This window comes from Streptomyces californicus (genome assembly GCF_000717645.1).
Classification (GTDB): Bacteria; Actinomycetota; Actinomycetes; order Streptomycetales; family Streptomycetaceae; genus Streptomyces; species Streptomyces californicus.
Genome location: NZ_JNZZ01000014.1, coordinates 1 through 57,671, shown reverse-complemented (window position 1 = coordinate 57,671; position 57,671 = coordinate 1). Strand labels below are relative to the sequence as shown.

The 57,671-nt window shown below is 71.6% G+C and carries 45 protein-coding genes, 3 tRNA genes and 1 pseudogene (1 of these 49 running past the window's edge); 23 read left to right on the top strand and 26 right to left on the bottom strand.

The features are described 5' to 3' along the window. From IF19_RS0119095 to IF19_RS0119065, 7 genes are all read left to right on the top strand, one after another. A protein-coding gene (locus tag IF19_RS0119095) for an acyl-CoA dehydrogenase family protein (RefSeq protein ID WP_030276498.1) crosses the window boundary here: on the top strand, positions 1-61 show its end. The gene continues 1,145 nt to the left of window position 1, outside the view; 61 of the gene's 1,206 nt are visible here — the last part of the coding sequence; its start codon lies beyond the left edge, outside the window; its stop codon occupies positions 59-61. A gap of 266 nt (positions 62-327) precedes the next feature. Continuing rightward, positions 328-1,248, top strand: a complete 921-nt coding sequence (locus IF19_RS0119090) for a bifunctional MaoC family dehydratase N-terminal/OB-fold nucleic acid binding domain-containing protein (protein ID WP_032791904.1) — start codon at positions 328-330, stop codon at positions 1,246-1,248. A 1-nt stretch (position 1,249) separates the two neighbouring features. Beyond that, positions 1,250-2,293 (top strand): acyl-CoA dehydrogenase family protein, encoded by a 1,044-nt coding sequence (locus tag IF19_RS0119085; protein WP_030115030.1) that lies wholly within the window; start codon positions 1,250-1,252, stop codon positions 2,291-2,293. Further along, a complete protein-coding gene (locus tag IF19_RS0119080) occupies positions 2,290-2,781 on the top strand; it encodes a hotdog family protein (protein ID WP_030115029.1) in 492 nt (163 codons plus the stop codon). Before IF19_RS0119085 ends, IF19_RS0119080 begins: the two co-directional genes overlap by 4 nt. Then, positions 2,778-3,944 (top strand): lipid-transfer protein, encoded by a 1,167-nt coding sequence (locus IF19_RS0119075; protein ID WP_030276496.1) that lies wholly within the window; start codon positions 2,778-2,780, stop codon positions 3,942-3,944. The genes IF19_RS0119080 and IF19_RS0119075 overlap by 4 nt, the downstream gene beginning before the upstream one ends. Before the next feature lie 331 nt (positions 3,945-4,275). Beyond that, positions 4,276-4,833, top strand: coding sequence for a SigE family RNA polymerase sigma factor (locus IF19_RS0119070; protein WP_030115025.1), 558 nt, complete (start codon positions 4,276-4,278; stop codon positions 4,831-4,833). A gap of 270 nt (positions 4,834-5,103) precedes the next feature. After that, on the top strand, positions 5,104-6,756 hold the full coding sequence (locus IF19_RS0119065; RefSeq protein ID WP_030115024.1) for a long-chain fatty acid--CoA ligase: 1,653 nt from the start codon (positions 5,104-5,106) through the stop codon (positions 6,754-6,756). Between the two features lie 46 nt (positions 6,757-6,802). On the opposite strand, the gene IF19_RS1000000135440 is transcribed toward IF19_RS0119065, so the two are convergent. Then, entirely contained in the window at positions 6,803-11,338 is a 4,536-nt protein-coding gene (locus IF19_RS1000000135440) for a PAS domain-containing protein (RefSeq protein ID WP_050493839.1), read from the bottom strand. A gap of 542 nt (positions 11,339-11,880) precedes the next feature. Then, positions 11,881-12,456 (bottom strand): SSI family serine proteinase inhibitor, encoded by a 576-nt coding sequence (locus tag IF19_RS0119055; protein WP_030115020.1) that lies wholly within the window; start codon positions 12,454-12,456, stop codon positions 11,881-11,883. Positions 12,457-12,803: 347 nt separating this feature from the next. Between IF19_RS0119055 and IF19_RS0119050 the strand changes: the two genes are divergently transcribed. Continuing rightward, positions 12,804-12,894, top strand: a tRNA-Ser gene (locus IF19_RS0119050). A 238-nt stretch (positions 12,895-13,132) separates the two neighbouring features. Further along, positions 13,133-13,205: transfer RNA gene (locus tag IF19_RS0119045), tRNA-Arg, on the top strand. Between the two features lie 117 nt (positions 13,206-13,322). Here the strand turns inward: IF19_RS0119045 and IF19_RS0119040 are convergent. From IF19_RS0119040 to IF19_RS0119015, 5 genes are all read right to left on the bottom strand, one after another. Then, positions 13,323-14,189: a GNAT family N-acetyltransferase gene (locus IF19_RS0119040; protein WP_030115019.1), complete on the bottom strand. Its 867-nt coding sequence runs from the start codon at positions 14,187-14,189 to the stop codon at positions 13,323-13,325. Between the two features lie 88 nt (positions 14,190-14,277). After that, positions 14,278-14,442, bottom strand: coding sequence for a hypothetical protein (locus IF19_RS1000000137720; RefSeq protein ID WP_162952559.1), 165 nt, complete (start codon positions 14,440-14,442; stop codon positions 14,278-14,280). Then, on the bottom strand, positions 14,439-15,563 hold the full coding sequence (locus tag IF19_RS0119030; RefSeq protein ID WP_030276488.1) for a radical SAM protein: 1,125 nt from the start codon (positions 15,561-15,563) through the stop codon (positions 14,439-14,441). The genes IF19_RS1000000137720 and IF19_RS0119030 overlap by 4 nt, the downstream gene beginning before the upstream one ends. A gap of 193 nt (positions 15,564-15,756) precedes the next feature. Beyond that, positions 15,757-16,062 (bottom strand): hypothetical protein, encoded by a 306-nt coding sequence (locus IF19_RS0119020; protein ID WP_418952938.1) that lies wholly within the window; start codon positions 16,060-16,062, stop codon positions 15,757-15,759. 23 nt (positions 16,063-16,085) lie between these two features. Then, positions 16,086-16,286: a hypothetical protein gene (locus tag IF19_RS0119015; RefSeq protein ID WP_032747607.1), complete on the bottom strand. Its 201-nt coding sequence runs from the start codon at positions 16,284-16,286 to the stop codon at positions 16,086-16,088. A gap of 123 nt (positions 16,287-16,409) precedes the next feature. Between IF19_RS0119015 and IF19_RS0119010 the strand changes: the two genes are divergently transcribed. After that, entirely contained in the window at positions 16,410-17,756 is a 1,347-nt protein-coding gene (locus tag IF19_RS0119010) for an NsdA family TPR-like regulatory protein (RefSeq protein WP_030115013.1), read from the top strand. On the opposite strand, the gene IF19_RS0119005 is transcribed toward IF19_RS0119010, so the two are convergent. Together IF19_RS0119005 and IF19_RS0119000 are read right to left on the bottom strand one after the other, a co-directional pair. Then, complete coding sequence (locus IF19_RS0119005) at positions 17,734-18,267, bottom strand: NUDIX hydrolase (RefSeq protein ID WP_030115012.1); 534 nt, start codon at positions 18,265-18,267, stop codon at positions 17,734-17,736. The two genes, IF19_RS0119010 and IF19_RS0119005, sit on opposite strands and share 23 nt — an antisense overlap. Positions 18,268-18,373: 106 nt before the next feature. Next, positions 18,374-19,312 carry a DUF3800 domain-containing protein gene (locus tag IF19_RS0119000; RefSeq protein WP_030115011.1) on the bottom strand — a complete coding sequence of 313 codons (939 nt, stop codon included), beginning with the start codon at positions 19,310-19,312 and terminating at the stop codon, positions 18,374-18,376. Between the two features lie 254 nt (positions 19,313-19,566). On the opposite strand from IF19_RS0119000, the pseudogene IF19_RS1000000138935 reads away from it, so the two are divergent. The 3 genes and pseudogenes from IF19_RS1000000138935 to IF19_RS0118985 all read left to right on the top strand — a co-directional run bounded on the left by IF19_RS1000000138935 (position 19,567) and on the right by IF19_RS0118985 (position 26,146). Further along, positions 19,567-21,166 (top strand): annotated as a pseudogene (locus tag IF19_RS1000000138935) (type I restriction-modification system subunit M). Continuing rightward, entirely contained in the window at positions 21,163-22,377 is a 1,215-nt protein-coding gene (locus tag IF19_RS1000000136250; RefSeq protein WP_078580930.1) for a restriction endonuclease subunit S, read from the top strand. Before IF19_RS1000000138935 ends, IF19_RS1000000136250 begins: the two are co-directional and overlap by 4 nt. 190 nt (positions 22,378-22,567) lie before the next feature. Continuing rightward, entirely contained in the window at positions 22,568-26,146 is a 3,579-nt protein-coding gene (locus IF19_RS0118985; RefSeq protein ID WP_030115009.1) for a DEAD/DEAH box helicase family protein, read from the top strand. A 998-nt stretch (positions 26,147-27,144) separates the two neighbouring features. Here IF19_RS0118985 and IF19_RS0118980 read toward each other — a convergent pair. From IF19_RS0118980 to sigJ, 3 genes are all read right to left on the bottom strand, one after another. After that, positions 27,145-27,747: a dihydrofolate reductase family protein gene (locus IF19_RS0118980; RefSeq protein ID WP_030115008.1), complete on the bottom strand. Its 603-nt coding sequence runs from the start codon at positions 27,745-27,747 to the stop codon at positions 27,145-27,147. A gap of 279 nt (positions 27,748-28,026) precedes the next feature. Further along, entirely contained in the window at positions 28,027-29,259 is a 1,233-nt protein-coding gene (locus IF19_RS0118975) for an NAD(P)/FAD-dependent oxidoreductase (RefSeq protein ID WP_030115007.1), read from the bottom strand. 85 nt (positions 29,260-29,344) lie between these two features. Then, complete coding sequence (gene sigJ, locus IF19_RS0118970) at positions 29,345-30,298, bottom strand: RNA polymerase sigma factor SigJ (protein WP_030115006.1); 954 nt, start codon at positions 30,296-30,298, stop codon at positions 29,345-29,347. A 74-nt stretch (positions 30,299-30,372) separates the two neighbouring features. Between sigJ and IF19_RS0118965 the strand changes: the two genes are divergently transcribed. The 7 genes from IF19_RS0118965 to IF19_RS0118935 all read left to right on the top strand — a co-directional run bounded on the left by IF19_RS0118965 (position 30,373) and on the right by IF19_RS0118935 (position 39,322). Continuing rightward, positions 30,373-30,948, top strand: a complete 576-nt coding sequence (locus IF19_RS0118965; protein WP_234310641.1) for a hypothetical protein — start codon at positions 30,373-30,375, stop codon at positions 30,946-30,948. Positions 30,949-31,014: 66 nt separating this feature from the next. Then, positions 31,015-31,929, top strand: a complete 915-nt coding sequence (locus IF19_RS0118960; protein WP_030115004.1) for a DUF2797 domain-containing protein — start codon at positions 31,015-31,017, stop codon at positions 31,927-31,929. Positions 31,930-32,104: 175 nt separating this feature from the next. Continuing rightward, entirely contained in the window at positions 32,105-32,992 is an 888-nt protein-coding gene (locus tag IF19_RS0118955) for an amidohydrolase family protein (RefSeq protein ID WP_030115003.1), read from the top strand. A gap of 115 nt (positions 32,993-33,107) precedes the next feature. Continuing rightward, positions 33,108-33,854: a response regulator transcription factor gene (locus IF19_RS0118950; protein WP_030115002.1), complete on the top strand. Its 747-nt coding sequence runs from the start codon at positions 33,108-33,110 to the stop codon at positions 33,852-33,854. A 9-nt stretch (positions 33,855-33,863) separates the two neighbouring features. Then, positions 33,864-35,672 (top strand): sensor histidine kinase, encoded by a 1,809-nt coding sequence (locus tag IF19_RS1000000136240; RefSeq protein WP_050493836.1) that lies wholly within the window; start codon positions 33,864-33,866, stop codon positions 35,670-35,672. Between the two features lie 25 nt (positions 35,673-35,697). Then, positions 35,698-37,047 (top strand): bifunctional glycosyltransferase family 2/GtrA family protein, encoded by a 1,350-nt coding sequence (locus IF19_RS0118940; protein WP_030276485.1) that lies wholly within the window; start codon positions 35,698-35,700, stop codon positions 37,045-37,047. A 43-nt stretch (positions 37,048-37,090) separates the two neighbouring features. Then, positions 37,091-39,322, top strand: coding sequence for an ArnT family glycosyltransferase (locus tag IF19_RS0118935; protein ID WP_030114997.1), 2,232 nt, complete (start codon positions 37,091-37,093; stop codon positions 39,320-39,322). A gap of 146 nt (positions 39,323-39,468) precedes the next feature. On the opposite strand, the gene IF19_RS0118925 is transcribed toward IF19_RS0118935, so the two are convergent. Continuing rightward, positions 39,469-40,389: an endonuclease/exonuclease/phosphatase family protein gene (locus tag IF19_RS0118925; RefSeq protein ID WP_030114996.1), complete on the bottom strand. Its 921-nt coding sequence runs from the start codon at positions 40,387-40,389 to the stop codon at positions 39,469-39,471. A 419-nt stretch (positions 40,390-40,808) separates the two neighbouring features. On the opposite strand from IF19_RS0118925, the gene IF19_RS0118920 reads away from it, so the two are divergent. Continuing rightward, entirely contained in the window at positions 40,809-42,383 is a 1,575-nt protein-coding gene (locus tag IF19_RS0118920; protein ID WP_030114995.1) for an MFS transporter, read from the top strand. A gap of 240 nt (positions 42,384-42,623) precedes the next feature. After that, positions 42,624-43,484 carry a TetR/AcrR family transcriptional regulator gene (locus IF19_RS0118915; RefSeq protein ID WP_223872748.1) on the top strand — a complete coding sequence of 287 codons (861 nt, stop codon included), beginning with the start codon at positions 42,624-42,626 and terminating at the stop codon, positions 43,482-43,484. A gap of 43 nt (positions 43,485-43,527) precedes the next feature. Here IF19_RS0118915 and IF19_RS0118910 read toward each other — a convergent pair whose 3' ends face one another. The 5 genes from IF19_RS0118910 to IF19_RS0118890 all read right to left on the bottom strand — a co-directional run bounded on the left by IF19_RS0118910 (position 43,528) and on the right by IF19_RS0118890 (position 49,517). Continuing rightward, positions 43,528-44,571 carry an NAD(P)-dependent oxidoreductase gene (locus tag IF19_RS0118910; RefSeq protein ID WP_078580928.1) on the bottom strand — a complete coding sequence of 348 codons (1,044 nt, stop codon included), beginning with the start codon at positions 44,569-44,571 and terminating at the stop codon, positions 43,528-43,530. 7 nt (positions 44,572-44,578) lie between these two features. Next, positions 44,579-45,049, bottom strand: a complete 471-nt coding sequence (locus IF19_RS0118905) for a PPOX class F420-dependent oxidoreductase (protein ID WP_030114992.1) — start codon at positions 45,047-45,049, stop codon at positions 44,579-44,581. A 228-nt stretch (positions 45,050-45,277) separates the two neighbouring features. Further along, complete coding sequence (locus IF19_RS0118900) at positions 45,278-46,096, bottom strand: YceI family protein (RefSeq protein WP_030114991.1); 819 nt, start codon at positions 46,094-46,096, stop codon at positions 45,278-45,280. Between the two features lie 328 nt (positions 46,097-46,424). Beyond that, complete coding sequence (locus IF19_RS0118895) at positions 46,425-48,878, bottom strand: MFS transporter (RefSeq protein ID WP_476726684.1); 2,454 nt, start codon at positions 48,876-48,878, stop codon at positions 46,425-46,427. Positions 48,879-49,004: 126 nt separating this feature from the next. Further along, entirely contained in the window at positions 49,005-49,517 is a 513-nt protein-coding gene (locus IF19_RS0118890; protein ID WP_030114988.1) for a MarR family winged helix-turn-helix transcriptional regulator, read from the bottom strand. Positions 49,518-49,742: 225 nt separating this feature from the next. Here IF19_RS0118890 and IF19_RS0118885 point away from each other — a divergent pair, with 225 nt between their 5' ends. Next, the gene (locus IF19_RS0118885) at positions 49,743-49,958 is read left to right on the top strand and encodes a hypothetical protein (protein ID WP_030114987.1); all 216 of its coding nucleotides are present in this window, start codon (positions 49,743-49,745) and stop codon (positions 49,956-49,958) included. 425 nt (positions 49,959-50,383) lie between these two features. Here IF19_RS0118885 and IF19_RS1000000136235 read toward each other — a convergent pair whose 3' ends face one another. The 8 genes from IF19_RS1000000136235 to tadA form a co-directional block, all read right to left on the bottom strand. Continuing rightward, positions 50,384-51,295, bottom strand: a complete 912-nt coding sequence (locus IF19_RS1000000136235; protein WP_078580926.1) for a hypothetical protein — start codon at positions 51,293-51,295, stop codon at positions 50,384-50,386. 411 nt (positions 51,296-51,706) lie between these two features. Next, positions 51,707-52,573: an RNA polymerase sigma factor SigF gene (locus IF19_RS0118870; protein ID WP_018958648.1), complete on the bottom strand. Its 867-nt coding sequence runs from the start codon at positions 52,571-52,573 to the stop codon at positions 51,707-51,709. 234 nt (positions 52,574-52,807) lie between these two features. Further along, positions 52,808-53,704 carry an RNA polymerase sigma factor SigF gene (locus tag IF19_RS0118865; RefSeq protein ID WP_030114982.1) on the bottom strand — a complete coding sequence of 299 codons (897 nt, stop codon included), beginning with the start codon at positions 53,702-53,704 and terminating at the stop codon, positions 52,808-52,810. A 222-nt stretch (positions 53,705-53,926) separates the two neighbouring features. After that, complete coding sequence (locus IF19_RS0118860; RefSeq protein WP_030114981.1) at positions 53,927-54,220, bottom strand: Dabb family protein; 294 nt, start codon at positions 54,218-54,220, stop codon at positions 53,927-53,929. A 10-nt stretch (positions 54,221-54,230) separates the two neighbouring features. Then, entirely contained in the window at positions 54,231-54,395 is a 165-nt protein-coding gene (locus IF19_RS1000000137715) for a hypothetical protein (RefSeq protein WP_167345071.1), read from the bottom strand. Positions 54,396-55,274: 879 nt separating this feature from the next. After that, the gene (locus tag IF19_RS0118850; RefSeq protein WP_030276481.1) at positions 55,275-56,513 is read right to left on the bottom strand and encodes a hypothetical protein; all 1,239 of its coding nucleotides are present in this window, start codon (positions 56,511-56,513) and stop codon (positions 55,275-55,277) included. Positions 56,514-56,800: 287 nt separating this feature from the next. Further along, a tRNA-Ser gene (locus IF19_RS0118845) sits at positions 56,801-56,888 on the bottom strand. 66 nt (positions 56,889-56,954) lie between these two features. Further along, positions 56,955-57,383, bottom strand: a complete 429-nt coding sequence (tadA, locus tag IF19_RS0118840; protein ID WP_030117579.1) for a tRNA adenosine(34) deaminase TadA — start codon at positions 57,381-57,383, stop codon at positions 56,955-56,957. Between the last annotated feature and the right edge of the window lie 288 nt (positions 57,384-57,671).

Here is a 57,671-nt window from a genome sequence, read left to right as displayed (position 1 = left end):
CGAGGTGCAGCGCGAGATCGTCGCGACCGCGCGGCTCGGCATGGTCCGGGGTACGCGATGAGCGCCCCGGAGCCGGCCCGGAGAGAGCCCCGGCGTGCCGAGTCCCGTCCGGATCCGGACCGGCTGTCACCTGCTGCCCCGGAGGCCGCCCGGCCGGCGCCATCGGTCTCGGGGGCCGCCCGGCCGGCGTCGCCCGCCCCGGAGCCGGTCCGGTCGGCGCCGCCGGCCCCGGAGGCCGCCACCGAGTCAGCTCGGGAGCCGGCCACCGAGCCCCCTACCGAGCCCGCCCCGGCACCCCCCACCGAGCCCGCCCCCGAAGCGGACCGGCTGCACGCCCTTCTCCGCGCCTACGAAGGCCGCGCCGCCGCCACCGGAGGCAGCGGCAGGGACCCGGTCAACCTTCCGATGATCCGCCACTGGTGCGAGGCGATGGGCGACACCTCGCCCGCCTACCGGGGGCCCGCCGCCACCGCCCCGCCCACCATGCTCCAGGCGTGGACGATGGGCGGGCTGAGCGGCCACCCGGCCGGCACCGGCCGCTCCGCCGCGTACGACGAGATGTTCGCGCTGCTCGACGGCGCCGGCTGCACCTCCGTCGTCGCGACCGACTGCGAGCAGGAGTACCTTCGGCCGCTGCGCCCCGGCGACCGGATCACCTTCGACACCGTCATCGAGTCCGTCTCCCCGCGCAAGACGACCGCTCTCGGCACCGGGTACTTCGTCACCACCCGCACGGACGTGCACGCCGAGGGCGAACTCGCCGGGACGCACCGCTTCCGCATCCTCAAGTACCGCCCCGCGCGACGGAATGAGGACGCGGAGCGGAAAGCGCCCGCCCGCCCCCGGCCCGTGGTCAATCGCGACAACGCCGGCTTCTGGGCCGGGGTCGCCGAACACCGGCTCCTCATCCAGCGCTGCACCGACTGCGCGAGCCTCCGCTTTCCCTGGCTGCCCGGCTGCAACACCTGCGGCGGCGCGGAGTGGGACACCGTGGAGGCGAGCGGCGAGGGCACGGTCTTCAGCCATGTCGTCATGCACCACCCGCCGTTCCCCGCCTTCGCGCCGGACGGCGACGGCGGACCGTACGCCGTCGCGCTGGTCGAGCTGGCCGAGGGCGTCCGGATCGTCAGCAACGTGATCGGTGTGCCGTACGACCGGGTCCGCGTCGGCATGCCCGTGCACCTGGAGTTCCTCGTGGCGGATCCCGAACTCGAACTGCCGGTCTTCCGGGCGAGCGAAAGCGGTTGAGATGGACTTCACCCCGAGCGAGGAACAGGCGGCCGCACAGGGACTGGCCGCGCGGATCTTCGGCGATCTGTCCACGCACGAGCGGTTGACGGCCGCCGGGACGGGGACGGACGCCGCACTGTGGAAGGAGCTGTGTGCGGCGGGTCTGCCCGCCGCCGTCGAGGACGTCGGACTGCTCGGCCTCGTCCTCCTCCTGGAGGAGCAGGGCCGGACGACCGCCCAGGTCCCGTTCGCGGCGACCTGCGCGTACGGGCTGCTCGCGGTCGCCGCGCACGGTACGGCCGAGCAGCGCGAGCGCCTGTCGCCGGGGCTGCGCGACGGTACGGCGGTGGCGACGGGCGCGTTCCCGGACCGGGGCGGCGTACACCTGACGGACGGGGCGCTGTACGGGGCCGTGCCCTGGGTGCCCTGGCTGCGCGACGCCACCCTGGTGCTGGTGGCGGACGCCGGACGGGCCCTGTGGTTCGTGGACACGGGCGCGCCGGGCGTCACCGTCGAACCGGTGGAGACGACCGCGCCCTGGTCGGCGGGACGGCTGGTTCTCGATGGCGTACGCGGGGAGCGCCTGGGGAACGGGCCGGAAACGTACGCGTCGGTCCTCGCCCTCACCCGTACCGCCTTCGCCGGACTCCAGGCCGGGGTGTGCGCGGGCTCCCTCGCGCGGGCCGTCCACCACACCGTCACCCGCGAACAGTTCGGGCGGCCCCTCTCCACCCACCAGGGCGTCCAGCTCCGCGCCGCCGACGCCCACATGGACACCGAGGCGATCCGGATCACCGCGTACGAGGCGGCCTGGCGGTACGACGAGCGGAGGGCGTACGAGGCACAGGCGCTCACCGCCGCCTGGTGGGCCTCGGAGGCGGGCAAGCGGGTCGTCCACGCGGGGCAGCACCTGCACGGCGGCACCGGGGCCGACCTCGACCATCCCGTCCACCGGCACTTCCTCTGGGGCCGCCAACTCGACGCGTACCTCGGCTGCGGCGGCGAAGTCCTGGAGGAACTGGGACGGTTGCTGGCCGACAGCCGACCGGGGGAGACGTCGTGACGCCCCCGTACCGCGTGGGCGACGAACTGCCGCCCCTGGAGATCCCGGTGACCCGGACCCTGATCGTCGCCGGGGCCATCGCCTCGCGCGACTACCAGGACGTCCACCACGACGCCGCATCGGCCCGGGAGAAGGGCTCCCCCGACATCTTCATGAACATCCTCACCACCAACGGTCTCGTCGGCCGCTACATCACCGACCACTTCGGCCCCACCGCCGTCCTCCGCAAGGTCGCGATCCGGCTCGGCGCGCCCAACTACCCCGGTGACGTGCTGCGGTTGACCGGCCGCATCACCGAGCTGCGGACGGCCGACGCGTCCTCGGGCGGCGCGTCCTCGGCCGACACGTCATCGGACGAGGTGGTCGACGCGGTCGAGGCGATCGAGGCGGTCGTCCAGGTCACCGGCGGCAACGGCATCGGCCGCCACGTCACCGGCACGGTCGCCGTGACGCTCCCGGAACCATCCGCCAAAAGGACCGGAGCATGAGCGTCCGCAGGGCCGACTCGCTCGGCGGAAGAGCGGCGATCGTCGGCATCGGGGCCACGGAGTTCTCCAAGGACTCCGGCCGCAGCGAGCTGAAGCTCGCCGTCGAGGCCGTCCGCGCCGCCCTCGACGACGCGGGCCTCACCCCCGCCGACGTGGACGGACTCGTCACCTTCACCATGGACACCAGCCCCGAGATCACCGTCGCCCAGGCGGCCGGCATCGGCGAGCTGTCGTTCTTCTCCCGTATCCACTACGGCGGCGGCGCGGCCTGCGCCACCGTGCAGCAGGCCGCCCTCGCGGTGGCGACCGGGATCGCGGACGTCGTCGTCTGCTACCGGGCCTTCAACGAACGCTCCGGCCGCCGCTTCGGCTCCGGCGTCCAGCGGCGCGAGCCCACCGCCGAAGGCGCGGCGCTGGGCTGGAACCTCCCGTACGGGCTGCTCACCCCGGCCTCCTGGGTGGCGATGGCGGCCCGGCGCTACCTGCACGCGTACGGCCTCGGCCCCGAGGTCTTCGGGCACGTGGCGGTGCTCGACCGGCGGCACGCGGCTCGGAACCCGGCGGCGTACTTCCACGGCAAGCCGATCACGCTCGCCGACCACGCCGCGTCCCGCTGGATCGTGGACCCGCTGCGGCTGCTGGACTGCTGCCAGGAGACGGACGGGGGTCAGGCCCTCGTCGTCACCAGCGTCGAGCGCGCCCGCGACCTGCCCCGGCCGCCCGCCGTCGTCGTCGCGGCGGCGCAGGGCGCGGGCCGCTCGCAGGAGCAGATGACGAGCTACTACCGGGACGGGCTCACCGGCCTGCCGGAGACCGCCGTGGTCGCCCGGCAGCTCTGGCGCAGCTCCGGGCTGTCCCCGGCCGATATCGACGTGGGCATCCTGTACGACCACTTCACGCCGTTCGTCCTGATGCAGTTGGAGGAGTTCGGCTTCTGCGGACCCGGCGAGGGAGGGGCGTTCGTCGCGGCGGACGCCCTGCCCCTGAACACGCACGGGGGGCAGTTGGGGGAGGCGTACCTCCACGGGATGAACGGCATCGCCGAGGCCGTCCGGCAGATCCGGGGGACCTCGGTGAACCAGGTGGCGGGGGCGGCGAGAACCCTGGTCACGGCGGGTACGGGCGTCCCGACGTCGGGCCTGGTGCTCGGCGCGGACGGCTGAGCGCGCGGCGTCCGGGCCCGGCGGACACGGGCGGGCCGGCGGCGTTCTGGCGCCGGCGATCGACGGCGTTCAGGCCTCCGGTGGTCTCGGGCTGGTCGGCGGCGCGCGGTCCCGGCGACCGGCGGCGTTCTGACCCCGGCGGTCGACGGCGTTCGGACCCTGGCGGTCGGGGACGGACCCTGACGGTATCGGGGGCCGACCCTGACGGCGGTGCGCGGCCTCGTCCACCTGGAGGAGGTGGAGGGCGTCCGCCCCCTACAACCTGAGGCGGACGGGGCTTCGGGACCTGGGGGCGATCCCCTCGGCGGCCCCCGCTCCTAGCGTGGAGTACATGACCACGCCAGTCTGCACGGGCGCCTCCAGGGCAGCCTCTGCCACCGCCGCCGCCCACGCCCCGTACGCGTCGTTCACCTCGTACGTACGGGCCCGGGGCCCGGTCCTGCTCCGTACCGCGCGCTCGCTCACCGCGAACCCGTGCGACGCGGAAGACCTGCTGCAGACCGCGCTCGCCAAGACGTACGTGGCGTGGGAGCGGATCGAGGACCACCGGGCGCTGGACGGCTACGTCCGGCGGGCGCTGCTGAACACCCGCACCTCGCAGTGGCGCAAGCGCAAGGTCGACGAGTTCGCCTGTGAGGAGCTGCCCGAGCGGGAGACCGCCCCGGCACCCGACCCGGCCGAGCAGCAGGCGCTGCACGACGCGATGTGGCGGGCGGTGCTCAAGCTCCCGGACCGCCAGCGCGCGATGGTCGTGCTGCGCTACTACGAGGACCTGAGCGAGGCCCAGACGGCGGAAGTGCTGGGCGTGTCGATCGGTACGGTCAAGAGCGCCGTCTCCCGCGCCCTCGGCAAGCTCCGCGAGGACCCGGAGCTGACGCCGGTGCGCTGAGACCGGTGCGGCGGGCCGCCGAGGCGGACCCGTTGACGGTGATCCGTCGACCGCGGTCCGCCGGCCCCGATCCGTCAGCCCCGACCCATCGGCTGTGATTGCCCCGGCCCCGATTCATCGGCCCCGACCCATCGGCTGCTGCGATCCGCCCCAGAAGGCGTCACACGGTCCCGGACAGGAATTTTTTCCCGCGAGTAGTGACATACCGCGTGGTATGTGCGCAGAATCAGCGCACACCTACCGCCGCGTAGCGCCCCCGGGAGGACGCCCGTGCTGAGCACCATGCAGGACGTACCGCTGACTGTCACCCGCATCCTGCACCACGGGATGACGATCCACGGGAAGTCGCAGGTCACGACCTGGACCGGCGAACCCGAGCCGCACCGTGTCACCTTCGCCGAGATCGGGGAGCGCGCCACCCGGCTGGCCAACGCCCTCCGCGACGAGCTGGGCGTCGACGGCGACCAGCGGATCGCCACTCTCATGTGGAACAACTCGGTCCACGTCGAGGCCTACCTCGCCATTCCCTCCATGGGTGCCGTTCTCCACACCCTCAACCTCCGACTGCCCGCCGAGCAGCTCGCCTGGATCGTCAACCACGCGGACGACAAGGTCGTCATCGCGGACGGTTCGCTGCTTCCGCTTCTCGTGCCGCTGCTGCCGCACCTGCCGAGCATCGAGCACGTGGTCGTCTCCGGCCCCGGCGACCGTTCGGCCCTCGCCGGCGTCACCCCCCGCGTGCACGAGTACGAGGAGCTGATCGCGGGGCGGCTCACCACGTTCGACTGGCCGGAGCTGGACGAACGCCAGGCGGCGGCCATGTGTTACACCTCCGGCACCACGGGCGACCCCAAGGGCGTCGTCTACTCGCACCGCTCGATCTACCTGCACTCGATGCAGGTCAACATGACCGAGTCGATGGGGCTCACCGACAAGGACACGACCCTGGTCGTGGTCCCGCAGTTTCATGTGAACGCGTGGGGGCTTCCGCACGCCACGTTCATGAGCGGCGTCAACATGCTCATGCCGGACCGCTTCCTCCAGCCCGCCCCGCTCGCCGACATGATCGAGCGCGAGCGTCCCACGCACGCGGCGGCGGTCCCCACGATCTGGCAGGGCCTCCTCGCCGAGGTCACGGCCAACCCGCGCGACCTCACCTCCATGGCCAACGTGACCATCGGCGGCGCGGCCTGTCCGCCCTCGCTGATGGAGGCGTACGACAAGCTGGGCGTCCGCCTCTGCCACGCGTGGGGCATGACGGAGACGTCGCCGCTCGGCACCATGGCCCACCCGCCCGCCGGTCTCGGCGAGGAGGAGCAGTGGCCCTACCGGGTCACCCAGGGCCGCTTCCCCGCCGGCGTCGAGGCGCGGCTGGTGGGCCCCGCAGGCGAGCACCTGCCGTGGGATGGCGCGTCGGCCGGCGAGCTGGAGGTCCGGGGCCCGTGGATCGCCGCCGCCTACTACGGCGGGGCGGACGGGGAGCACCTGCGGCCCGAGGACAAGTTCAGCGAGGACGGCTGGCTGAAGACCGGCGACGTCGGCGTGATCAGCACCGACGGCTACCTCACCCTCACCGACCGGGCCAAGGACGTCATCAAATCGGGTGGCGAGTGGATCTCCAGCGTCGAGCTGGAGAACGCGCTGATGGCCCACCCGGAGGTCGCGGAGGCGGCCGTCGTCGCCGTGCCGGACGAGAAGTGGGGCGAGCGGCCGCTGGCGACCGTCGTCCTCAAGGAGGGCGCCGCCGACGTCGACTACGAGGCGCTCAAGGCGTTCCTCGCGGAGCAGGGCATCGCCAAGTGGCAGCTGCCGGAGCGCTGGTCGGTGATTCCGGCGGTGCCGAAGACGAGCGTCGGCAAGTTCGACAAGAAGGTGATCCGCAGGCAGTACGCGGAGGGCGAGCTGGACGTCACCCAGCTCTGAGCGGCCCCCGCCCCGTCCCGTAGCGCCAGCAGCGTTCCGCGCGAGGTCAGTTGGTGCCGATCTTCGCGAGCAGATCGACGATCCGCGACTGGACCTCGTCGCTGGTGGACCGCTCGGCGAGGAAGAGGACGGTCTCCCCCGATTCGAGTCGCGGCAGCTCCGCCGGGTCCATCCCGGCCGAGGTGTAGACGACCAGCGGGGTGCGGTTCAACTGCCCGTTGGCCCGCAGCCAGTCGATGATCCCGGCGCGCCGACGACGTACCTGCATCAGGTCAATCACCACGAGGTTCGGCCGCATCCGGCCCGCCAGCTCGACGGCCTCGCTGTCCGCCGCCGCGCGCGCCACCTGCATCCCGCGCCGCTCCAGCGTCTGCGTCAGGGCTGCCGCGATCTCCTCGTGCTCCTCGATCAGGAGGACGCGCGGAGGGTGCTGTTCGCTGTCGCGCGGGGCCAGCGCCTTGAGGAGGACGGCCGGGTCGGCCCCGTACGCCGCTTCCCGGGTCGCCTGCCCCAGACCGGCGGTGACCAGCACCGGAACCTCGGCCGCCACCGCCGCCTGGCGCAGCGACTGCAACGCGGTACGGGTGATGGGCCCGGTCAGCGGGTCGACGAAGAGCGCGGCGGGGAACGCGGCGATCTGGGCGTCGACCTCCTCGCGGGAGTTCACGATCACCGGACGGTAGCCGCGGTCGCTGAGGGCCTGCTGCGTCGGTACGTCGGGGGCGGGCCAGACCAGCAGCCGGCGCGGGTTGTCCAGCGGCTCGGGCGGCAGCTCGTCGTCCATCGGCTGCGGGTGCGGCCGGTTGGCGACCTCGACCGCGCCACCGGGGCCGTCCAGCGGCTCCGGCCCCTCGGCCCCCTCGTCGGGCGCCCCTATCGCGTACGCGCGCCCCTCCGCGACGGGTGCCGCGATGAGCTGCCCCTCGCCGTAGGCCGTGCTGGTGCCGGTGGCGGCGTTCTGACCGGGCTGGCCGGGCTGACCGGGCTGGCCCTGACTCTGGCCCGAGCGAGCCGGGGCGGTCGGCTCCTGCGCGGGGAACGGGCCCTGCGCCTTGTCCTGACCGGGCTGGTCCGGGTTCTGCCCGGTGCCGCGCGGGGAGGCGGGCGCGGTGGCGCCGCCCGGCTGTTCCTGCCGCGCGCCGGGCTGCTGAGCGCCAGGCTGCTGAGCGCCGGCCCCCTGGTTCGGGGCCGGTCGGCCGGTGCCGGGCCGGAGGTCCGGTGCCTGCTGGCCGCCGCCGGGCCGGGCCGGGGCGCGGTCGTCCTCCGGCGGAGCGGCGAGCTTGCGTCGTCGGCCGGCCCCGCCGACGCCCTGGTACGGCTGGTTCTGCTGGTGTGCGAGATGCTGGGCGAACGGCACGCCCTGGCCGAGCGTCCGCACGCTGAACGCCCGCCCCTGCGTCGAGTCGGGGTGCACGCCCTCCGGCATCCGCTCCTCGGCCGGCAGCGGCTGCCGCCGCGCGCCCGGGGCGCCTGCGTCACCGTCGGCCGGGTGCCCCGCCGGTTCGGCGACGGACGTGGTCCCGGTGGCGTGCGCGGTCGGGCCGACGCCGGTACGGGGGCTGTGCTCGGCGCCGGTACGGGCGCCCTCGGCGTCGTCGCCCCACGCGGCGTGGTCCGGAGCCGCGCCCGGGGTCGCCGGTTCGCCGGTGCCGGGCGTCCCGGCGGCGGGGGCCGGCGTCCCGGGCTGCGGCGGTGTGCCGACGGTGTGAGGCGCGGCGGGCGCGCCGTGGCGGGCGGTCCCGTGGGCGGGAGTGCCCTGGGCCGGGGCGCCGTTCGGCTGCGGGGCGAGGTTCGGCGGGGCGATGGGGTGTGCCTGGGGCGGGGTGTAGCCGGCCTCCGGTGCGGTGCGCGCGTGGTGCGCGCTCGTCCCGTGGTCGGGGCCCGCCGGGGCGTCGGGCGCGCCCGGGGAGCGGTCGGCGTCGGCCGGCGGCAGGGCGAAGGCGGTCCGCGGACCGGCGTCGGCGGCCGCGCGCTCCTGGGCGGCGGCCAGGGCGCGCCGGGCCCGCCTGCCCCCGGGCTGCTGAGGGCCGGGCGCGGACGGTTCCTGACCCGGCCGGTCCTCGGGGGCGTCGCCGCTGCCGGACGCGAGGGCGGGGAGGGCCAGGTTCTCGCCCTCCCGACGCGCCCGGCGCCCGGTGGGCGGCACGGGCTGCTGCGGGTCGACCGGGGCCACCGGGAGCCCCTGCGGGGGAACGGGTTGCTGGGGGCCGGCGGTGACTCCCCGGGGCGGCACGGGCTGCTGAGGGCCGGTCGGGACTCCCTGGGACGGCACGGCCTGCTGGGGACCGGCCGGGGCCCCCTGGGGCGGAACGGGCGGGCCGAGCTCCGGGCGGCCGGTGCTCCGGGCGTTCTCGGTGCCGGTGACGGCAGCACCCCCGGACGGCCCGGCGGGCGAGGAGGGTTCGGCGGAGGCGGACGACCCGGCGGAGCCGGGGTGCGCGGACGGACCGGAGGACGCGGACGGAGCGGGGGCCAGGGCCAGCGCGCTCCGACGCGGCTGAGCTTCCCGCTGCTCCGGCGCGGCGGCCGCGGGCCCTTCCGCGGCCGTGCCGGGGGCGGGAGCCGCCTCGGCCGGACTGGGACGGCCGCGCCGACGCCCTGAGCCCTCGCCCTGCTGGGCCGGGATCAGTTCGGGGGCCTGCCCCTCGGAGGCGGCCGGCCCTCGGCGGGCCCGCCGCCGTCCGGTCGGCTCGGCGTCCGGACGGTCGTCGGGGGAGGCGGGCACGGCGCCGGTCGCGTCGTCGCCGATGCTCTCCGCCGTACCGTCGGGGCCGTCCAGGAACGCGTCGGTGGAGGACCGCCGTGCCCGGCGGCGGCCGCCGCTGGTGACGCCGGGAGCGCCGACGCCCTCGGACGGCGAGGAGGCGGCCGGAGCGGCGGCGGGCTCGGGAGCCGGGCCCGCCCCGTCCGCCACCGGGGGCGCGATCGTGCCGGACGCCGCGCCGATGGGCACGTCGAGGACGTACGCGCTGCCGCTCATCCCCGGCATCTCGTGGGTCTGGAGCACCCCGCCGTGCGCCCGGACGATGCCGCGCACGAGCGGCTCGTGCACCGGGTCGCCACCCGCGTAGGGCCCGCGCACCTCGATGCGTACGGCGTCCCCGCGCTGGGCGGCGGCCACGACGACGGTGGTGTCGACGTATCCGCCCCCGGGGACGGCCCGCGCCTTGCCCGTGGCGTCGACGCCGCAGACGTCCGCGACGAGGTGGGCGATGGCGGTGGCCAGCTGACGCGCGTCGACCTCGGCCTCGATCGGCGGGGCGTGCACGGCGAACTGGGCGCGTCCCGGACCGATCAGCTCGACCGCGCCGTCGATGCCGCCCTTCACGATCCCCTCGACCAGGGCGGGGGCCTTGTGCAGCCCCTCCACGCCCGCGTCCAGGCGCTGGAAGCCCAGGACGTTGTCGACGAGCGTGGTCATCCGGGCGTACCCGGCGGCGAGGTGGTGCAGGATCTGGTTGGCCTCGGGCCACAGCTGACCGGCCGGGTCGGAGGCGAGCGCGGACAGCTCGCCGCGCAGCTCCTCCAGCGGCCCGCGCAGCGAACGCCCGAGGACGGCCGTGAGCTGGGCGTGCTGGGCACCCAGGGACGCCAGCAGCTCGGCCTGGCCCTCGATCTCCGCGGCGTACCGTTCACTCCGGTCGGCGAGCTCGGCGGTGTGCGCCTCCTTCAGCGCCTCCAGCTCGGCGGTGTGCGCCTCCTTGAGCGCGGTGACCTCGGCGTCGTGGCTCGCGGTCAACTCGGCGACGACGCTCCTGTGCTGTGCCGACAACTCCTCGTACGGACGCCGGTCGGTGAACGTCATCACCGCTCCGACGAGTTGGTCCCCGTCCCGTACCGGCGCGGTCGTCAGGTCCACCGGGACCCGTGCGCCGCTCTTGGACCACAGCACCTGCCCGCGCACCCGGTGCTTGCGCCCCGACTTGAGGGTGTCGGCGAGCGGGGACTCCTCGTAAGGGAACGGTTCGCCCTCCGCCCGCGAGTGCAGGATCAGCGGGTGCAGCTCCTGTCCGCCGAGATCGCTGGCCCGGAAGCCGAGGATCTGCGCGGCGGCGGGGTTGACGAGGACGACGCGCCCGTCGGTGTCCGTGCCGACGACGCCCTCGGAAGCGGCCCGCAGGATCATCTCGGTCTGCCGTTGCGAACGGGCCAGCTCCGCCTCGGTGTCCACGGTGCCGGAGAGGTCCCGTACGACGATCATGAGGAGCTCGTCGCCGGTGTAGCTGGAGTGGATGTCGTTGTACGCGGCCTGGCCGCTGTCGAGGCTCGCGCTGGTGACCTCGACCGGGTACTCGTGGCGGTCCGTACGCCGCGCGGTCATCCGCGCCGGCTTGGTCCTGCCGTGCTCGTCCGTGGTCTCGGGGCGGCGCATCGAGCCCGGGATCAGCCGGGAGTCGAACTCCGGCAGCAGATCGAGCAGCCCGCGACCGACGAGCGCGGCGCCCGGGGTCTCGAACATTTCGAGGGCGATGGCGTTGGCGTTGACGACGGTGCCGTTGCAGTTGACGAGCAGCAGCCCGTCGGGGAGGGCATCGAGTATGGCTGCGAGGCGAGCAGTGCCTCGGGACGGCCTGCTGCTCACGACGACGCTTCCTCCCTGATTACCGCACCTTGCCGACAGCGGGCCCCATCTTGCCCCTCGGGCCGCAGACTGTCACTGCAGGAGTCTAAGGCCAGGGGAGCACCCGGGGGCGGCGGATGAGGGGGAGCTCTCACCAAGGTTCTGTGCGCGCCGTGCGGACCGAGGCTCTCCGACGTGAGCGTCCGCGCACCTGGTGACGTGCGCGGACGCGAGTCGCGACCCTTGGTGTGAGGGGGCGTGCGGGGAGTTTCCGGAGCGCCCCGGGTTGCTCCGGGGGCGCGCGTCTTCACACGGGATCCGAACACGAGCCCCGAACGCCGGATCGGTACGAGGGGCACGAACACCGGGTCCGGTGCGCGCCCGGCCGACCCCGGTGGGCGACCGGTCTCGGCAGCAGCCCGTACTCGGTAGGCGTCCGTACGCGACGGCCGCCCCGATCCGACGTCCACCGGCTGACGGGCTCACCGGCGGGCGGAGGCGCCGGGCGAAGGGGCCACCGGTTGACGGGCCTACCGGCCCCCCGGGCCCGCCGTCCCGCGCGGCTAGCGAACGTCCGGGAGCACGGGGACGAGGCCGTTCCACCGGGCGATCTCGCAGCCGTCGCGACGGGTCGCGGTGGTGTCCACGCGCCGGCCCTCCCAGGTGCCCACGATGCGCGCGAAGGCGTCGCCGCCGTGGATCATCGTGCACATCGTGCCCTCGGGGGTCTCGCGGAACAGTTCCTGCCGCCCGGACCGGGTGGCCCCGGCCTCCGCCAGCCGGTCGCAGGCGGCCTGCCCCTCGGGGTGGGAACCCCCGGTGGGCCCGCACTCCAGCTCGAACGTTCCGTCGGCCCCGGGCACGCCGGTGTTCTCGACGCTCACGGTGAGCCGGGTCCGGGCCTCGTCCACCTCGCCGGGCGCGGTCCCCGCCCCGCCGTCCAGGAAGCCGGGCAGCGGGAGCGGCATGGGCAGCGGCCCCAGGGCGGGCCGGGCGGCGGCGAACGGTCCGGAGGTCGGCACGGCGGAGGGCGCCGGCACGAAGGACTCGGGGCCGGAAGCGGTGGCGCTGGTCGCCGGTACGGCGGTGGCGAGCGCGGCGAGCGGGACGACGGCGGTGAGGGCGAGACGGCGCAACATGCAAAAGCTCCAGGATCTCTGCGGCGAGGCCGGCCGCGGGCGGCGATCACGGGCGGCGGTCATGGACGATCGCGGACCCACCCCGTACGCGGCTGACGGACGACGGCTGATGACGGACGGACGCCGCGACTCGCGGAGACGGCGACGACTCACGGAGGCGACGGCGGACGGAGACCCGGGGCCCCCACCCCTCTCTAACGCGCGCCACGCCGGGACGTTGCGCCACCACGCCGAACTGCTTTGCCCCAGCCCCCTGAGGACTAGTAACGTGGGCCGCGATTGGTGGCACGGCGTTCGACTGTGTCATCATCTGCACGCACCACTCGCGTCCGCGCGAGGCGTGCGGAGGAGGCGTCGCCTAGTCCGGTCTATGGCGCCGCACTGCTAATGCGGTTTGGGTCTTAAAGCCCATCGAGGGTTCAAATCCCTCCGCCTCCGCTCCACCCCGAAGCCCCGTGCCCCTGGCACGGGGCTTCGGCCGTTCCGGCCCGGAGATGATCGTCGGCCAGACGGACGGAGGGCCGGGGCGAAGGCGGCGAGCATGGCCGAGAAGCACCCTGAGGAGCTGTTTCCGCAGGTCAGGGCCGGTAGGACTAATGGATTTCGCGTCACGGCGCAGGTCATGTAATGTTGTTCTCGCAACGCCGACCGGGAAGAAAAAAGCCCGGAACGCCAAGCACTCGTAGCTTAACGGATAGAGCATCTGACTACGGATCAGAAGGTTGCAGGTTCGAATCCTGCCGAGTGCACAGCAGGCCGAAGGCCCCCGGGAGAAATCCCGGGGGCCTCTCGTGTTGCCCGTACAGCAGTGAAGTACAGCAACCTTGTCGGCCCGAGGTAGTCGTCCAGTCGTCTTCCCTCCACAGTCACGCCTGAGTGGTGTGACTGAAGCCGAGGGATGTCAGCCCTTCGGCTCGGCACAGCCGGTCTGAGGGGCCTTCGACCTCTGTTTGGAGGAGTTGGTAGTCGGCGCCGTGAAATTGCCCCCAGCACATGGCGGCCCGCCACAGGACGCGCCCCAGGCCCCGGCCCCGGACCTCGGGGAGGACGGCGAAGTATTGGGGCATGAGCTGGTGGCGTCCAAGGGCATCGGGGAGCACCTCCATGGGGCCGATCGCGCCCACGATGCGGCGCTCGACGGCTGCGGTGAGGACCGGGCCGCATGTGCCGGCCAGCATCTGAGTGTGGAGGAAGGCCAGGCCGTGGGCGGCCATCGTCTCGGCGAACGGGGCGAACGTCGTCTGCACGGTGGTCGGCCAGGCGGTGATGGGGCGGACGGAGCCGTCCGGGGCGGGGCAAGGGCGGACGGTGAAGTCCTTCAGCTGGATGCGGGTGCCACGCGGGTGTGCGGTCTCGGGACCGAGAGGGCGTACGATCCGGGCGCCCGCCACGTCGCGCGTGGAGGCGAGCTTCGCGGCCAGCTCGGCGGCCTCATCCACGACGGTGTCGCGAAGCCCGTAGGCGAAGACCTTCACAGTGCCGCGTCCACGCCGACTCAGGGTGGGGATGAGAGTGTGCTCGGGCTGGTGAACCACGTCCTCGCGGAGGACTTTCTCGTCCTTCTCGCCGCCCCAGCGCCGGTCCTTGTCGTAGGGCAGGAAGTCACCCGTGTCGGCCGCTCGCAGGATGTCCTCGAACACGCTGACGGTCAGGGCGTCGGGGTGGACGGGACCGAGGGTCGGCACGATCGGCACGGTCAGTTGGGGCCGGAGCCAGTCCCAGCGGAAGAACATGAGCGGCACCCTAACGGTGAGCCGGCCAGGGCTCAGGCCCCGACGCGAGCACGCCGGGGCCTGAACGGAGTTGACCGGATCGTGTCGGTCAGTGGGGGTTGTCGTCACCGGCGTCGCAGGAGCACTCCGCGCTCTCTACGATCACGTCGAGGTCCTGGACGGCGGTGATCGACGCGGTCGCGACGGGCGGGGCCGCGCGGCGGGCCGAGGCCGGCGGGCCGGGGAGGATGGTCACCGGTACGGGCGGGGTCATGAGGCGTTCTCCTTGTCTCCGTGCTGGCAGTAGCTGTGCAGCGGCGCCTTCGCCTCCTGGTAGTGCTTGGCCAGGGGGCGGCAGACCCGGCAGGTGCCGGACAGGGCGCAGCCCTCGCACCCTCCGGTGCGAAGCATGAGGCGGTCGGCGATGGCGCCGAGCCGGGTGAGGCCGTCGATGCCTTCGGCCATGAGGTCGATCTGGTCGTCGCGGCCGACCTTGCAGATCGAGACCTTGGCGTGCGGGTCGGCGTGGAAGAAGGTGTGTCCCGCGTTGCAGCCGGCGAACGGCTTGCGCTGCCGCAGGTGGGCGGCGGACTGGGCAAGTAGCGGCTCTCCGCCGCCGTAGATCGTGGGCGTCATGTTCGTGTACGCGTGGTTCTCGACGTTCCACTCGTCGGCGATGGCGGCCATCTCGTCGGCCTCGGAGGCGTTGTCCTCGGTCACCACGACGTTGATACGCAGCGGAAGCCCCGCCTCACGGGCGGCGTCCATGCCGCGCCGGAACGCCTTCCACGCCCCGCGGCGCTGGGTGAGCGTGTCGAAGGACTCCTCGCTCGCCCCGTACATGCTGACCACCAGTCGGTACGGCGGGCAGTCCCGGAAGAGCTTGAGGAGCTCAGGTCGCCAGAGCAGCGAGCCGTTGGTGGAGATGGTGAGCATCATCCCGGCCTGCCAGGCGTACCGGTAGGCACCTTGAAAGTGGGGATCCATGGTGGGCTCGCCGCCGGTGATCTGGAGCCAGAGGACACCGGCCTCGCGCATGATGTCCAGCAGCCGCACCTTGTCCTCGCAGCCGAGGCCGGAGAAGGGTCGCTCGCCGAGGTAGCAGTGCTTGCAGCCGAAGTTGCAGCCGAGGTTGATCTCCCAGGAGGCCCGGCAGTAGCCGTACGCGGACGGCTCACGCACCAGCACCGTGCCCTGCACGGGTCGGCCGCCCAGGTCCAGGCCCCACACGTCGGCGGCGGCCTGCACCGCCCAGGCGGGAAGCGACTCACCGTCGGCAGCGGCCTGGCACAGGCCCTCAAAGTGGTCGGCCGAGATTCGGGCGCCGGCCCTTGCTCCCGGCTTGAGGAGAAGGTGTCCGTCGAGGAACGGGGAGGCGATCAGAGCGTGGGCCATCGGTGGCCCTCCTTCCGGATCACGGAGCGGGACAGCACACGGGACGTCTGGCGGCCGGCGCGGCAGTGGATCTCGCCCAGCCCGTTACAGGTGCCGCAGGTCTTGCCGGACGAGTTGGCGCCGCTGCCACCGCAGTCCCCGCACTGTTCGTTGCGAGGCGAGCGAGGGCGCCGGGTCTTGCGCGGGCTCGCGATCAGCTGGTGCACGAGACCTCCTCCAGGTCGTCTTCCCAGGTGTGCTGCATGGCGTGGTCGGCGAACAGACAGCAGCCCTCACCGTCAGGACCCGGGGCGACCACCGGGCAGTCCGGCAGCACGACAAGTTCCGCTTCGTCCGTCCCGTGCCAGCGGAGCCACAGCGCGGTCCCGTACGTCCCGGCGTCGGTGAGGAGACCGAAGTGCTCACCCTCGTCGTGCGCGGACAGCTGGCACTGCACCGCTTTGTCGACGTACGGGGCGGCCGACTGCTCCCGCGCTTCCCGTGCCAGGTTGAGGGGCACTCGGCGCCAGTGCACGCAACGCATCACGACACCATCCGGAAGGACCCGACGGCATTTCGGGCCTGCTGCGAGCAGCGGGGGCAGACGCAGGGCGGGTAGCGACCCGGATTCTCCGGGACCACCGGGTCCTCGCCCACGCGTACCTCCGTGAGAGGCCCCCACGTCTGGCCGGAGTCGTGGGAGACCCGCAACGTCATCCGTACGTCGTCCTGTCTGTTCGCCATGGCCAGGAGCATCGCGATCCACGGACCCGGCCAGAAAGGCCAAGCGGATTACCCAACTTGGGTAACATCACCCTCGGTTGACCAAGTGCAGCGATCCGTAGTCCTCATGCCGGAGCGTGCCCGATGCCCGAGCCATCTCGCTCGAAGGAACTCCCGGTCAGCCTGCTCACGGACCCAATGATGATCGAGGCATGCCAGGCCAGAGACTTCGGCCGCATCTTTCAGCTGGTCAAGGCACGAGCAGGCATCTATCCATCGATGATCGCGCGACGCTGCGACCTGACCCCGAGCCGCGTGGGCGAGGTGATCGCCGGACGGCGACAGCTGCTGCACATGGATGTGATCGAACGGATCTCGGACGGATTGCGCATCCCCGGACACATGCTCGGCCTCGCCCGACGCTCTTGGGAGACGCCACCCAGCCTGACGGTCACGCCCCGCGAACCGGCCGAGGTACCGGCTTCAGCCGTCGAGCCGCTTGTCGCCGGACTGCCGGGGGCGGACGTCGACAGCATTCTCGCCCTGGCGGCCGATCGGGACCTCAGCCCGTCGACGCTGGAAGCGCTGCACTCGTCGATCGCGGACTACTGGCGCCGGGACGACGAGCACGGTGGCGAGACCTTACGACCGGCGGTCGTCGGCCAGCTCCGCTACGTCGTCGATCTCCTCAAGGAGCAGCGGCCGGCTCCTCTGCGGGACGGCCTGTACAGCATCGCGGCCGAACTTGCCCGACTCACCGGATGGACCTACTTCGACGCCCGCCAGTACCACCAGGCATGTGCCTACTTCACCGAATCCCTCGGCCTGGCCAAGGCCATCGATGACCGCCAGTTCATGGCCAACGTCCTCGCCTGCATGAGCCTCCAGGCCACTTACCAGGACAAGCCCGGCGACGCCCTCGCACTCGTCACGGCCGCCCAGGACCAAGCCCGAACGGCCGCGGGGACGACACCGCGCGTGCTGGCCATGCTCGCGATGCGCGAAGCCTTCGCCCACGCCACCCTCGGCAATCACGGCGCGACCCACACCGCGATCTCGGAAGCGCATACCCACTTCGGACGGATCAGCACCGGTGATCCGGATCCGGCCTGGGTCGCCTACTTCGACGAGCCGAAGCTGATCGTGGACACCGGTATCGCGCACGGCCGCCTGGGCGAAGCCGCCTTCGCCGAACCCCTGATTGCGGACGCTCTGCGCCGAGAACACCAGACGAATCACCGAGGCCGCGCCTTCCACGCTTTCTGGCTCGCCCGCACCCAGCTCCAACGCGGCAAAATCGACGAGGCGTGCCACACGGCCATGGACGCCCTGGCCCCGGCGGCGGCCGTCAGCTCGCAACGAGTCGCCGGCCACCTCCGGGAGTTCCACGAACAGCTGGAGCCCTTCCGCCGTGAACCGGCCGCGGTGGCGTTCGAGTCCCGGCTCCGGGAAGCGCTGCCCCGCCAGATCAGCGGATCGCCTCGTCCATGAGGACGTAGAGCAGCCCGACGAGGGAGCCACTGCTGACGATCTCGCGCCGGTCGATCATGCCCCGCACGTCGGCCAGCGGGATCCACTCGATCCGGTCCGATTCGTTCTTCTCGGTCGGCGGGCCCTCGTACGTCGCTCCGTCGGCCCGGAAGACGTGGTGCTGGGAGTCGGTGATGCCGTTGGCAGGCTCGGCGTAGATGAGGGGTGTGATCGGGCCGGGCCGCCAGCCGGTCTCCTCCAGCACCTCACGGGCCGCCGCATCGGCCGGCGTCTCGCCCTCCTCCACCAGCCCCATAGGCAGCTCCCACGCCCAGGCGTCCGTGATGAAGCGGTGCCGCCACATCATCAGCACCTCGCGTCGCTCGTTGACGACGGCGGCTACGGCCAGGTGCCGGAGCTTGACGACGTGGTGCTCCCAGCGGTTCCCGTCCGGCGTCTCGACGTCGGTGAGCCACAGGTTCACCCAGCTGTTCTCGTAGATCGGACGTTCCCCGTGGATCTTCCACTGCATCGCTGCGGCCCCTCTCGATCGACCTCCAGCATCGCAGAGCGAACCTCGGAGACAGCAGAGTTCAGCGACTTAGTGTCGATCTGACCAATAGGGGGAGGTCATCCCATTACAGGAGAGGCGACAAACCGCCGTCCAGCTCGGCCTCGCGTCGCTCGGGGGTCAGAGTCCCTGGCTGTCCCGGGATCGCAGTAGTCGGCACGGTGACCGTCTCCTTAGGTCCGAACATCAGGCTGGACGTCTGCTGGGTCCGCCGGTCGGATACGACGATCCCGCCGCGCCACTTCCCCATGGGGTCCTGGTACCGGAACTGCAGCTTCTTCAATCGCTGCCCGAACTGCTCCCGCAATGGCTGGTAAGCGTCGTCGCAGTGCACGTTCCACGTCACGTCGCTCAGGTAGGCGTGGCACGCGATGGGGAACAGCACGGAGGACACCACGAGATCGGCGAGCTGGAGAAGTGTGTGGGTGTCGCTGTGGCCGAAGACCGGCGACTCGATTACCCCGCGGAGGCTGTCACCGCCCGTGCGGTACTTACGGGTGGTGACGCAGTGCACATTGGGAGCGTTCTTCACCTTCGTGCGGCTGTCGAGGACCATCATGCCGCGCGAGTGCTCATGGGCGAGTTGAGCCTGGAAGGTCTCGTTCAGCGCGGCGACGGAGGCCGGGTACACCCCGGACTCGTCGAACGCCAGCCCTTCCTGTTTGATCCACACGCGGGCGAGGATGCGGGCTTCGTGGGATTCCAGCATGTCGAGCAGCGAAGCCACTAGCTCCATGGCAGCACGTTGCCAGCTGTGGTTGCCGGCACGGAGATTCTTGCGGACATCCGAACCCTTGATCTCGTGCTGGATTACCTCGGAGAGCTGCTCCGCGTTCCGCAACTGCGGCCGGTAGTGCTTCTTGGTGTCGAGGAAGGCCCAGGTGAGGGACTTGATCTGGGCCCGGGGCACGGTGAAGCCACCGACGACGAGGACTGGAGGGGCGTCAGGCCTCATGGGGTCGAGTGTCTGCCCGTTGCCCGCCTCGTCGATGTAGCACAGATGCACCGAATCTCCCAAAACGCATCTGTGGCCGCCCCAGAAGGGACGGCCACAGGGTCTGCGCAGCCATATGCGCGATATTTTGCTTGCTAAGGCCGATCCTGCCGAGACCGACTACGTTCGGTCAAGCCGAGAGCACGGTTAGGTGGTACGGGTTTCGGCCAACCTTGACGGGCGGAGTAGAGGAACGCCGCCCAGGTAGCCGGCGTGACAGCGAAGCTGCGGGATGGGGCCCGGCAAGACGGTGTGCGCGGAGGCCGATGCCTGAGACGCAAGATGGTGGAGTCTCGGGCTTGTCAAGTCTGGATGGTGTGGGACTCGGGGGCCGTAGGATCCTCCGTGTGATTACGGGCGAACTGAAGAGCAAGGTGGGACGCGTCTGGGACGCGTTCTGGTCCGGTGGCATCGCCAACCCGCTGGAGGTGATGGAGCAGATCACATACCTGCTCTTCATCAAGCGGCTGGACGAGATCCAGACCCGCAAGGACCGCAAGGCGACCGCAACGGGCAAGGCCGACCTGGCCCCCTTCTTCTCGGACGACCAGCAGGAGCTGCGCTGGCAGAACTTCAAGGTCAAGGACCCCGAGATCATGTACGGGTTCGTCGCTGATGGCGTCTTTCCGTACCTGCGTCGCATGGGCGGGGACGCATCGACGTACTCCCACCACATGAAGGACGCCCGGTTCACGATCCCAGGGCCCAACCTTTTGGCGAAGGTCGTCGACCTGCTCGACGACATCTCCATGGACAGCAGCGACACCAAGGGCGACATCTACGAGTACATGCTCGCGAAGATCGCCACGGCTGGCCAGAACGGCCAGTTCCGCACGCCACGCCACATCATCGACCTGATGGTCGAGATGACCCAGCCGGGGCCGCGCGACGAAATCTGTGACCCGGCGTGCGGCACGGCCGGCTTCCTGGTGCAGGCGGCGTCGTACATGCAGCGGGTGCACCGCGAGGCGCTGCTAGGTGTCGAGCAGCGCAAGCGCTTCAACGAGGAGACATTCCACGGCTTCGACTTCGACAATACGATGCTTCGCATCGGCTCCATGAACATGTTGCTCCATGGCGTGGAGAACCCGGACATTCGGCACCGTGACTCGCTTGCGGAGAGCGCGGCCGACGAGGCGGAGCGCTACTCCCTGATCCTTGCGAACCCGCCTTTCGCGGGGAGCTTGGACTACGAGTCCACGGCGGTGGACCTCCAGCGCATCGTCAAGACGAAGAAGACGGAACTGCTGTTCCTGGCTCTGTTCTTGCGGCTCCTGAAGCCCGGCGGCCGGGCGGCCGTCATCGTCCCCGATGGGGTGCTTCGGTTCGAGCAAGGCGCACAAGGAGCTGCGCCGAATTCTGGTGGAGGAACAGCAGCTCCAGGCGGTGGTCAAGCTCCCAAGCGGGGTCTTCAAGCCATACGCCGGTGTATCGACGGCGATTCTGTTCTTCACGAGGACGGACTCGGGCGGTACGGACCACGTCTGGTTCTATGACGTGCGGGCGGACGGTTTGAGCCTGGACGACAAGCGCAACGCGCTGCTGCCGGAGGATCGCCTGGGCGTACGCCCGCAGGGTGACCCACTGACGCCGGACGAACTCGTGAAGAACAATCTTCCGGACGTTCTGGCTCGCTGGCAGGAGCGAGACGGCACGGAGAGGGACCGGGCGAGAACCGAGCAGAGCTTCTGCGTACCAAAGGCAGACATCGCGGCCCAGGGTTACGACCTCTCCCTCAACCGCTACAAGGAGACGGTCCACGAGGAAATCGTGACGCGGACGCCCACGGAGATCTTGGCGGACCTTGAGCTTCTAAACGAGGAAATCGCCAAGGGCACGGAGGAGCTGAAGGGAATGCTGGTATGAGCGAGCTGAGAAGGCGATCGCTCAAGGATCTTGTTAACGAGGTCAAGCCGGGATTTGCGTGCGGAGAGGTTGACGCAAATGGGGTCTTTCAAATCCGGATGAACAATGTCACCAAGTCGGGTGGCATTGATCTGAGCAAACAACGACGAGTGCCTCGGAATCATCCGGGTATTGAGAAAAGTAAGCTACGCCCTGGCGACGTGCTATTCAATGCTACTAACAGTCCCGACTTGGTGGGGAAGACGCTATTCTGGTCCGGCATCGATGAGGAAGTGGTCTACAGTAATCACTTCCAGAGAATTCGTACCGATGACGAGGAACTCGACCCTAAATACCTCAGTCGTTGGCTGACTTCTCAGTTCGAGTCGGGAGTCTTCCGTGGCCTATGTAAGCAATGGGTAAATCAAGCCACGGTGAGCAAAGACAGCCTGCTGTCTCTTAAAATCCCACTCCCTCCCCTTGCGTATCAGAAGCGTATCGCCGCCGTCCTCGACGAGGTGGACATTCTTCGCACCAAGCGTCGGGAGGCCATCACTCTCCTCGACGACCTTGCCCAGTCCATCTTTTTCGAAATGTTCGGCACGGGAGAAGGTCATCCGGTAGTGCCGCTCGGGGAGCAACTTTCATTCATTACGAGTGGTGGCCGTGGATGGGCGAAGTATTACTCGGATTCCGGTAGCATCTTCATTCGGTCGCTTGATGTCCAAATGAATTCTATCGAGATTGACGAAGTCGCTTACGTCCAAGCTCCTGACAATGCTGAGGCACGCCGTACTCGGGTTGAGGTTGGAGACGTGCTGCTCACGATCACTGGCTCACGCATCGGGAGGGTTTCAGCGGTTCCGGAAAATCTTTCTGGAGCGTATGTGAGCCAGCACGTTGCTATTCTTCGCCCTGTGCAGGAGAAGATTGTTCCGGACTTCCTCTCCTTCTTTCTGAGTATCCCGTTCGGTGGGCAGAGGCAGATTTCAGATATGCAATACGGGCAGACGAAGCCGGGCTTGAATTTTCGGCAGATCGCGGAATTCTTGATTCCGCTACCGGAAGTTTCTCTACAGCGTCAGTTTCTTGACAGGGTTTCGCGGGTTAGGCAACTACAGGAATCTCATGCGAGAAACCTCGCCACCCTGGATGAACTCTTTACCTCTCTCCAGTACCGTGCTTTCTCCGGCGCCCTCTGGAATTATGAAGCGACCGGCGAAGCAGCGTAAGTCGCTCTCGTCGCGCACGGTGGCCGGCGCCGGCCGCTGTCACATGCCGCCCATGCGGCCGGGCAGGGGAGTCCGGCCCAAGGGTGGTGGTTTTGCTGTAGGAGATAGACAAGAAAAGTCGGCCTCGTGCAGGTTCGGGGCGTCCCGGATCCGTACGAAAGAGGCCATGTAACAGGGGAGGGACACCGGCATGGGGAACGAGCGAAACAGCGACGACCAGTCGCACGCCCAACAGGATGAGCAGGCCCGCGACCGCGCCACCGCCGACAATATTGGCCGCACCGCAAGCGGTAACTTCACTTTCCTTCGTGCCGAGTGGCCAGTCCTCTCCGATGAGGCGACCCGCGCCGAGCGGCTGATCCACCACGACCCCCGTGCCGCCTGCTTCTACGCTCGCCGCGCCATCGAGATCACAGCGCGATGGATGTACGACACGGACAGCAGCCTCAGCGAGCCCTACAAGAAGGACCTCGCGGCGATGCTCCACGAGCCGAGCTTTCGGCAGCTCGTCGGGCCGACGGTCAACGCCAAGATGGACCTCATCCGCCGGCACGGCAACAACGCCGTGCATAAGGCCGCCCCTGTCCCGAAGACCGTCGCCGAGGCCAGCGTCAAGGAGCTGTTCCACTCCCTCTACTGGTTCGCCCGTACCTACACCCGCCAGGCTTCGGCTCTGCCGCCCGCCGGGCTGGAGTTCGACACCAGCGCCGTACCGCGCCCGCTTTCCCCGCAGGCCCGCGCGCTAAAGCAGGTTGAACTCAAGGCCAAGGAGGCGGAGGACGAGGCGCGCTTCAAGCAGCAGGCGGAAGAGCTGGCCGCCGAGCGCGCGCAGAACGCGGACCTCGCCCAACAGCTCGAAGAGCTCAAGAAGCAGATCGCCGCCGCCAAGGCCGCCAATCAGGCGGTACAGGACACCCACGACTATGACGAGAAGGCAACCCGCGACGCCTTCATCGACCTGCTCCTCAAGGAAGCGGGCTGGGACCTCCTCATCCCGGGCAAGGACACCGAGTACCCGATAGCGACCGGGATGCCCACCAAGACGGGCAAGGGGTACGTCGACTACGTGCTCTGGGGCGATGACGGCAAGCCCCTCGCCGTCGTCGAAGCCAAGAAGACCCAGCGGGACGCCCGCGACGGGCAGCAGCAGGCGAAGCTGTACGCCGACGCGCTCGAAGCCCAGTTCAACCGCCGCCCGGTGATCTTCTACACCAACGGGTACCGGACCTACCTCTGGGACGACGGCCTCGGCTACCCGCCCCGCCAGGTGCAGGGCTTCTTCACCAAGGATGAGCTGCACTGGCACATCCGTCAGCGCGCCGGACGCCTTTCCCTCACGTCCACGCCAGTGAACGAGAAGATCGCTGGCCGCCCTTACCAGCTTCGTGCGATCAAGCGAGTGGGCGAGACCTTTGAGCGGGACCGCGTCCGTCAGGCGCTGCTCGTCATGGCGACCGGCACCGGCAAGACCCGTACCACCGTGGCCCTCGTGGACCAGCTGATGAAGGCGGGCTGGGCGCAGCGGGTGCTGTTCCTCGCCGACCGGCAGGCGCTGGTCACCCAGGCGATGAAGGCGTTCAAGGAGAACCTGCCGAACACCCCCGTGGCCAGCCTGCTCGACGACAAGGCCGCCGCGGCCCGCGTCTACCTCTCCACGTACCAGACGATGATGAAGCAGATCGACGTCATGGACGGTGCGGGTCGCCGCCGCTTCGGGCCCGGCCACTTCGACCTGATCGTCATCGACGAGGCGCACCGCTCCGTGTACGCGAAGTACGGCGAGCTGTTCCGCTACTTCGACTCGCTCCTGCTCGGCCTGACCGCCACGCCCAAGGACGAGATCGACCACAACACGTACAAGCTCTTCGCCATGGAGGACGGGGTCCCGACCGACTCCTACGACCTCCATGAAGCCGCCGCCGAGGGCTACCTCGTCCTGCCCAAGGCTGTGAAGGTGCCGCTGAAGTTCATGGAGCAGGGCATCCGCTACGCCGATCTTTCAGAGGAGGAGAAGGCTGAGTGGGACGCTAAGGAGTGGACCGAGGACGGTGACATCCCGGACGCGGTGAGTCGGCACGAGATGAACGAGGTCCTCTTCAATAAGAACACCGTGGACACGATGTTGGAGACGCTGATGACGCGCGGCCACCGCGTCGAGGGCGGCGACCGGCTCGGCAAGACAATCATCTTCGCTAAGAACAACGACCACGCCCGGTACATAGAGGAGCGATACAACGCGAACTACCCGCAGGGTGCCGGCCACGCCGCGCGCGTGATCACGTACAAGGAGACGTACGCCCAGTCCCTCATTGACGACTTCTCCAACCCGAAGAACCCGCCGAACGCCCCCGACATCGCCATCTCCGTCGACATGCTTGACACCGGCATCGACGTGCCCGAGGTGGTGAACCTGGTCTTCGCCAAGCCGGTCTTCTCCAAGACCAAGTTCTGGCAGATGATCGGCCGCGGCACCCGCCTGCGCCCCGCCCTCTACGGCCCCGACCCCGATAACCCCGACCACGGCAAGCGGAACTTCTACGTCTTCGACTTCTGCGGCAACATCGACTTCTTCAACAGTCAGCTCGACCGATCGGAGGGGCGCAGGGCCGTTACCCTCACCGAAAAGCTCCTCCAGCGTCAGCTCGACCTGGTACGGGTCCTGGACAAGCGGCAGCAGCCTGACCCGGCACGGGACGCCGGCCCCGACGCGATCGGCACAGAGGCGGAGATCCGCTGGTCACTAGCCCACCGGCTGCATCACACTGTCACCGGCATGAACCTGGACAACTTCCTGGTCCGCCCGCACCGCCGCGAGGTCGAGGTCTTCAGCGACTTCGGAAGCTGGCACCGGGTGGACGACGACGCGGACACCGCGATCCGCGACCATCTGCTCGGACTGCCCAGCGAGTACCGCCCGGACGACGAAGAGACGGGCGAGGAGGCCAAGCGGTTCGACCTGATGGCGTACGGTCTCCAGCTAGCCGCGCTGGAAGGCGGCAAGGACTTCGCCAAGCTGCGCGCGAAGATCCAGGACATCGCGTCCAACCTGCTCACCAAGACGAACATCCCGGCGGTCGGCGAACAGGCCGTGCTGCTGGAAGCGGTGGCAGGCGAGGAGTGGTGGAGCGATGTGACCCTCCCGATGCTGGAGGATATGCGCCGCCGTATGCGCCGGCTCGCCCGGCTCACCGACCCCAAGGTCAAGCGGAACGTCGTCTATACCGACTTCGTCGACCAGCTCGGTGACATCACCGAGGCCGAGATCCAGGGGATGCCCCAGGGCACGGACGAACAGCGTTTCAAGCAGAAGGCCCGGGCCTACCTCCTGCGTCATGAGGACCAGCCGGTGGTGCGCAAACTGCGTCTCAATGAGCAGATCACCGAACTCGATCTCGCGCACCTGGAGGAGATTTTCCTGGCAGAGGCCATCGCCTTCCCGGAGGACCTCGACGAGGTGCGGTCCTCCGGCGGCCTTGGGCTGTTCGTGCGCGGGCTGTGCGGGCTGGATCGACAGGCGGCACAGAGGGCGTTCGAGGTCTTCTGCACGGGTAAGCAGCTTAGCTCCCGCCAGATCGACTTCCTGACGTTGATCATCGATACAGTGGCGAAGCGTGGAATCCTGGGCTTGGGCGACCTCTACGAGGATTCGTTTGCCGATCTTGCCCCGGGCGGCCCCAATGACCTGTTCACCGGTGAGGAACTCGAAGTCCTCAACGTCATCTTCAAGGAGCTGGAGCAGACAGCCAAGCCCACGACCTTGGCGGCCTAGGTTCGGCGTTGCGGCGATCGCCTACGCTACGAGCCGGTGCCGCTGGCCCGAGCTGACGGCAACCTTGACGGCAACGACGGCACGCAGAGGCCGTTGATCACGATGATCAACGATCAGCCGGGAGGAAAAGGGTGTCCCGGCCCAACGACCTGCCCGATCCTACGGATCAGAAGGTTGCAGGTTCGAATCCTGCCGAGTGCACAGCAGGCCGAAGGCCCCCAGGAGAAATCCCGGGGGCCTTCGGCGTTTCAGGATCGGGCACCATCGACACACAGCAACCGCATCAGCCGTTCCCGCCTTGATGGAGACGCTTCGGGGCGACGGCGGAAGCCGGGAGAGGCTCAGCGGAGTGCCTCACGGACCTCCCGGATCGTGGGCCGGGCGCCGGGCGCCGGGCGCCGGGAACCGGGAACCGGGAACCGGACGGAGCATGGCGTCGATCAGCTTGCCCGGTGCTCGCACAGGCCGACGCTTGCCACTCGCGACGGCTCGCCTCTGCTCGGCGCGGGGTGCGTCGTCCGGGTCCACTCCCGGGAACGGCTTTTCCGCTCCCGGCTCTGGCTGCGCCCGCGCTCCTGCCTTCGGCCCCGCTCGGCACTGCCGCCGCCGACGCGCGCCCGCTGTGCAGGCCCGAGGGGCATGAGGCGAGAACCAGGCTCGCGACTTCACGACGATGCCTCCGGCGAGGGCGCTCAGACTCCGGGATGGGAGGGGCGCCGTTCGCGAGCGCCGGCCGGAGCAGGGCGAGCGTCGCGGGGACTCCCCTCCCGACCACCTTCGACTGACACCAACAGGGGTGAACGCAACCGGTCGGTGCTGAACTTCAGCGCATGGGCGTCTTGGTCATGGTCCACCTGACCGTGGCCAAGACGCCTTTGAGATCGACCTGATAAGGATGAGCACAGACCTCAAAGCCTCGGCCTCGTACGGGCGCCGCCCTCCGTATCGCCCGGCGCCTTGACTCGGTCATTGAGGCTTCGCCGAGCTCGTGGGCAGGGTCAGGCCTGGTCGGTGACGCGCGTATAGGTGAGGAACAGCGCTCCGCTCTTCAGGGATACATGGTCGGTGAGTTCCCATCGGCGCGGTTCGAAGGTGGACTTATGAGAAAAGAGCGGTATCCCGGCACCGATAGTCAGCGATCCCACCTTGAGGACCAGCTGATCGATCTCGGCGTACAGAGCATTGGCCAGCTCCGCGCCACCGATCAACCAGATGTCCTTGCCGTCCTCTTGCTTCAGCTCTCGCACCTTCGCCACTGGATCATCGGCTACCAGCTCGACCGCAGGGTCCGGGCTCTCGGACAGGGTTCGTGAGAAGACGAGATGACGCAGGTGGGGATAGGCATCGGTGATCCCGGCCGCAAGGCCGATCTCGTAGCTGCGTCGTCCTTCGAGGACGGTGTCAAAGCGGGTCCCCTCTGCCGTGACGGACAGTGCCGCTCGAGCTGGAGCGGGCAGCGTCTCCGGGTATTCGGTCACGATGTGCTGAAGGTAATCGTCAGGAATGGGCCAGAAGCCGTTCGGGCCGGTGGGATCGGCGCCGTCCGGCCCGGCGATGAAACCGTCGAGCGTGGTGGCTATGTAGTAGACGAGCCTGCGCACGGATGGCCTTTCGTGAAATTGGCGGCGATGTGCGGCCCGAAGCGACCGTTTCATGCAGAATTGACGGCCCCCCGATCGCATGGCGATCATCGCACAGGCTGTCGGGAGATTCCGAAGGTTTCGAATGGGCAGTACGAATACGAGCGCTGTCGGCGACTGGGCCTCAGGCGCCCTGCGGCAGAGGCGGTGCTGCCCCGGGTCCTGGAGTACGGGAGGCCGGGTGCCCGGCCGAGGGTGAGCATCGGGTGGTCCGGGGCGGGTGGGGTTCCGTGATGGAGGTCAGGCTGTCGGCGCGCCCGCGCCTGCTCGTGCCCGTTCGGTCGTCAGCCTGCGGCGGCGGGTCGGTAGGGACAGGGTCGGGTGGGCGACGCCCCAGGCCGCGGCCTTGCAGACCAGTTCCTTGTAGAGCGCGGCCGGGCGGCCGGTCAGGGCCGCGCTGACGGCGCGGTCGTCGGCGGTGACGTACTGGATCAGGCCCTCCTTGCGGCCCAGCGAGACGCACTGGTTGACGTAGCGGGCCGAGATCGTCGGGAGCTTGGTGCCGGTCAGGCGGGCGGCGATGGCGTCGGCGGCCTGCCAGGCGGAGGGGACGCCCGAGGCGCAGGACATGCGAAGCGGTTTGCCGCCGGGGCCGGCCGCCCGGGCCGCGTCGCCGATGGCGTACACGTCCGGGTGGGAGGTCGAGCGCATCGTGGCGTCGACCGTGATCTGGCCGTCCTCGGCCGTCTCCAGCGTCGTGGCCCGCGCGATCGGGTGGACCGCGAACCCCGTCGTCCAGAGGGTGGCCTCGGCCGGGACGTCGCCGCCGGTGGTGGTGGCCCGGTCCGCGTGCACGGCGGTGACGTCCGTGTTCTCGTGGACGGTGATCCGCAGACCGGCGAACACCTTCCGCAGGTGGCGGGTGCCCTTCGGGGAGAGCCAGTCGCCCAGCGGGCCCCGGGAGATCAGCGACACGGCGAGGTCCGGGCGGGTCTCCGCCAGCTCCGTCGCCGCCTCCACCCCGGTGAGTCCGCCGCCGACGACCGCGACCGGGCTGCCGGGGGCGAGGTCCGCCAGGCGGTCCCGCAGGCGCAGGGCCCCGGCGCGGCCGGCGATGTCGTGGGCGTGCTTCTCCACGCCGGGGACGCCGTGGGTGTTCCAGGCGCTGCCGAGGGCGTAGACGAGGGTGTCGTACGGGATGTCCTCCGCGCCGGACCCCGCCGGGGCCTCGGGCGGGGTCACCGTCACCGTGAGGGCGTCCACGTCGATGCCGGTGACCCTGGCGATCCTCAGCCGCACCCCGGTGCCCGCGAACATCGCGTCGAGCGGGCGGGGGAGCAGGTTCTGGCCCACCGCGAGCTGGTGCAGGCGGACGCGTTCGACGAAGTCCGGTTCGGCGTTCACGAGCGTGATGGAGACGTCCTCGCGGTGCAGCCGTGCCGCGAGGCGCCCGGCGGCGCTCGCTCCGGTGTAGCCGGCTCCGACGACGACGATGCGGTGCTGGTGGGCGGTGTGCCGCGTGTTCTGCTGCATGTCCTGCCACTCCCTGTCTCGCGTGGTTTCGCCCCTTGAACCGGGCAGCCCCGCGTTTACTGACAGATGGGTGATGTGGCCTGCGTCACTCGTCGTCGTGGATGCTGATCAGCGGTTCTCCGCGGTCCGTCGCCGCCCACTGCCGCGTCGCCCGCTCCAGCTTGTCGGGGTTGGCCTGGTTGCGGAACGCGGCGATGCCGTCCTCGGTGATCTCCAGGCACATCACGCTGATGACGCGGCCGGCGACCACGATCACCAGCGAGGGCTGCCCGTTGGCGGAGGAGAGGTGGATCTCCGCGGTGCCGCCGATGAGCCTGCGGGCCGCCTGGTTGGGGGTGAACAGGCTCCGCATGAACGTCGCGACGGCCTTCGCGCCCTCGAACGGCCTCCTGCGGGCCGGCACCTTCCCGCCGCCGTCGCCGACCGCGATGCTGTCCGAGGTGAGCAACCGGACGAGCGGTTCGGTCCGGCCGCTGGTGGCGGCCGTCAGGAACTCCTCGACGATCCGCCGGGCGGCCGCCCCGTCGATCTCCGTACGGGTCCGGCCCGCCGCGATGTGCCGCTTCGCGCGGTGGAAGATCTGCTGGGCGGACGCCTCCGTGATGTCCAGGATCTCCGCGATCCGGCGGTGCGGGTAGCCGAACGCCTCCCGCAGCACGTAGACCACCCGCTCGTTGGGGGTCAGCCGCTCCATCAGGGTGAGGACCGCGAACGAGACGGACTCGCGCTGCTCGGCGGTGTCGGCGGGGCCGAGCATCGGGTCGCCCGCGAGCAGCGGTTCGGGCAGCCACTGGCCGACGTACGTCTCCCGCCGGGCGCGCGCCGAGGTGAGTTCGTTGAGGCAGAGGTTGGTGAGCACCTTCGTCAGCCACGCCTCGGGCACCTCGATGCGCTCGACGTCGGCGGCCTGCCACCGCAGGAACGTGTCCTGCACGGCGTCCTCCGCGTCGCTCGCCGAGCCGAGGAGGCGGTACGCGATGGCCTTCAGCCGGGGCATGGAAGCCTCGAACAGGTCCACCTGGTTCCCGGTCAGCGCCATGGCCCGGATCCTAACGGGAACGTCCGGCGGCCGTTCGGACGGGCGGGGGCGGGGTAGCCGACGAGGTACGGGGAGTGAGGGGCACGCCCCGCGTCGCGGAGGTGGTCATGGGGGCGAAGGGGCAGAGATCGTACGGGCGTTGGCAGGACCGCTGGTGGGTGCTCGGGCTGATGCTGCTCGTCGTCTGGGTGGGCATCCGGCTGGCCCTGAACGGCTGGTCCTCGTGGCCGGGAATCCTGATCGGCGGGATCTTCTACGCCGCGTTCATGACGTGGTTCCTCATGCGGCGGCGGCGCAAGGACGCCCGCGCCGTGGGCACCGAACCCGACCGGGTGCCGGAGATGGAGCGGCGCATCGCCAGGAACGGCGAAGCGCCCGACGACCCGGCCGAGCAGGAGGCCATGGTCCGGCTGATCCGGCGGCGGGAGGAGAAGCTGCGGCGCAGCCGGCGGTGGGCCTTCCCCCTGCTCGGCCTGATCTTCATCGGGACGCCGTTCCTCTGGTTCGCCTCCGGGAACGTGCCGGCGGGACTGTGGATGCTCGGATTCGGTGTGGTGTTCATGGGCTGGATGATCTGGTTCAACCGCCGCTTCGTCCGGCGCATGGCCGCGATGCGGCAGCGGATCGAGGGTGTCGGAGGCTACGCGTAGCATCGCCGCGCCGGGGCGGAACAGGCTCGCCCCGCGCGCTGGAGCGGCTGCGACGAGGAGTGCCGGATGGGTGACGGGTGGTCCGGCGGGTGGTGGTGCACCGGCGTGCGCTGGCCCGGGGAGGCGCCCGAGCTGGGATGGCGCAGGGGCGGCGACCGGCGGGTGAGCGTCCTCGCGTACGGGACCGGCCTCGGGTTCCGCGCCCTCGGCGAGCGGCACTGCGTGGGGGCCCGGGGGAACGTCTGCCCGCTCGCCGCGGTGGTGCCCGGGCGCTCGACCGGCGGGCGGTGCGCCGAGTGTGCGCGGCTGGACCGGGCGCACTCCGTGGCCGCCGACACGCTGGCGGACGACCCCCGGACGTACCGCGTGTACCTCGCCTGGTTCGGGCCCGGACTCGTCAAGGTCGGGATCACCGGGGAGGAGCGCGGGGCCGCCCGGCTGCGGGAGCAGGGGGCCGTCGCCTTCACCTGGCTGGGGCGCGGTCCCCTCATGGCGGCCCGGCGGACCGAGGAGGTGCTGCGGGCGGCGCTCGGCGTTCCCGACCGCATCCCGTACGCCGGAAAGCGGGCCGTGCGCGGGCGGTTGCCCGGGGCCGGGGAGCGCGCGGAGGCGGTCGCGGAGCTGTACGGTCGGGCCGCCGCGCTCGAAGGGCGCGGCTGGCCCGACTCGTTGGAGCGACTCCCCCTCGAAGTCGTGGACCAGGTCGAGGTGTTCGGACTGAGCGGGACGCCCGCGCCCATCCGGTCGGTGCGGGAGCTGGTGGACGGGGGTGTCGTCGCGGGCCGGCTCGTCGCGGCGGCCGGGCCGGATCTGCACCTCGCGGTGACAGGCGGTGGTGGGGGAGGTGGCGGTGGCGTGGTCGTGCTGGACACGCGGCTGATCACCGGGTGGGATCTGACGGCGGAGACCGGGAACGGCGTCGGTGTCGGCGTCCCCCTCATCGACATCGGCGGCGGCGGTGTGCAGGGTGGGTTGTTCTGACAACCTGCGGGCTGCGGACGGTCAACCGCGGGCGGCGGTTCCTGGTTCGCCACTTGTGGCCCACGGATCGTGAACTGCCTTCTGTGGTCCACGAACTGTGGTCCGCGGCATGCGGCCCGCAGCCAGTGGCCCGCGCACCGCGGTCCGCGAGCGGGGAACGGTGAAAGGGCTGTGCATGGACACGGAAAGCGATGACGTCGCGCGGTTCCGCGAGCGGATCGGGCTCCCCGGGATCATCGACGTCCACACCCACTTCATGCCGGAGCAGGTCCTGCGCAAGGTGTGGGCCTACTTCGACGCCGTCGGGCCGCTCACCGGCCTGGAGTGGCCGATCAGCTACCGGTACGAGGAGGAGCGGCGGCTGGAGGTGCTGCGCGCCTTCGGGGTGCTGCGCTTCACGTCGATGATCTACCCGCACAAGCCCGGCATGGCCCGCTGGCTGAACGGCTGGGCCGCCGACTTCGCCGCCCGGACGCCCGACTGCCTGCACACCGCGACCCTCTTCCCGGAGGAGGGCGTGGAGACGTACGTGAAGGAGGCCGTCGAGAACGGGGCGCGGGTCTTCAAGTCGCACCTCCAGGTGGGTGCGTACGACCCCAACGACCCGCTGCTCGACCCGGCGTGGGGACTGCTCGCGGAGGCCGGTGTGCCGGTGGTGACGCACTGCGGTTCGGGTCCCGCGCCGGGGCGGTTCACCGGGCCCGGGCCGGTCGGGCGGCTGCTGGCGCGCCACCCCCGGCTGCGGCTGGTCGTCGCGCACATGGGGATGCCGGAGTACGCGGAGTTCCTGGCGCTGGCGCAGGCGTACCCGGAGGTCCGGCTGGACACGACGATGGCGTTCACCGATTTCAGCGAGGGGTTCAGCCCGTTCCCGGCGGCCGAGCGGGGGCGGCTGGCCGATCTGGGCGACCGGATCCTGCTGGGGACGGACTTCCCGAACATCCCGTACCCGTACGTCCATCAGCTCGACGCGCTGGAGCGGCTCGGGCTGGGGGACGCGTGGCTGCGCGCGGTCTGCCACGGGAACGCCGCCGCGTTGTTCGAGCTGCCGGACACGCCTTAGCTCCCGCGCCTCAGGGCCCCCGTGCTCAGGGCCCTCAGGACCTCGCGCAGCTTTCTCAGGCAATTCACAGACACGGGTCAGGGTTCTCTCACGGGTGGCTCACAGAGTGGGGCCCATGACGACGACGATCGCGCCCCAGGGGCGTACCGAACTGCGCAGGCCGGACCGTACCCCTGTGCGCGTCCTGGTCGTGGACGACGAGGCTCCGCTCGCCGAGCTGCTCTCGATGGCCCTGCGCTACGAGGGGTGGGAGGTGCGGAGCGCCGGGGACGGGGCCGGAGCGGTGCGGGCCGCGCGCGACTTCCGTCCGGACGCCGTGGTGCTCGACGTGATGCTGCCGGACATGGACGGGCTGTCCGTGCTGGGCCGGCTGCGCCGGGAGTACGCCGATGTCCCGGTCCTCTTCCTGACCGCCCGGGACGCCGTGGAGGACCGGATCGCCGGGCTCACGGCGGGCGGCGACGACTACGTGACCAAGCCGTTCAGCCTGGAGGAGGTCGTCGCCCGGCTGCGCGGGCTCATCCGCCGCTCGGGCTCGGCCGTCGCCGCCGGGCGCTCCGAGTCCACGCTCGTCGTCGGGGACCTGGTCCTGGACGAGGACAGCCACGAGGTGAGCCGGGGCGGGCAGTCGATCCACGTCACGGCCACCGAGTTCGAGCTGCTGCGCTTCCTCATGCGCAACCCGCGCCGGGTGCTCAGCAAGGCGCAGATCCTCGACCGGGTCTGGAACTACGACTTCGGCGGCCAGGCCAACGTGGTCGAGCTCTACATCTCCTACCTCCGCAAGAAGATCGACGCCGGGCGCACGCCGATGATCCACACCCGGCGCGGCGCGGGGTACCTGATCAAGCCCGGTGAGTAGGGGTCCGTCATGAAGGTGGTGCGCCGGCCCTGGACGCTGCGGACCCGGCTCGTCGTGTCCGCCGTCTCCCTGATCGCCGTCGTCGCGGCCGTCATCGGGTCCGTCACCGCGATCGCCTTCCACAGCTACCTGTACGGCAAGCTCGACGACCAGCTGCACTCCGTGGTCGAGCGCGCCCAACGGCCGCCGGGGCCGGTTCCGTTGCCCGAGTCGCTGCGCGAGGCCGGACCGCTCGGCTTCGTCGGCGGGGGCGGCCAGCCGCTCGGCACGTTCGGGGCGCTCGTCGGAGAGGACGGGGAGGTCACCGCGTCGAAGGTCGTCGCGGACAGCGGACTGCGCGCCCAGGAGAGCGCGAAGCCGCTGACGGACGATCAGGCGCAGGCCCTGGAACCGGCGGCCCCGGGGAGCGGCGAGGGGACCCGGAGCGTCGATCTGCCGGGCCTCGGCGGGTACCGCGTGGAGGCCGCGACCACCGCTGAGGGCGCTACCGTCCTCGTCGGCATCCCGAGCGCCGAGGTGAGCCGGGCGCTGACCACCCTGATCGTCGTCGAGGTCTGCGTCACCGCCGCAGGGCTGCTCGCCGCCTCGATCGCGGGGACCGCCCTCGTCGGCGTCGCCCTGCGACCGCTGCGCCGGGTCGCCGCGACGGCCACGCGCGTCTCCGAACTCCCGCTGCACAGCGGCGAGGTGGCGCTCGTGGAACGGGTTCCGGACGCCGAGGCCGACCCGCGTACCGAGGTCGGACAGGTCGGCGCGGCGCTCAACCGGATGCTGGGCCACGTCGGCGCGGCCCTCGCCGCACGCCAGGAGAGCGAGACGCGGGTGCGGCAGTTCGTCGCCGACGCCAGCCACGAGCTGCGGACCCCGCTGGCCTCGATCCGGGGGTACGCCGAGCTGACCCGCCGCGCGGGCGGGGGCGGGGCGGCGCCCGGACCCGATCCGGTCACCCGGCACGCGCTGGGGCGGATCGAGTCGGAGGCGGACCGGATGACCGGCCTGGTGGAGGATCTACTGCTGCTGGCCCGGCTGGACGCGGGGCGCCCGCTCTCGTACGGAAGCACGGACCTGCTGCCCCTGGTCGTGGACGCGGTCAGCGACGCCCGCGCGGCGGACCGGCCGGGGCCTCGGCCGCACGACGGACCGGCGGCGGACCGCACCGGAACCGGGCCGGGGTCTCAGCCGTACGACGGACCGAAGGCGGCGGCGGACCGGCCCGCGACCGGCTCCGGCACCGGACCCGCGACCGGCTCCGGCGTGGCCCGGCACCGGTGGCGGCTGGAGCTGCCCGCCGAGCCCGTGACCGTACGCGCCGATCCTGCACGGCTCCAGCAGGTGCTGGTCAACCTGCTGGCCAACGCCCGGACGCACACCCCGCCGGGCACCACCGTCACCGTCTCCGTACGGCCGCCCGCCCGCGCCGGGGGGCCGGTCGCGCTGGAGGTGCGGGACGACGGGCCCGGCATCCCGGCGGCGCTGCTGCCGCACGTCTTCGAGCGGTTCGCCCGGGGCGACGCCTCCCGTACGCGCGGCTCCGACGGCGGCGGAGCGACCGGGTCCACCGGGCTCGGCCTCGCCATCGTGCAGGCCGTCGTCACCGCGCACGGCGGGCGGGTACGGGTGGAGTCCGCGCCGCGCCGCACGGTCTTCGCGGTCGAGCTTCCGGCGGACGCCGAGCCGGACGCGGGGCCGGACTCGGGACCCGGCACCGAGCCGGACGCGGGACCCGGCACCGAGCCCGGCACCGAGCCGGATGCCGACCCGGGCACCGAGCCCGACGCGGACTCACAGGCCGGGGACAGGCTCACCACACGGGTGTGACAGGGCGGTTGGCGAATGTCGGAGCATGACCACCGACAGCAGCCTCCGGAGCGGCCCCGGAACGACCGGCCGCAGCAGCAGGGACGGTGACGACGGGACGGCCCACGGCCGGCTGCCGGGCCGGGAGCACCTGCCCGCGCTCGCCCTCGACCCGGCCGCCGGGCCCGGCGCCCCCGTGCTCGACGTCGTCGTCCCCGTCCACAACGAGGAGAAGGACCTCCGCCCCTGCGTCGTCCGCCTCCACGGCCACCTCGCCCGCACCTTCCCGTACCCCTTCCGCATCACCGTCGCCGACAACGCCAGCACGGACACCACCCCCGCCGTGGCCGCCGCGCTCGCCGCCGAACTGCCCGGGGTGCGCTCGGTACGCCTGGAGGAGAAGGGGCGCGGGCGGGCCCTGCGTACGGTCTGGGCGGCTTCCGACGCACCGGTCCTCGCCTACATGGACGTCGACCTCTCCACCGACCTCAACGCCCTCCTCCCGCTCGTCGCACCGCTGATCTCCGGCCACTCCGACCTGGCCATCGGCACCCGGCTGACCCGGAGTTCGCGGGTGGTGCGCGGCCCGAAGCGGGAGTTCGTCTCGCGCGCCTACAACCTGATCCTGCGTTCCTCGCTGGCCGCCGGGTTCAGCGACGCGCAGTGCGGGTTCAAGGCGATCCGGCGCGAGGTGGCCGAGCGGCTGCTGCCGATGGTGGAGGACAGCGGCTGGTTCTTCGACACCGAGCTGCTGGTCCTCGCCGAACGGGCCGGGCTGCGCATCCACGAGGTGCCCGTCGACTGGATCGACGACCCCGATTCGACCGTCCACATCGTGCGGACGGCCACCGAGGACCTGAAAGGCGTGTGGCGGGTGGGGCGGGCGCTGGCCGTCGGGGCGCTGCCGCTGGACCGGCTGGCCCGGCCCTTCGGGGACGATCCGCGCGACCGGGCGCTGACCGGGGTGGAACGCGGACTGGCCCGCCAGCTCATCGGCTTCTGCGTGGTGGGCGCGCTGTCCACCCTCTTCTACCTCGCCCTCTACTCCCTCTTCCGGCTCGGCGTCGGCCCGCAGCTCGCCAACGGCGGCGCGCTGCTCGTCTCGGCCGTCGCCAACACCGCCGCCAACCGCCGGCTCACGTTCGGCGTACGCGGGCGCGGCGGGGCCGTCCGCCATCAGGCGCAGGGGCTCGTGGTCTTCGCCGTCGGCCTCGCCCTGACCAGCGGATCGCTGGCGGCGCTCGGGGCGGCGACCGGCTCGCCCTCGCACTCCACCGAGCTGGCCGTCCTGATCACCGCCAACCTCGCGGCCACCGTGCTGCGCTTCCTGCTCCTGCGCGCCTGGGTCTTCCCCACCGGTGCCCGCCGCGCCCCCGCGTCCGAGGACCTCCGATGACCACGACCGCCCTCCCCGCCACCTCTGCTCCCGAGGACCTCCGATGACCACGACCGCCGAATCCGTACCCCCGGCCCCCACGCCGACCGAGCCTTCCGCGCAGCCCGCGCCTTCCGCGTCCGGGCCCCGCTGGGCGAAGCCCGCGCTGTACGGGCTGCTCCTCGCCGTCGGTCTCGCGTACTTCTCCAACCTCAGCGCCTCCGGTTACGCCAACTCGTTCTACTCCGCAGCCGTCCAGGCGGGCAGCCAGAGCTGGAAGGCCCTCTTCTTCGGCTCGCTGGACTCCGCCAACGCCATCACCGTCGACAAGCCGCCCGCCGCGCTCTGGCCGATGGCCCTGTCGGTACGGCTGTTCGGGCTCAACTCCTGGGCGATCCTGGCCCCTCAGGTGCTGATGGCCCTCGCCACGGCGGCCGTGCTCAACTCCGCCGTACGCCGTCGCTTCGGGCCGGTCGCCGGGCTGATCGCGGTCGCGGTCTTCGCCCTGACGCCGGTCGCCGCGCTGATGTTCCGCTTCAACAACCCCGACGCGCTGCTGGCGTTGCTGATGACCGTCACCGTGTGGTGCGTGCTGCGGGCGCTGGAGCGGGGCCGGACGGCGTGGCTGCTGTGGGCGGGGGCGGCGGTCGGGCTGGCGTTCCTGACGAAGACCCTCCAGGCGTTCCTGATCCTGCCGCCGCTGGCCGTGTTGTACGCGGTGTGCGCCCCCGTTCCCGTACGGCGTCGGCTCGGCCAACTCGCGCTGTCCGCACTGGCGATGGTCGTCACCGGCGGCTGGTGGGTGGCGGTCGTGGAGCTGCTGCCGGCCTCCTCGCGCCCGTACGTCGGCGGCTCGCAGAACAACTCCTTCCTGGAGCTGACCTTCGGCTACAACGGGCTCGGCCGCATCAACGGCGAGGAGACCGGGAGCGTCGGCGGGGGCGGTGGCGGCCGTGGGGGCGGTGGCTGGGGCGAGACCGGCATCGGGCGGATGTTCAACTCCGAGGTGGGCGGCCAGATCGCCTGGCTGCTGCCCGCCGCACTGATCCTGCTGGCGGCCGGTCTCTGGCTGACCCGGAAGGCGGCGCGGACGGACTCCGCGCGGGCGGCGTTCATCGCCTGGGGCGGTGCGCTGGTCATGACGGCGGCGGTGTTCAGCTTCATGGCCGGGATCTTCCACCAGTACTACACGGTGGCCCTCGCCCCGTACGTCGCGGCGCTGGTCGCCATGGGCGTCACGGTGCTGTGGGAGGAGCGGGGCACGTGGTGGCCGCGTGCGGTGCTCGCGGCCGTGGTCCTGGTGACGGCCGGGTGGGCGTACGTCCTGCTGGGCCGCACCCCGGACTACCTGCCGTGGCTGCGGTGGGCGGTCCTGGCGGCCGGGATCGCCGGGGCGCTCGGGCTGCTGGCCGCGGGCCGGTTCGGCGGGCGGGGCCTCGTCCTCGCGGCGGTGGGGCTGAGCTGGGCGGCGGCGCTGGCGGGGCCGGCGGCGTACACCGCGACCACCCTGAACAGCGGCCACCAGGGCTCGATCGTGACCGCCGGCCCGTCGGCCGGGTTCGGCATGGGCGGTCCCGGGGGTGGCGGCCGGGGCGGTCCCGGCGGGCCCGGCGGACCCGGTGGCGGTGACGGAGGTGGACAGCGGGGCGGCGGCGGTACGCAGCAGCCGCCCGGACAGGGGCAGGCCCCGGGGCAGGGCCAGGCCCAAGGACAAGGGCCGGGACAGGGCCAGGGACAGGGACGGCAGGGAGGCGGGGCCGCAGGCATGCCCACGCCGCCCGGCGGCACGGGTACCGGCACCGGCCCGGGTACCGGCACCGGCCCTGGTACGAGTACGGGAACCGGCACCGGTACGGGTCAGGGCGCGGCCCCCGGTGGCTTCCCCGGATTCGGCGAGGGCATGAGGGGCGGTGGCGGCATGGGCGGGCTGCTCAACGGCGCGTCCGTCGACACCGAGGCGAAGGCCCTCCTGACCGAGGACGCCGACGACTACACCTGGGCCGCCGCCGCGATCGGCGCGCAGAACGCCGCCAGCTACCAACTCGCCACGGGTGACCCCGTGATGGCGATCGGCGGCTTCAACGGCAGCGACCCGTCGCCCACCCTCGCGCAGTTCAAGAAGTACGTGGCGGCGGGGAAGATCCACTACTTCGTCGCGGGCGGCGGAATGGGCGGCGGAGGGGGCATGGGCGGCTCCGGCACCGCCTCCCGGATCTCCGCCTGGGTGACGGAGAACTTCACCGAGGTCACCGTCGGCAGCGCCACGTTCTACGACCTGACGCGGCCCACCGGCTGACGGCAGGGCCGCAGCGGAACGGGGCGTACGCGGCCGGGCTCAGAACCCGGCCGCGTACGTCCAGCAGTCCCGCATCACCTCGGGCACGGTGGGCCCGGGCATCGCCGTCCGGGCGAGCAGCCCGGCGACCGGCCCCGTGGCCGGGCTCACCGCCCCCGCGTGCGCACCAGCAGGTCCGCCACCACCGGCCGGTGGTCGGACGCGGTGCTCTCCGGCACCCATGCCCTCCGCACGGTGACCGCGCCCCGCGGACCACCGCCTCCGCCGTGGGGCCCGCCGTTTCCGGGCCCGCCCTTCGACACGGCGACGAAGTCGATCCGCTTGACCGGGGCCTGCGCGGGGAACGTGGGCGCGCCCGGGTCGGCGTCGGTCAACTCCTTCCACAGCGGGGCCAACTCGGCGGCGGCCGGCTCCGCGTTGAAGTCGCCGAGCAGGATCTTCGGGCCCCGGTCCTCGGCCATGATCCGCCGGGTGTCGGCGACCTGGGAGACGCGGACGGCCGGGTCCGGCCGGTAGTCGAGGTGGGTCACGTAGACGTGGACGGGCAGCCCCCGTACGCGGACGACGACTTCCCCGAACCCCGGTGCGGGGGCGGGTACCGGGTTCGGATCCTGGGTCGAGAGGCGGGTGATCTCGTGGTTCTCGGCTTTCACGATCCGATGTCGCGACAGCACGGCCACCCCGAACTCGGCGCGTGGGCCGCCCGGTTCGGCCGGGTCCAGGCTGTAGATCGGCGCGAAGGAGACGTGCATCCGCAGCCGCCGCGCCAGCTCGCCCGCGAGATCCCGCCATGCGCTCCGGGCACCCCAGTGCCGGTCCACCTCCTGAAGGCCGATCACATCAGCGTCGAGTGACCGCAGTTCGGCCACCTGCCGGTCCAGGTCGAACACGCCGTCCGGGCCGGCCCCGGCGTGGATGTTGTACGTGGCGACGCGCAGCGGCACACCTCCGCCGGGGGAGGGGCGGTGCGTCGTGAGGGCGGCGGCGGGCGGCGCGAGCAGCACCCCCGAGAGGGCGGCGGCGAGCAGGAGTTGCGGGGTCCGGGCGGTACGGCGACGCAGCGACATGGCTCTCCCAACGGCCGAAGATCGCGCACTTTGTCAGGTCGGCGTCGAGAACCGTACCGCCCGCCCCGCGTCGTGGTCCTCATGTGCGACGGCTCCGACGTGGCGGAAATCGACTTGTACGCTGTACAGCGGTGTTCTACGGTGTATGTCATGGCTCCTGTACGCCGTACAGGGCGGGATGCGACAGGACAGACCGGAGCAGCGCAGACCAGGGCCGGTCAGCGCTGGTCAGGGCCGGTCAGCGCAGGCCGGGGCAGGGCCGCGGCACCCGGATCGCAGACCGCCGACGGTAGCCACCTGCCCCCAGCCCCCACCCCGGGCAGGCCCCGAGCCCTCAGGCCCGCCGCACCACCCCGCACCACCCGCAGGCACCCCCCACCCACCGACCACCACCGACCCATGGATCCCAAGGAGCCCGTATGACGGCGCCCGCCGCACCGCGATCCGACCTCGCCCCTCACGGGCACCCGCAGCGCTGGCTGATCCTCGGCGTCATCTGCCTGGCCCAGCTCACGGTGCTGCTCGACAACACCGTCCTCAACGTCGCCATCCCCTCCCTCACCACGGAGCTGGACGCCTCCACCGCCGACGTGCAGTGGATGATCAACGCCTACTCGCTCGTCCAGGCGGGTCTGCTGCTCACCGCGGGCAGCTCCGCCGACCGCTACGGGCGCAAGAAGATGCTGGTCGTGGGCCTCGCCCTGTTCGGCGTCGGCTCGCTCGTGGCCGGGCTCGCCCAGTCGTCGGGCCAGCTCATCGCGGCCCGCGCCGGGATGGGCGTGGGCGGCGCGCTGCTGCTCACCACCACGCTCGCCGTCGTCGTCCAGATCTTCGACGACACCGAGCGCGTCAAGGCGATCGGCATCTGGTCGACCGTCTCGTCCCTCGGCTTCGCGGCGGGCCCGCTGTTCGGCGGGTTCGTCCTCGACCACTTCTGGTGGGGCGCGATCTTCCTCATCAACATCCCGGTCGCCCTGATCGCGCTGGCCGCCGTCGTCCGGCTCGTACCGGAGTCGAAGTCCGGCCAGGGGGAGCGGCCCGACCTGCTGGGCGCGCTGCTCTCCACGATCGGCATGACCGCCGTCGTCTTCGCGATCATCTCCGGGCCCGAGCACGGCTGGACCTCCGGGCGGGTGCTGCTGACCGCGTTCGTCGGGGCCGCGGTGATGGCCGGGTTCGTGCTGTGGGAGCTGCACATCCCGAACCCGATGCTCGACATGCACTTCTTCCGGAACCAGAAGTTCGTCGGCGCGGTGGCGGGCGCGATCCTCGTCGCGTTCGGCATGGGCGGTTCGCTGTTCCTGCTCACCCAGCACCTGCAGTTCGTGCTCGGGTACGGACCGCTGGAGGCGGGGCTGCGGACGGCGCCGATGGCGCTCACCGTGGTCGCCCTCAACCTGACGGGCCTGGGCGCCCGCCTCGTACGGGCGTGGGGGACGCCGGTCGTCATCGCGGCCGGGATGAGCGGTCTGGCGGCCGGTCTCGCCGCCATCGCGGTGCTGGGCCGGCACGGGTACGGGGGCATGCTGTTCGGCCTGGTCGTGATGGGCGCGGGGATCGCGCTCGCGATGCCCGCGATGGCCAACGCCATCATGAGCGCCATCCCGCCGGAGAAGGCCGGGGTCGGCGCGGGGGTGAACGGCACGCTCGCGGAGTTCGGCAACGGCCTGGGGGTCGCGGTGCTCGGCGCGGTCATGAACGCCCGGTTCGCCGCGCTCGTGCCGGCCGCCGTGGGCGCCTCCTCGCTGCCGGCCGCGCTCGCCGCAGCCGGTTCGCCGGAGGCCCGCGAGCAGATCAAGGACGCCTTCGCCTCCGGCCTGGAGGTCAGCCAACTGGCGGGCGCGGTCGCGGTGCTGGCGGGCGGTCTGGTCGCCGCGCTCCTGCTGCGCCGGGCGGAGCGGTCGGAGGCGTCGGCGTCCGGGGCCGCGACCACCGCGACATCGCAGGTGGAGAAGGCCGGGGACCGGGCAGACTCCACGGGACCGCAGGCATAGCATCGAAGCGGACGTGCGTACCGGATCGACGGCGTCCGGTACGGGGTCCTGCCGGAAGCCAGCCCTCCGGAAGCCGGCCCTCCGGAAGAAAGTCCTCCGGTGGACGGCCCTCCGGTGGACGGCGCTCCGGTAGCCCCCGGTGCGCGGTCCATCCGGTACGCCGTCCTCCGGGACGCGGCCCCGGTCGGCAAGGACGGACGGCTCGGCGATGCGGTCCGAGCGAGACGAGGAGAGTGCGCCATGGAGTCCGAGCCCGGGACCGGGTCCGACCGCGCGAACGCCCCGGGAGAGAGCGGCACGCCCGGAGAGCAGGGCGAACCCGCCCCCGAATCCGGGGCCGACGCCGCGAGCAGCGCCCCCCGGACCAGCGTGTGGCTGGACCGGCGGACGCCGTCCCGTTCCCGCCGTACGGAGTCCCCGGCCGGGCTCGACCGCGACCGGATCACCGAGGCGTCGGTGCGGCTGCTGGACGCCGACGGGCTCGCCAAGTTCTCCATGCGCCGGCTCGCCGCCGAGCTGGACGTCACCGCGATGTCCCTCTACTGGTACGTCGACACCAAGGACGACCTGCTGGAACTGGCCCTCGACGCGGTCTACGCCGAGATCACCCCGCCGCGCGAGGGCGCCCCCTGGCAGGACCGGCTGCGCGAACTGGCCCGCAGCTACCGCGAACTCCTCGTCCGCCACATCTGGATCTCCCCGCTGGCCGGGACCTTCCTCAACATCGGCCCCAACTCCATGCTGTTCTCGTACGCCGTCCAGGACATCGTCCGCGCCACCGGCCTGCCCCTGGAACGGCAGACGGGCGCGCTCTCGGCGGTCTTCCAGTTCGTGTACGGATTCGGCACCGTCGAGGGCCACTTCAAGGCGCGGTGCGACGCGACCGGGCTGACCCAGGACGAGTACCACCGGCAGGCGATGGGCACGATCCGGGCCCAGCCGCACCTGCGGAAGATCGTCGAGTCCTCCGACGACCTGATGGCGGCCCGGGGCGGGGAGACGGTCGAGGAGATGCGCGAGCGGGACTTCGGTTACGCGCTGGACATCGTGGTCGCGGGCATCGAAGCGGTACGCGACCGGTCCGGCGCCCCGGCGGGCTGAGCCGGACCGCTCGCGTACCGCTCCTCAGTGCCCCCGCCCCACGTCAGTACCCCCGCCCCACGTCCACCGTCAGTTCCGGTCGCCGGCCCGCCGTCACGGCCTCCCAGGCGGCGGTGAAGTCCCCGACGACGTCCTCCTCCGCGGTGATCCCCGAGGAGTGCGAGGTGACGACCGTACGGGGCAGCCGCCACACGGGGTCCTCCGGCGCGGCCGGCTCCTTCGCCAGGACGTCCAGCACCGCCCGCCGCACCCGGCCGTCCGCCAGGGCGCTCTCCAGGGCGGCCAGGTCGACGGTCGCGCCGCGCCCCACGTTGACGAACGTCGCCCCGCGCACCGCCGCGAACCGGGCGGGCCCGAAGAAGCCCGCGGTGGCGTCGGTCAGCGGCAGCGTGGAGACGACCCAGCGGGCCCCGCCCAGAACCTCGGCGTCCTCGGCGGCCCCGATCACCCGGTCGAAGCCGGGCACGGTCCGGGCGGAACCCGGCGCCGGTCCGCTCCGCGCGGTGCGGGCGACGCCCACGGTCCGTATCCCGCAGGCCCCCAGCAGCCGCCCGACCGCCGCGCCGATGCGGCCGGTCCCGTAGATCACGGCGGTCTGCCCGGCGATCAGCTCCGTGGGGAGCTGCTCCCAGTGCGCGCGGGCGTGCTGGGAGGTGAACTCGGGCACGGCCTGGCACTCGGCGAGCACCCACCCCAGCACGTACTGGGCCATCCGCTCGCCCATCCGCCCCACGGTCCGCGTCAGCAGCGCCGAGGCGGGCCAGGGGCCCGCGCCGAGCAGCCGGTCCGTCCCCGCGGTGACGCTGTGGAACCAGAGCAGCCGGTCCGTCCGCAGCGCTCCGGGCAGTGAACCGCCCACGCACAGGTAGGGCTCACCGGACGGCGGCGGCCCCTCCGGCAGGGTCCGCGCGGGGCGCCCGGCGATCCGCTCCACCTCCCGTACGAGACCGGCCTCCAGGGAGGGCGAGACCAGCAGCAGGGCCCGCGCGAGGGCGTCGGGCCCGGGCAGCGGGGCCGGCGGCACGGGCAGTCCGCAGGCGAGGGGGGAGAAGGGCGGCGACTGGCCGGCGGCGGTGTTCCCGGTCATCGCGCGGTCAGCTCCCCGGCGCCAGGTGGGCGGGGAAGCCGCCGGTGGCGACCGGGCCCCAGCGCTCCGGGGTGACCCGGATGATCGACTTGCCCTGCTTGACCATGGCCGCCCGGTACTCGTCCCAGTCCGGGTGCTCGCCCGAGATGTTCCGGAAGTACTCCACCAGCGGCTCGACCGAGTCCGGGACGTCGAGGACCTCCGCCGACCCGTCGATCTGCACCCACGGGCCGTCCCACTCGTCGGACAGGACGATCACGCTGACCCGCTCGTCGCGCCGGGCGTTGCGGGTCTTCGCGCGCTCGGGGTACGTCGACATGACGAGCCGCCCCGCGTCGTCCACGCCGCAGGTCAGCGGGGACCCCTGGGGGCGGCCGTCGGACCGGGTGGTGAGCAGGAGCGCCCGGTGCCGGGGGCGGACGAACGCCAGCAACTCGTCGAGTTCCACGGCGGTGTTGGTCGCGATGTTCGGTGCCATGCCCACCACCCTACGACCGCCCCCCGGCCCTCGCCGGGGCACCGCAGCGCACCGTCCGCCCCCGCCGCGCGTACCTGTACCGCCGCACACGCCCGCGCACACCGGCACACACACCCGGCCCCGCGCACACCGGCGCGCACACTCGCCCCCGCGCGCACCGGCCCCGCGCGAGCGCCCGCCCGCGTGCGAGCCGGCCCCCGCCCGTACCCGCCCCACCCCCGGTACCGGTCACGGCATCGGCAGCGCCTCGCCCTGGACCGCCTGGATGTCCAGCTCCACGCGCAGGGTCGTGCCGATCGCGGAGATGCCCGCCTGGACGACCTGGTTGTAGTTCATCGCGAAGTCGTCGCGGCGCAGTTCGGCGGCGGCGTTGAAGGCCGCGCGGGTGCCGCCCCACGGGTCGGGCCCGGTGCCGAGGTAGGTGAGGTCCAGGTCGACCGGGCGGGAGACGCCGTGCATGGTCAGCTCGCCGTGCACGGTCCAGCGGTCCGGCCCGGCCGGGGTCAGGCCGGTGGAGCGGTAGGAGATCTCCGGGTACCGCTCCACGTCCAGGAAGTCCGGCGAGCGCAGGTGCTTGTCCCGCATGCCGTTCCCGGTGTCGATGCTGGCCGCCCTGATCACCGCGTCGACGCGGGAGCGCCCGACCTCCGGGGCGATCTCGATCCGGCCGCCGAAGTCGGTGAACCGGCCGTGCACGCTGGAGATCCCCAGGTGCTGGGCGACCGCGCCGACCGAGGAGTGCGCCGGGTCCAGCGACCAGGCGCCCGGCGGCGGAAGCTGCACCCCGCCCTGGCGGGCCAGCACGATCTGGCCGCCCTCGATCCGCCCGCTCGCGGTGACGAGGGCGGTGGAGGCGGCGGGCGCGTATCCGACCGCCGTGACGATCACCGTGTACGCGCCGGCCTGCAGGGAACCGTCCGTGCGGACGGCCCCGTCCTCGTCGGCCGTGGCGCGCAGCACCTGGGCGCCCGTCATGTCGGTGACGGTGACGACGGCGTGCTGGACCGCCCAGCCGTCCCGCGTCCGTACCTGTGCGCGAAGTCCCATCCCGTATCTCTCTCCTAGCTCGACGACCCCCGTCGCCCGGTCGGGCCCGTAAGGCACATCAGTCGGGCCCCGGGGCGGTCACGGCAGGCCGTCCCCTGCTCGCCGTGGCCGCCACCGGGGCCCGTTTCCACCCGGTCGCGACAGCCTCTCCGCTGGAAGCGCCGTCCGACCAGGGGTCTTCGCGATCCCTTCACGTGCTCACGTGAAGATCACGTGCGCCTGCTTGCCGTTGCCCGCAGGAGCACATGCTCACGCACCGGAAGGATCAGTTCCTGGCCCGGCCGCCGGACCGTTCCCGCCCACGCGGGCCGGACCGGCGGCCGGGGGGTCACTCGCCGGGGTGGGCGAGCTCGATGTCGTGCCCGTCGACCCCGGGGCCGCTGACGGTCAGCGATCCGGCCACCGGCGGGTAGCCGGTCGCGATGACCGCGTACTCGCCCGCGTCCAGGTCGGTGAAGGCGTACGCCCCGTCCTCGCCGGTCGTCGCGGTGGCGACCACGTTGCCGGCCGCGTCGATCAGCGTGACCCGGGCGTCGGTCAGCGGGTTCCGGGCGGACCCGGCCCGCACGACGCCCCGGACCAGCGCACCGGACCGCAGCGCGGCCTCGACGCGGGTGACGCCCTGGCCGCCGATCTCCACCGGCAGCGCCAGCGGGCGGAAGCCGGCCGCGGTGACCGCGACGGTCACGGAGCCCGGGATCAGCTCGCCGAAGGCGAACTCACCGGACGCCCCGGAGGCGCCGGTGGCCAGGACGTCGCCCCGGACGTCGGTGACGACGACCATCGCGCCCTCGACCGGTTCCCCGGTCGCCTCGGCCCTGACCGCACCGGCCAGCCCGCTCGTACCGGAGAGCAGGATGTCGAAGGCCAGCGGCTCCTCGCCGACCACCACGGTGGACGCCTGCGGCTGGAAGCCGTCGGCGGAGGCGATCAGCACGTAGCTGCCGGCGCCGGGGGCGTCCAGGACGTACGTCCCGTCGGGCCGGGCCACCGAGCGGCCGAGCTGCCGCCCGCCCAGCGAGATCAGGGTGACGGCCGCGCGGGGGACCGGAACGCCCTCCGCGCCGCGCACCACACCGTGCACCGGAATGCCCTGGACGTTGTCGTACGTGGTGGAGGCCGGGGCCTCGTCCGCGTACGTGTCGACCGTGGTGACCCCGGCCGCGCCCTCGGAGACCAGGCCGGTCGCGCCGACGGCGGCGGGTACCGGGGTCTCGGCCGTCTCGGCGACGGCCGGGGCGTCCTGCTGGGCCGAGGAGTCGGCGGGGGCGTCGCCCGCCGCGCTGGTCCTCAGGGCGACCTCCTTGATGAAGATCGTCACGATGAACGCGACGAGCGCGCACGGGGCGGCGTACAGGAAGACGTCGCCGACGCCGTGCCCGTACGCGGCCTCCATGACCACGCGGAACGGCTCGGGCAGCTTGTCCAGGTCGGGGATGCCCCCGCCGCCGGTGCCGCCGTGGCCGAGCTTGGCGCCCTCGGGGCCGAGTGCGGCGAGGCCGTCCTTGACGTACTGGGTGACCCGGTTGCCGAGGACCGCGCCCAGCGCCGAGACGCCGATGGCGCCACCGAGGGAACGGAAGAAGGTGACGACGGAGCTCGCGGAGCCGAGGTCCTCGGGCGCGACCTGGTTCTGCGTGGCGAGGACCAGGTTCTGCATCATCATGCCGATGCCGAGGCCCATGACGAACATGTAGACCGCGACGTGCCAGTACTCGGTGTCGTACCGGATCGTGCCCAGCAGCCCGAGCCCGGCCGTGACCAGGAAGCCGCCGGTGACCAGCCACGCCTTCCAGCGCCCGGTCTTGGTGATGACCTGGCCGGAGATCGTCGAGGAGAGGAAGAGCCCCGCGATCATCGGGATCGTCATGACGCCGGACATCGTCGGCGACTTGCCGCGCGCGAGCTGGAAGTACTGGCTGAAGAAGACGGTGCCCGCGAACATCGCGATGCCGACGAACAGCGAGGCGATCGAGGCCAGCGTGATGGTGCGGTTGCGGAAGAGTCGCAGCGGGATGATCGGTTCCTTGGCCCGCGACTCGATGAACACGAAGATCAGGCCGAGCAGGACCGAGCCCGCGACCATCACGTACGTCTGCCACGACAGCCAGTCGTACTTGTCGCCCGCGAAGGTCACCCAGACCAGCAGCAGCGAGACGGCGGCGCTGATGAAGAACGCGCCCGCCCAGTCGACCTTGACGCCCTCGCGCTTGACGACGGGGAGCTTCAGGGTCTTCTGGAGCACGATCAGGGCGATGACCGCGAACGGCACGCCCACGTAGAAGCACCAGCGCCAGCCCATCCAGCTGGTGTCGGTGATGACGCCGCCGAGCAGCGGGCCGCCGACGGTCGCGACGGCGAAGACCGCGCCGAGGTAGCCGCTGTAGCGGCCGCGCTCGCGCGGGGCGATCATCGCGGCCATGACGATCTGCGCGAGGGCGGAGAGGCCGCCGACGCCGATGCCCTGGACGACCCGGCAGGCGATGAGCATGCCGCTGCTGGTCGACAGACCGGCGACGACCGAGCCCAGGACGTAGATGACCAGGGCTATCTGGACGAGCAGCTTCTTGCTGAAGAGGTCGGCGAGCTTGCCCCAGAGCGGGGTGGTGGCGGTCATGGCCAGCAGCGATGCCGTCACGACCCAGGTGTAGGCGCTCTGGCCGCCGCCGAGGTCGGAGATGATCTCGGGCAGCGCGTTGGAGACGACCGTCGACGACAGGATCGCGACGAACATGCCGAGCAGCAGCCCGGTCAGCGCCTCCATGATCTGCCGGTGTGTCATCGGCGTGCCGTCGGAGGCGCCGGGGCCGGTGTGGCCCGCGTGCCCTCCGTGCTTGGCGTGGCCGCCCCGCACACCGGTGGGTGTGGTCGTAGCCATTGAGTTCCTATCCGTGCGTATTTGCTTCTGTTACACAGGTGTACGGGTGTGAGCCCCGTTGCCGAGGCGGTTCCTGCACTCCCCGGTATGGCTTCCGGGGGCGCAGCCGCCCGCTCCACGACAGGCGAAGCTGTCGCGGAGTCGGGACAGCAGCGCGTTGAGCCGGCCGACGTCCTCGTCGGACCAGTCCTGAAGGTTGTGGGCGAACATCTCGGTGGTCCGCCGGGTCAGCTCGTCGAGCTGGGCGTGGCCGCCGGGAGTCAGCCGGAGGATGCGCGAGCGCTTGTCCGCCGGGTCCGGGGACCGTTCGATCCAGCCACGGTCGGCCACATGGGCCACGTGGCGACTGGTCACCGACATGTCCACGGAGAGCAGCTCGGCGAGCCGGCTGATGCGCATCTCACCGTGCCGGTCCAGGAGGGTCAGCACGGCGGCGGACCCCGCCGGGCATTCGGCGGGCAGTGCGCGGGCCAGCCCCCTCTTGACGGCCCCGACGGCGCTGAGCTGCCGGGCCAGTTCCTCGTAACTACTCCTTGCCGCCACGGGAACCCCCAGCACACTCACGTCTATGTTGTTGCTTAGGGCAACGATAGAAGCCGATGGTTGCTACAGGCAAACGAAAACGGCCTTGCAGAAGTAAAGGAACACCAAAGCCTCCGCCGGGTCCCGGTCAAGCCCCGGCCCGGCTCGCACCACCGCAGGTCGCACGGGGTACCGGACGGCCCCGGGGGTTGGGCGGCAGCCCCGAGTTCGCTAGGGTCCTGCCCCATGGCACACAACCCCCACGCCCCTCAGCCGGGCCCCGAGGGCAACCACGACCCGGCGGGCAGCACGCAGATGTTCCGCGCCTTCGTCGACGAGGGCGAGCCGCAGCGCCGGCAGCAGCCCGCGGCGACCTCGTCCGGGCCGAAGGTCGGGGTGATCGCGGCGGTGATCGCGGTCGTCGTCGTCCTCGGCGCGGTGGCCTGGCTCGCGCTGGGCTGATCACTGACTGACGGCCGCTGACCACGACGGGGCGGTGAGGCGGCGTCGGGCCGCCGGCGCGGCACGGCCCGACGCCACGTCGCAGTCACCCCCGCGGTGCGGTCACCCCGCGGTGCGGTCACCCCGCGGTGCAGTCACCCCGCGGTGCAGTCACCCCGCGGTGCGGTCACCCCGCGGTGCAGTCACCCCGCGGTCGCGGCGCGGACGTGCCGTGGTCGTGTCGCGGTGCGATCGCTCCGGTGGGCGGTCGGCCGGGCCGAACGGTCGGCGCCCCGAGCCCGGGGCTGCCCGGTCGATGACCCGGCCCCGGAGGCCGCCCGGCCGCCTCGACGCGCCCGGGACCTCCGGATCAACGCGTCCGAGCTCTCCGCTCAGCCGGAGTCCGGGGCCTCCTGGTCAACGAGTCCGCGCTCTCCGGCCCAAGGTCACTCCCATACGGCGGTGACGTTCCGCGTCTCGACGTGCATCCCCAGCGGGACCCGCCAGGACGCCACGCAGATGGTGTACGTCTCGGAGCGCGTCGCACCCGCGCGGATCGGGGCGGGCAGCGGCTGGGACGAGGTGATCGTCGCCCAGTCGACGCCGAGCGCGCCGATGATGTGCGTGGCGAAGGTGACGGTCCCCGAGCGCGCCGGGGAGCCGCCGGTGTTGCGGAACTCCACGGTCACCTTCTCGCACCACCGCTTGTCCGCCGCCGCGCGCTGCGGCGCGCTCAGGGTCAGTGCGGCGGGGGTGGCGGGCGGTTCCGGGTCCGGTTTCGGGTCCGGCGGCTTCGGGTTCGGCTTCGGCTTCGCGGGCGCGGGCGGCTTCGGACTGCCGGGGCCGTCCGGGGAGCCGCCGGGCGCTTGATGGTCGTCTGGACGGCCCTCCGATCCACCGCCCGGCCGCGAGGCTTCACTCCCCGGCCGCGTACGCGTTCCGTCGCTCGCTCCGGACTCCTGAGCCCCGGGTGACCCTCCTTCGCCGCCCGCCGTGCCCGTACGCACCCCGCCAGGACCGTTCAGGAGGCCGCTGGGGCCGCTCGTACCGGGGGACGAAGAAGCGGAGGGCCCCGTACCGCTCCGATCGCCTCCGCCGCCTCCCGTGCCGCCGCCGGGCCGGTCGAGGGGGGCGAACGTCACGCCGCCCGAGGGCTTCCCGCCTCCGGGCGAGGACTGCTCCGGGCCCCCCTCGGCCGCCGCGCCCACGGCGGCGTACCCCTTTCCGGGCCCGCTCCCGCAGCCGGTCAGCAGGCCGCCGCCCAGACACAGCGCGGCCGCCGAGGCCACGATGACGGTGCCCCGGCGGCCGGTGGAGCCGTGGATCCGGCCGCTCGGGCCGGTCGTCTGACGTCGCATCGCGCCAGTGTGGATGACGGGCCGTCAGATATGAACCCCGGTGCACCGATCCGGTGGAGGACGGCCCGGCGCGCGCCCGGGGCGAGACGGTGACGAATACGCGGGGCGGGACGGCGACCGGCGTCCGGGGCGGCGATGAGTACGCGGGGCGGGGCGGCGACGGGCGTCGGAGGGGGCCCGCGCCCGCGCGCGAAGCCGCCCCTGTCCGGCGCGCGAAGCCGGAACGGCGACGGATACCGGGGCGGGGCGACGATGAGTACGCGGGGCGGGGCGGCGACCGGCGTCCGGGGCGACGACGAGGACTCGGGGCGGGGCGGCGGCCGGCGTCCGGGGCGGGCGGTGACCGGTGTCCGGGGCGGGTGCCTGGGGCGGGGCGGATCAGCCCCGCTCCGGGCACCCCGACGGGCCGGATCAGTCCGCGATGAGCCCTTCCCTGAGCTGGGCGAGCGTGCGGGTCAGGAGCCGGGAGACGTGCATCTGGGAGATGCCGACCTCCTCGCCGATCTGCGACTGCGTCATGTTCGCGAAGAACCGCAGCATGATGATCTGGCGCTCGCGCGGGGCGAGCTTGGCCAGCAGCGGCTTGAGCGACTCCCGGTACTCGACGCCCTCCAGCGCGGAGTCCTCGTACCCGAGGCGGTCCGCGAGCGAGCCCTCGCCGCCGTCGTCCTCGGGGGAGGGGGAGTCGAGCGAGGAGGCGGTGTAGGCGTTGCCGACGGCGAGCCCGTCGACCACGTCCTCCTCGGAGACCCCGAGCGCGCGGGCCAGCTCCGGCACGGTCGGCGAGCGGTCCAGCTTCTGCGCGAGCTCGTCACTGGTCTTGGTCAGGGCGAGCCGCAGCTCCTGGAGGCGGCGGGGGACCCGCACGGACCAGGAGGTGTCGCGGAAGAAGCGTTTGATCTCGCCGACGACGGTGGGCATCGCGAACGTCGGGAACTCGACGCCCCGTTCGCAGTCGAACCGGTCGATCGCCTTGATCAGGCCGATCGTGCCGACCTGGACGATGTCCTCCATCGGCTCGTTGCGGCTGCGGAACCGCGCGGCGGCGTACCGCACCAGCGGGAGGTTCAGCTCGATCAGAGTGTCCCGCACATAGGTCCGCTCCGGACTGTCCGTTCCCTCGGGGCCCGAGGCGGGGCCGAGCGCGGCGAGCCGCAGGAACAGGGAGCGGGACAGCGTGCGGGTGTCGATGGCCTCCGGCGAGCTGGTGAGCACGGCGGGTGCCGGCACGCTCTTGGTGAGCGTGAGCACCTTCGAGCTGCCCTGTTCTTCGGACATGCCACCCCCTTGAGGTCGCGGACGGTCGCGGCGGCCGCGACCATCGGAGGAACGCAGCCTCCACCTGAATACCGGAGGCGGGGCTGCGGCAAACGCGCTTCGAGCAGAATGTCACATGTCGGCAACACGCTGTAGTGACATGTCGACAAGTCAGCGCCGAATCCGCCCTGGAAACAGGGGGTGTGGCCCTTATATGCCGTCAGAACCGCTCTCTGGACGGTCTACCCGTTCCGGTTACGCCTCGATCCTGTTTGCGGATCTCAGTCGGGCGAAACTTCTGGCGAGAAGCCTTGACACATGCATCTGCGAGACGCCTAGCTCCGCGCTGATCTGAGACTGAGTCAAGTTGCTGTAGTAGCGCAAGAGAAGGATGCGCTGCTCCCGCTCGGGGAGCTGGACGAGGAGGTGGCGTACGAGGTCGCGGTGCTCGACGCCGGCGAGCGCGGGGTCCTCGTAGCCGAGCCGGTCGAGCAGCCCCGGCAGCCCGTCGCCCTCCTGGGCGGCCTCCAGGGAGGTCGCGTGGTACGAGCGTCCGGCCTCGATGCAGGCCAGTACCTCGTCCTCGGCGATCTTCAGCCGCTCGGCGATCTCGGCGGTGGTGGGGGAGCGGCCGTGAGCGGTCGTCAGATCCTCGGTGGCGCCGGTGACCTGGACCCAGAGTTCATGGAGGCGGCGGGGTACGTGGACCGTGCGGACGTTGTCGCGGAAGTAGCGCTTGATCTCGCCGACGACGGTGGGCATCGCGAACGTCGGGAACTGGACCCCGCGCTCCGGATCGAACCGGTCGATGGCGTTGATCAGGCCGATCGTGCCGACCTGGACGACGTCCTCCATCGGCTCGTTGCGGCTGCGGAAGCGGGCGGCGGCGTACCGGACGAGGGGGATGTTCGCCTCGATGAGGGCGGCCCGGACCCGGCGGTGCTCCGGGGTGCCCGGCTCCAGGTCCTTGAGCTGGCCGAAGAGGACCTGGGTGAGCGCCCGGGTGTCGGCGCCCCGGGACTTGGCGGGCCGTGCGGGGCGGTCCGAGGTCTCGGCTCGGGGGTCCCGGGCGTCCCGGACGTCCTCGGACAGGATCGCCGGGTCGGCTTGGACGGCCTGGGGAGGCACTTGAGGCGCTGTACTGGCCGGCACGGTGTCGCCACCCCTTTGCGGTCAACTACGGTCAACTCATCCGTCAAAAGCGGTCATAGCATCACAAGACATGAGCACTATGTGCAAGCACCGTATAGTGCCGTGTTGTGGGCATATGGGTTTAGAACTATGAAAGAACCCCTCGCCCGGAAGGTGAGGGGTTGATGGAACCAGTCCGGGGACCGGCCCGGAGGAAGGCGCCGACCGTGGCGGCGAGAGTGGTCAGAAGGGGTAGTCGGCGATCACCCAAGTGGCGAATTCCCGCCACTGTCCGGCCGCGGCCTGGTGGGCCGGATGCTCGATGTACCGCTTGAGCGCTTCCTCGTCGGCGACGGCGGAGTTGATGGCGTAGTCGTACGCGATCGGCCGGTCGGTGATGTTCCAGGCGCACTCCCAGAACTCCAGCTCCGGGATCCGCCCCTCCAGCTCCCGGAAGGCCCGGTCCCCGGCGACGACCCGCGGGTCGTCCCGCTCGACGCCTTCGTTCAGCTTGAAGAGGACCAGGTGGCGGATCATCGTGGGGCTCCTACTTCACCAGTTCTGACATGAAGTCACCGACGCTCTGCGCGGCGCTGGAAACGCCTTCGAACCCTACCCCCACCAGCTCGGCGGACCGCTTGGGAGAGGTGATGATCGTGTACAGCACGAAGATCACCACGAGATAGATGATGATCGTCTTTGCCTTGGCCACAATCCTGCCTCCCCGTCGGCCCCATGTGCGGTCGGGCGATTCTATCCGTACGCATGACCGCATTTGATGGCTGTTTTCGATCACTGATGCACCTTTTAAGGACCTACGACCCGGCCATCGGGGCCTTTCGCCCGCCCCGCCGAGCCGTCCCGCCCGGCAGCATGGATACCGAGCCCGACGGGACCTGGCAGGACCCGGAAGGCCGGAACAGGGCCTCTCTGTGGGGTCGGCCCGCCGCGCGATTCCCCCTGACCGCGACGACCGACCGCAGGCGCTGTTCCCACCGGGGGAAGCGGCTTGTCCCCCCGATGCCGCTTCCCCCGACCTGACCCGTGGAACCGGAGCGCCCGGCCGCCGTACCCCTCGTACGGCGACCGGGCGCTCTGCTGTACGACGGGCGGCAGATGCCTGCGGGCCGGGGGCGAGGGTCGCGCGAACAGCAGGCGCGCAGCATCAGGGCCGAGCGGACTCCGGGCCGCTCGGGGTCGCCCCCCCCCCCGCACGCACGGGGACCACGCGACGGGCTATGCGTCCGTGTTCACGCTCTGGGGACCACCCCCGCGTACGCGGGGACCACGCCTGCCGGGTCCAGCGCTCACGCCCGGGAAGGGGGCCACCCCCGCGTGCGCGGGGACCACCCTTCGTGACCTGGGGGTTTAGGTGGCGGGAATGCGGTTTTTGCTTACTTCTTGAGGAACCGGCATATCTCGCCTTCCGTCGCAAAGTGGTCACGTGTGGTTCGGCTGTTGCCCATTCTGCCCGCCGCCGGTCCTGTCTGGGCCTGGCTTCGGCGGGTGGGCTGCGGTTCTGCTCTCTGTGGGGCTGGTCCTGGGGATGCGGTGTGCCCGTCCTGCCCAACCGGGAGCCGTGGGGCAGGGGTTAGGCGGGCTTGAGGAGGTTGCGGAGGTTGGCGATGTGGGCTTTGACGGCGGCGATCTCGTCCGGGGTGGGGGTGGTGGGCTCGCCGCCGTGAGTGTGTGCGTGGTGGCAGGTGCGGCAGAGGCCGTCGGGGAGGGCCCCGGGTGGTCCTGGGCGGCGGCAGTTGGTGCATTCGACCAGTAGCGCTTCGTGGGTGGGTTCCGTGGCGTCCGGCGATCGGGACTCTGCTGTCCTGGGGATGTGGGGTGGGATTTTGTCGGTGAGGCGGCGGTGGAGGAGGCCGGCGGGGGAGTCGATCCGGGCGGGGAGTCCTGCGGTGAGGGCGGTGGTCAGGTAGTCCACGCTCACGCCGCGCGCCAGCCACGCGGACGCGAGCGGTTCCAGGGTCGCGCAGTCCGCTGCGGAGAGTGCGAGGCGGTGGTCGTCGCGGCCCAGACGCGCCAGCGCCAAGTAGGCGTCGGAGGGGCCGGGTTCGGCGGTAGCGCGGAGGGTCGCCGGTACCTCGCCGGGGGCGGGCGGTGTGGGGCGTGGGACGGTCTGGTCGGCTTCTGGACGGTCTGCGCTCGGGGCGGGCCGCACATGGGCCATGTCTCCTGCGTGCGGCTGTTGTTCGGTGTGGTGGGGGCCGGGCGTGCCGGTGGCGGCGGCCGGGAGCGGTGGGCGTTGGTGGGGTGCGACGGCCTCAAGGGGTGGGGCTTGCCGTGGTGCGGGCGGCTGCTGGGGTTCCTCGGCTGTGTCCCACAGTGTGGGGGATGCTGGGGGTGTGGTCCGCGGTGGTGGGGGTGCGGCCACGTCTGCGGGGGTGACGGTCTGGATGCAGTGTTCCGTGGCCAGGTAGGCGTTCCACCACTCGTTGTCGCGTGCCGTGCGGGACCAGAACGTGCGGGAGATCCAGCGGACCTCGCCTCCCTTGCCCCTACCTGTTCCCGTGGTGAGTCTGGAGCGGACTCGGCGGAGGTGGCCCGCTACGGAGAGGCTGTTCAGCGAGGTGCCGATGGCCTGCTGGCCGTACAGGGGCAGGTGCTTGGCCAGTTGCTTCACGCTCATCGCCGCGCCCTGGGGCAGGCGGTCGATGAAACCCGCCACGTAGCGCTCGCGGGCCGGGAGCAGGGCGAAGTCATCGCGTGCGGGCGGACGTTGGTCGGGAGCATTGCGCTTGCCATAGCCCGGCTTCGCCATCGGGTAGGCGTGGGAGATCACGGGAGCGGGCGGGACAGGACTAAGGTGCTGAGTAGCCATGAGATCGGCTTTCTAGGTGGAGATCTTGTGAAGGCGCTCGGGTCTCGGGGCTCGTATCCCGGCATCTGGGACCCGGGACCCGAGCTTCGGGCCCGCGCCTCCGTTCCGTACTCCCCACGAGTGACCCGGCCCACCCCGGAACTCGAAGCCCGAAGCCCGAAGCCCGAGGCTCGGAGTTCGTGACCCGAGCTTCGGGGTCGCCGCGCGGGCTCGTCCCGGGGAGGCTTCGGGCTGCACGCAAACACCCCCTCGGCCCGCGTTTCCACGGATCAAGGGGGTGTTGAAAGCGGTAGCGGTGGGATTTGAACCCACGGTGACGGGTTACGCCACACTCGCTTTCGAGGCGAGCTCCTTCGGCCGCTCGGACACGCTACCGAGAGAGAGCTTAGACCATCTCGGGGCGTGACAGAAATCGGTTCCCGGTGGCCGGGTCGGGCGGGGTCATAGGGCGCGGAAGAAGGACGTCAGCTGGGCGGCGCACTCCGGCTCCAGGACGCCGGCGATGACCTCCGGGCGGTGGTTCAGGCGGCGGTCGCGGACCACGTCCCAGAGGGAGCCCGCAGCGCCGGCCTTCTCGTCGCGGGCGCCGTAGACGACCCGGGCCACCCGGGACTGGACCAGGGCGCCCGCGCACATCGTGCAGGGCTCCAGGGTGACCACCAGGGTGCAGTCGGTCAGGCGCCACTCGCCGTGGGCCTCGGCCGCCCGGCGCAGGGCCAGGATCTCGGCGTGGGCCGTGGGGTCGCCGGTGGCCTCGCGCTCGTTGTGGGCGGTGGCCAGTTCGGCGCCGTCGGGGCCGAACACGACGGCGCCGACCGGCACATCGCCGGCCGACGCCGCCCGCGCCGCCTCGGCCAGGGCGCGGCGCATCGGGGACCGCCAGGGGTCGCGTACGGGATCGGGCTCAGGTACGCGAGCCGGTTCCCGTGCGGAACCGGGCTCCTGTGCGCGTACGGGATCGGAATCCGGTACGCGTACGGGCTCCCGGGCGGGGTCGGGTGAAGGGGTCGGCGGTCGTGCGGTCACCCGCGGACCCTAGCGGACGGGGCCGAGCGGGGGCTGGGCCGCCATCGACCGGGGCGGGTGGAGGAGAGGAGGGGGTGAGTGAGGAGGGTGAGGGGTGGAGTGGCGGGGGGGGGGCTGGGGGGGGGGGGGGGG

What these genes read in the sequence shown, in the direction of transcription:
- IF19_RS0119085 (WP_030115030.1), top strand. Translation starts at nt 1,250, where the DNA reads ATGGACTTCACCCCGAGCGAGGAACAGGCGGCCGCACAGGGACTGGCC.
- IF19_RS0119075 (WP_030276496.1), top strand. Translation starts at nt 2,778, where the DNA reads ATGAGCGTCCGCAGGGCCGACTCGCTCGGCGGAAGAGCGGCGATCGTC.
- IF19_RS0119070 (WP_030115025.1), top strand. Translation starts at nt 4,276, where the DNA reads ATGACCACGCCAGTCTGCACGGGCGCCTCCAGGGCAGCCTCTGCCACC.
- IF19_RS0119055 (WP_030115020.1), bottom strand. Translation starts at nt 12,456, where the DNA reads ATGTTGCGCCGTCTCGCCCTCACCGCCGTCGTCCCGCTCGCCGCGCTC.
- IF19_RS0119040 (WP_030115019.1), bottom strand. Translation starts at nt 14,189, where the DNA reads ATGTTCTTCCGCTGGGACTGGCTCCGGCCCCAACTGACCGTGCCGATC.
- IF19_RS1000000137720 (WP_162952559.1), bottom strand. Translation starts at nt 14,442, where the DNA reads ATGACCCCGCCCGTACCGGTGACCATCCTCCCCGGCCCGCCGGCCTCG.
- IF19_RS0119030 (WP_030276488.1), bottom strand. Translation starts at nt 15,563, where the DNA reads ATGGCCCACGCTCTGATCGCCTCCCCGTTCCTCGACGGACACCTTCTC.
- IF19_RS0119015 (WP_032747607.1), bottom strand. Translation starts at nt 16,286, where the DNA reads ATGGCGAACAGACAGGACGACGTACGGATGACGTTGCGGGTCTCCCAC.
- IF19_RS0119010 (WP_030115013.1), top strand. Translation starts at nt 16,410, where the DNA reads ATGCCCGAGCCATCTCGCTCGAAGGAACTCCCGGTCAGCCTGCTCACG.
- IF19_RS0119005 (WP_030115012.1), bottom strand. Translation starts at nt 18,267, where the DNA reads ATGCAGTGGAAGATCCACGGGGAACGTCCGATCTACGAGAACAGCTGG.
- IF19_RS1000000136250 (WP_078580930.1), top strand. Translation starts at nt 21,163, where the DNA reads ATGAGCGAGCTGAGAAGGCGATCGCTCAAGGATCTTGTTAACGAGGTC.
- IF19_RS0118985 (WP_030115009.1), top strand. Translation starts at nt 22,568, where the DNA reads ATGGGGAACGAGCGAAACAGCGACGACCAGTCGCACGCCCAACAGGAT.
- IF19_RS0118975 (WP_030115007.1), bottom strand. Translation starts at nt 29,259, where the DNA reads ATGCAGCAGAACACGCGGCACACCGCCCACCAGCACCGCATCGTCGTC.
- sigJ (WP_030115006.1), bottom strand. Translation starts at nt 30,298, where the DNA reads ATGGCGCTGACCGGGAACCAGGTGGACCTGTTCGAGGCTTCCATGCCC.
- IF19_RS0118960 (WP_030115004.1), top strand. Translation starts at nt 31,015, where the DNA reads ATGGGTGACGGGTGGTCCGGCGGGTGGTGGTGCACCGGCGTGCGCTGG.
- IF19_RS0118955 (WP_030115003.1), top strand. Translation starts at nt 32,105, where the DNA reads ATGGACACGGAAAGCGATGACGTCGCGCGGTTCCGCGAGCGGATCGGG.
- IF19_RS0118950 (WP_030115002.1), top strand. Translation starts at nt 33,108, where the DNA reads ATGACGACGACGATCGCGCCCCAGGGGCGTACCGAACTGCGCAGGCCG.
- IF19_RS1000000136240 (WP_050493836.1), top strand. Translation starts at nt 33,864, where the DNA reads ATGAAGGTGGTGCGCCGGCCCTGGACGCTGCGGACCCGGCTCGTCGTG.
- IF19_RS0118940 (WP_030276485.1), top strand. Translation starts at nt 35,698, where the DNA reads ATGACCACCGACAGCAGCCTCCGGAGCGGCCCCGGAACGACCGGCCGC.
- IF19_RS0118935 (WP_030114997.1), top strand. Translation starts at nt 37,091, where the DNA reads ATGACCACGACCGCCGAATCCGTACCCCCGGCCCCCACGCCGACCGAG.
- IF19_RS0118925 (WP_030114996.1), bottom strand. Translation starts at nt 40,389, where the DNA reads ATGTCGCTGCGTCGCCGTACCGCCCGGACCCCGCAACTCCTGCTCGCC.
- IF19_RS0118920 (WP_030114995.1), top strand. Translation starts at nt 40,809, where the DNA reads ATGACGGCGCCCGCCGCACCGCGATCCGACCTCGCCCCTCACGGGCAC.
- IF19_RS0118915 (WP_223872748.1), top strand. Translation starts at nt 42,624, where the DNA reads ATGGAGTCCGAGCCCGGGACCGGGTCCGACCGCGCGAACGCCCCGGGA.
- IF19_RS0118910 (WP_078580928.1), bottom strand. Translation starts at nt 44,571, where the DNA reads ATGACCGGGAACACCGCCGCCGGCCAGTCGCCGCCCTTCTCCCCCCTC.
- IF19_RS0118905 (WP_030114992.1), bottom strand. Translation starts at nt 45,049, where the DNA reads ATGGCACCGAACATCGCGACCAACACCGCCGTGGAACTCGACGAGTTG.
- IF19_RS0118900 (WP_030114991.1), bottom strand. Translation starts at nt 46,096, where the DNA reads ATGGGACTTCGCGCACAGGTACGGACGCGGGACGGCTGGGCGGTCCAG.
- IF19_RS0118895 (WP_476726684.1), bottom strand. Translation starts at nt 48,878, where the DNA reads ATGACACACCGGCAGATCATGGAGGCGCTGACCGGGCTGCTGCTCGGC.
- IF19_RS0118885 (WP_030114987.1), top strand. Translation starts at nt 49,743, where the DNA reads ATGGCACACAACCCCCACGCCCCTCAGCCGGGCCCCGAGGGCAACCAC.
- IF19_RS1000000136235 (WP_078580926.1), bottom strand. Translation starts at nt 51,295, where the DNA reads ATGCGACGTCAGACGACCGGCCCGAGCGGCCGGATCCACGGCTCCACC.
- IF19_RS0118870 (WP_018958648.1), bottom strand. Translation starts at nt 52,573, where the DNA reads ATGTCCGAAGAACAGGGCAGCTCGAAGGTGCTCACGCTCACCAAGAGC.
- IF19_RS0118860 (WP_030114981.1), bottom strand. Translation starts at nt 54,220, where the DNA reads ATGATCCGCCACCTGGTCCTCTTCAAGCTGAACGAAGGCGTCGAGCGG.
- IF19_RS0118850 (WP_030276481.1), bottom strand. Translation starts at nt 56,513, where the DNA reads ATGGCTACTCAGCACCTTAGTCCTGTCCCGCCCGCTCCCGTGATCTCC.
- tadA (WP_030117579.1), bottom strand. Translation starts at nt 57,383, where the DNA reads ATGCGCCGCGCCCTGGCCGAGGCGGCGCGGGCGGCGTCGGCCGGCGAT.